This window comes from Caulobacter sp. UNC279MFTsu5.1 (genome assembly GCF_900114015.1).
Classification (GTDB): Bacteria; Pseudomonadota; Alphaproteobacteria; order Caulobacterales; family Caulobacteraceae; genus Caulobacter.
In genome coordinates this window covers 52,955-110,067 of record NZ_FORN01000005.1, presented here as the reverse complement: position 1 = coordinate 110,067, position 57,113 = coordinate 52,955, and the positions used below count along the sequence as shown (strand labels likewise).

At 69.8% G+C, this 57,113-nt stretch carries 46 protein-coding genes and 2 pseudogenes (1 of these 48 cut by a window edge); 16 read left to right on the top strand and 32 right to left on the bottom strand.

What is annotated here, in order from left to right; translation table 11 throughout:
* The 3 genes from BM066_RS04160 to BM066_RS04150 all read left to right on the top strand — a co-directional run.
* Positions 1-384 carry the end of a multimodular transpeptidase-transglycosylase PbpC gene (locus BM066_RS04160; protein ID WP_018061674.1) on the top strand. It extends 1,773 nt beyond the left edge of the window, so only the last 384 of its 2,157 coding nucleotides appear in the window; the start codon falls outside the window, past its left edge; its stop codon occupies positions 382-384.
* Positions 385-1,148: 764 nt separating this feature from the next.
* A complete protein-coding gene (locus tag BM066_RS04155) occupies positions 1,149-3,980 on the top strand; it encodes a TonB-dependent receptor (RefSeq protein ID WP_018061673.1) in 2,832 nt (943 codons plus the stop codon).
* A 251-nt stretch (positions 3,981-4,231) separates the two neighbouring features.
* Entirely contained in the window at positions 4,232-5,431 is a 1,200-nt protein-coding gene (locus BM066_RS04150) for an acyltransferase family protein (protein ID WP_018061672.1), read from the top strand.
* A 16-nt stretch (positions 5,432-5,447) separates the two neighbouring features.
* Here the strand turns inward: BM066_RS04150 and BM066_RS04145 are convergent, their stop codons facing one another.
* A complete protein-coding gene (locus tag BM066_RS04145; protein WP_018061671.1) occupies positions 5,448-6,197 on the bottom strand; it encodes a hypothetical protein in 750 nt (249 codons plus the stop codon).
* 139 nt (positions 6,198-6,336) lie between these two features.
* Between BM066_RS04145 and BM066_RS04140 the strand changes: the two genes are divergently transcribed.
* Positions 6,337-8,169, top strand: coding sequence for an ABC-F family ATP-binding cassette domain-containing protein (locus BM066_RS04140; RefSeq protein WP_089924493.1), 1,833 nt, complete (start codon positions 6,337-6,339; stop codon positions 8,167-8,169).
* A 193-nt stretch (positions 8,170-8,362) separates the two neighbouring features.
* Here the strand turns inward: BM066_RS04140 and BM066_RS04135 are convergent, their stop codons facing one another.
* The 6 genes from BM066_RS04135 to BM066_RS04115 form a co-directional block, all read right to left on the bottom strand.
* Positions 8,363-10,276: a potassium transporter Kup gene (locus tag BM066_RS04135; protein ID WP_018061669.1), complete on the bottom strand. Its 1,914-nt coding sequence runs from the start codon at positions 10,274-10,276 to the stop codon at positions 8,363-8,365.
* Between the two features lie 105 nt (positions 10,277-10,381).
* Positions 10,382-11,275 (bottom strand): EamA family transporter, encoded by an 894-nt coding sequence (locus BM066_RS04130; protein WP_018061668.1) that lies wholly within the window; start codon positions 11,273-11,275, stop codon positions 10,382-10,384.
* A gap of 85 nt (positions 11,276-11,360) precedes the next feature.
* Positions 11,361-11,507, bottom strand: a complete 147-nt coding sequence (locus tag BM066_RS26325) for a hypothetical protein (RefSeq protein WP_018061667.1) — start codon at positions 11,505-11,507, stop codon at positions 11,361-11,363.
* Positions 11,508-11,555: 48 nt separating this feature from the next.
* Positions 11,556-11,867 carry a hypothetical protein gene (locus BM066_RS04125; RefSeq protein ID WP_143093643.1) on the bottom strand — a complete coding sequence of 104 codons (312 nt, stop codon included), beginning with the start codon at positions 11,865-11,867 and terminating at the stop codon, positions 11,556-11,558.
* Between the two features lie 65 nt (positions 11,868-11,932).
* On the bottom strand, positions 11,933-12,130 hold the full coding sequence (locus BM066_RS04120) for a hypothetical protein (RefSeq protein ID WP_018061665.1): 198 nt from the start codon (positions 12,128-12,130) through the stop codon (positions 11,933-11,935).
* A gap of 268 nt (positions 12,131-12,398) precedes the next feature.
* On the bottom strand, positions 12,399-13,031 hold the full coding sequence (locus BM066_RS04115; RefSeq protein ID WP_018061552.1) for a TetR/AcrR family transcriptional regulator: 633 nt from the start codon (positions 13,029-13,031) through the stop codon (positions 12,399-12,401).
* 343 nt (positions 13,032-13,374) lie between these two features.
* On the opposite strand from BM066_RS04115, the gene BM066_RS04110 reads away from it, so the two are divergent.
* The 5 genes from BM066_RS04110 to BM066_RS04085 all read left to right on the top strand — a co-directional run bounded on the left by BM066_RS04110 (position 13,375) and on the right by BM066_RS04085 (position 21,707).
* Complete coding sequence (locus BM066_RS04110; RefSeq protein ID WP_018061551.1) at positions 13,375-14,355, top strand: efflux RND transporter periplasmic adaptor subunit; 981 nt, start codon at positions 13,375-13,377, stop codon at positions 14,353-14,355.
* A 211-nt stretch (positions 14,356-14,566) separates the two neighbouring features.
* Positions 14,567-17,638 carry an efflux RND transporter permease subunit gene (locus BM066_RS04100; RefSeq protein WP_018061550.1) on the top strand — a complete coding sequence of 1,024 codons (3,072 nt, stop codon included), beginning with the start codon at positions 14,567-14,569 and terminating at the stop codon, positions 17,636-17,638.
* Between the two features lie 204 nt (positions 17,639-17,842).
* Positions 17,843-19,492 (top strand): phytoene desaturase family protein, encoded by a 1,650-nt coding sequence (locus BM066_RS04095; RefSeq protein ID WP_018061549.1) that lies wholly within the window; start codon positions 17,843-17,845, stop codon positions 19,490-19,492.
* 157 nt (positions 19,493-19,649) lie between these two features.
* Positions 19,650-20,825 (top strand): aromatic ring-hydroxylating oxygenase subunit alpha, encoded by a 1,176-nt coding sequence (locus BM066_RS04090; RefSeq protein WP_018061548.1) that lies wholly within the window; start codon positions 19,650-19,652, stop codon positions 20,823-20,825.
* Positions 20,826-21,113: 288 nt separating this feature from the next.
* Entirely contained in the window at positions 21,114-21,707 is a 594-nt protein-coding gene (locus tag BM066_RS04085; RefSeq protein WP_018061547.1) for a TetR family transcriptional regulator C-terminal domain-containing protein, read from the top strand.
* 131 nt (positions 21,708-21,838) lie between these two features.
* On the opposite strand, the gene BM066_RS04080 is transcribed toward BM066_RS04085, so the two are convergent.
* The 11 genes from BM066_RS04080 to BM066_RS04025 all read right to left on the bottom strand — a co-directional run bounded on the left by BM066_RS04080 (position 21,839) and on the right by BM066_RS04025 (position 37,594).
* A complete protein-coding gene (locus BM066_RS04080) occupies positions 21,839-22,078 on the bottom strand; it encodes a hypothetical protein (protein ID WP_026176482.1) in 240 nt (79 codons plus the stop codon).
* Positions 22,079-22,434: 356 nt separating this feature from the next.
* A complete protein-coding gene (locus BM066_RS04070) occupies positions 22,435-23,712 on the bottom strand; it encodes a Xaa-Pro dipeptidase (RefSeq protein WP_018061545.1) in 1,278 nt (425 codons plus the stop codon).
* Between the two features lie 62 nt (positions 23,713-23,774).
* The gene (locus tag BM066_RS04065) at positions 23,775-25,112 is read right to left on the bottom strand and encodes an amino acid permease (RefSeq protein ID WP_089924490.1); all 1,338 of its coding nucleotides are present in this window, start codon (positions 25,110-25,112) and stop codon (positions 23,775-23,777) included.
* A 146-nt stretch (positions 25,113-25,258) separates the two neighbouring features.
* Entirely contained in the window at positions 25,259-27,658 is a 2,400-nt protein-coding gene (locus BM066_RS04060) for a TonB-dependent receptor (protein ID WP_018061935.1), read from the bottom strand.
* Between the two features lie 125 nt (positions 27,659-27,783).
* Positions 27,784-29,787: a tetratricopeptide repeat-containing sulfotransferase family protein gene (locus tag BM066_RS04055; protein WP_089924487.1), complete on the bottom strand. Its 2,004-nt coding sequence runs from the start codon at positions 29,785-29,787 to the stop codon at positions 27,784-27,786.
* A 187-nt stretch (positions 29,788-29,974) separates the two neighbouring features.
* Positions 29,975-31,258 (bottom strand): NAD(P)/FAD-dependent oxidoreductase, encoded by a 1,284-nt coding sequence (locus BM066_RS04050; RefSeq protein WP_018061937.1) that lies wholly within the window; start codon positions 31,256-31,258, stop codon positions 29,975-29,977.
* Between the two features lie 174 nt (positions 31,259-31,432).
* Positions 31,433-32,833 carry a glutamine synthetase family protein gene (locus BM066_RS04045; RefSeq protein WP_018061938.1) on the bottom strand — a complete coding sequence of 467 codons (1,401 nt, stop codon included), beginning with the start codon at positions 32,831-32,833 and terminating at the stop codon, positions 31,433-31,435.
* A 138-nt stretch (positions 32,834-32,971) separates the two neighbouring features.
* The gene (locus BM066_RS04040) at positions 32,972-34,375 is read right to left on the bottom strand and encodes an aspartate aminotransferase family protein (RefSeq protein ID WP_018061939.1); all 1,404 of its coding nucleotides are present in this window, start codon (positions 34,373-34,375) and stop codon (positions 32,972-32,974) included.
* A gap of 117 nt (positions 34,376-34,492) precedes the next feature.
* A complete protein-coding gene (locus tag BM066_RS04035; protein ID WP_018061940.1) occupies positions 34,493-35,281 on the bottom strand; it encodes a gamma-glutamyl-gamma-aminobutyrate hydrolase family protein in 789 nt (262 codons plus the stop codon).
* Positions 35,282-35,415: 134 nt separating this feature from the next.
* Entirely contained in the window at positions 35,416-36,486 is a 1,071-nt protein-coding gene (locus BM066_RS04030) for an ABC transporter ATP-binding protein (protein ID WP_255367471.1), read from the bottom strand.
* A 250-nt stretch (positions 36,487-36,736) separates the two neighbouring features.
* Positions 36,737-37,594 (bottom strand): ABC transporter permease, encoded by an 858-nt coding sequence (locus BM066_RS04025; RefSeq protein WP_018061942.1) that lies wholly within the window; start codon positions 37,592-37,594, stop codon positions 36,737-36,739.
* Between the two features lie 3 nt (positions 37,595-37,597).
* On the opposite strand from BM066_RS04025, the pseudogene BM066_RS26845 reads away from it, so the two are divergent.
* Positions 37,598-37,660, top strand: a pseudogene (locus BM066_RS26845) (hypothetical protein); the annotation flags it as partial.
* A 94-nt stretch (positions 37,661-37,754) separates the two neighbouring features.
* On the opposite strand, the gene BM066_RS04020 reads toward BM066_RS26845, so the two are convergent.
* The 3 genes from BM066_RS04020 to BM066_RS04010 form a co-directional block, all read right to left on the bottom strand.
* Positions 37,755-38,645, bottom strand: coding sequence for an ABC transporter permease (locus BM066_RS04020; protein ID WP_018061943.1), 891 nt, complete (start codon positions 38,643-38,645; stop codon positions 37,755-37,757).
* 141 nt (positions 38,646-38,786) lie between these two features.
* Positions 38,787-39,887 (bottom strand): ABC transporter substrate-binding protein, encoded by a 1,101-nt coding sequence (locus BM066_RS04015; protein ID WP_018061944.1) that lies wholly within the window; start codon positions 39,885-39,887, stop codon positions 38,787-38,789.
* Between the two features lie 226 nt (positions 39,888-40,113).
* On the bottom strand, positions 40,114-41,499 hold the full coding sequence (locus tag BM066_RS04010) for a glutamine synthetase family protein (RefSeq protein ID WP_018061945.1): 1,386 nt from the start codon (positions 41,497-41,499) through the stop codon (positions 40,114-40,116).
* An 80-nt stretch (positions 41,500-41,579) separates the two neighbouring features.
* Between BM066_RS04010 and BM066_RS26840 the strand changes: the two are divergent.
* Positions 41,580-41,674, top strand: a pseudogene (locus BM066_RS26840) (hypothetical protein); the annotation flags it as partial.
* 21 nt (positions 41,675-41,695) lie between these two features.
* On the opposite strand, the gene BM066_RS04005 reads toward BM066_RS26840, so the two are convergent.
* From BM066_RS04005 to BM066_RS03990, 4 genes are all read right to left on the bottom strand, one after another.
* Positions 41,696-43,060 carry an aspartate aminotransferase family protein gene (locus tag BM066_RS04005; RefSeq protein ID WP_018061946.1) on the bottom strand — a complete coding sequence of 455 codons (1,365 nt, stop codon included), beginning with the start codon at positions 43,058-43,060 and terminating at the stop codon, positions 41,696-41,698.
* Positions 43,061-43,382: 322 nt separating this feature from the next.
* Entirely contained in the window at positions 43,383-44,825 is a 1,443-nt protein-coding gene (locus BM066_RS04000) for an NAD-dependent succinate-semialdehyde dehydrogenase (RefSeq protein ID WP_018061947.1), read from the bottom strand.
* A gap of 4 nt (positions 44,826-44,829) precedes the next feature.
* Positions 44,830-46,317: an aldehyde dehydrogenase gene (locus tag BM066_RS03995; RefSeq protein ID WP_018061948.1), complete on the bottom strand. Its 1,488-nt coding sequence runs from the start codon at positions 46,315-46,317 to the stop codon at positions 44,830-44,832.
* Between the two features lie 247 nt (positions 46,318-46,564).
* Positions 46,565-47,245 carry a GntR family transcriptional regulator gene (locus BM066_RS03990; RefSeq protein ID WP_018061949.1) on the bottom strand — a complete coding sequence of 227 codons (681 nt, stop codon included), beginning with the start codon at positions 47,243-47,245 and terminating at the stop codon, positions 46,565-46,567.
* 78 nt (positions 47,246-47,323) lie between these two features.
* On the opposite strand from BM066_RS03990, the gene BM066_RS03985 reads away from it, so the two are divergent.
* Positions 47,324-48,643 carry an omega-aminotransferase AptA gene (locus BM066_RS03985; protein WP_018061950.1) on the top strand — a complete coding sequence of 440 codons (1,320 nt, stop codon included), beginning with the start codon at positions 47,324-47,326 and terminating at the stop codon, positions 48,641-48,643.
* A gap of 91 nt (positions 48,644-48,734) precedes the next feature.
* On the top strand, positions 48,735-49,514 hold the full coding sequence (locus BM066_RS03980; RefSeq protein WP_026176530.1) for a site-2 protease family protein: 780 nt from the start codon (positions 48,735-48,737) through the stop codon (positions 49,512-49,514).
* A 170-nt stretch (positions 49,515-49,684) separates the two neighbouring features.
* Here BM066_RS03980 and BM066_RS03975 read toward each other — a convergent pair whose 3' ends face one another.
* Positions 49,685-50,785: a methyl-accepting chemotaxis protein gene (locus tag BM066_RS03975; protein WP_049801087.1), complete on the bottom strand. Its 1,101-nt coding sequence runs from the start codon at positions 50,783-50,785 to the stop codon at positions 49,685-49,687.
* Positions 50,786-51,229: 444 nt separating this feature from the next.
* The gene (locus BM066_RS03970; protein ID WP_089924485.1) at positions 51,230-51,682 is read right to left on the bottom strand and encodes a hypothetical protein; all 453 of its coding nucleotides are present in this window, start codon (positions 51,680-51,682) and stop codon (positions 51,230-51,232) included.
* Between the two features lie 220 nt (positions 51,683-51,902).
* Here BM066_RS03970 and aroC point away from each other — a divergent pair, with 220 nt between their 5' ends.
* Complete coding sequence (aroC, locus tag BM066_RS03965) at positions 51,903-53,024, top strand: chorismate synthase (protein ID WP_018061238.1); 1,122 nt, start codon at positions 51,903-51,905, stop codon at positions 53,022-53,024.
* A gap of 204 nt (positions 53,025-53,228) precedes the next feature.
* Here the strand turns inward: aroC and BM066_RS03960 are convergent, their stop codons facing one another.
* Complete coding sequence (locus tag BM066_RS03960) at positions 53,229-53,441, bottom strand: hypothetical protein (RefSeq protein WP_018061239.1); 213 nt, start codon at positions 53,439-53,441, stop codon at positions 53,229-53,231.
* Between the two features lie 298 nt (positions 53,442-53,739).
* On the opposite strand from BM066_RS03960, the gene BM066_RS03955 reads away from it, so the two are divergent.
* Positions 53,740-54,246 carry a response regulator gene (locus tag BM066_RS03955; protein ID WP_026176415.1) on the top strand — a complete coding sequence of 169 codons (507 nt, stop codon included), beginning with the start codon at positions 53,740-53,742 and terminating at the stop codon, positions 54,244-54,246.
* Between the two features lie 127 nt (positions 54,247-54,373).
* Here the strand turns inward: BM066_RS03955 and BM066_RS03950 are convergent, their stop codons facing one another.
* Positions 54,374-55,033 carry a tetratricopeptide repeat protein gene (locus tag BM066_RS03950; RefSeq protein ID WP_018061242.1) on the bottom strand — a complete coding sequence of 220 codons (660 nt, stop codon included), beginning with the start codon at positions 55,031-55,033 and terminating at the stop codon, positions 54,374-54,376.
* 189 nt (positions 55,034-55,222) lie between these two features.
* On the opposite strand from BM066_RS03950, the gene BM066_RS03945 reads away from it, so the two are divergent.
* Positions 55,223-55,456: a hypothetical protein gene (locus tag BM066_RS03945; protein ID WP_018061243.1), complete on the top strand. Its 234-nt coding sequence runs from the start codon at positions 55,223-55,225 to the stop codon at positions 55,454-55,456.
* 49 nt (positions 55,457-55,505) lie between these two features.
* Here BM066_RS03945 and BM066_RS03940 read toward each other — a convergent pair whose 3' ends face one another.
* The 3 genes from BM066_RS03940 to BM066_RS03930 form a co-directional block, all read right to left on the bottom strand.
* On the bottom strand, positions 55,506-56,024 hold the full coding sequence (locus BM066_RS03940) for a hypothetical protein (RefSeq protein WP_018062097.1): 519 nt from the start codon (positions 56,022-56,024) through the stop codon (positions 55,506-55,508).
* Positions 56,025-56,195: 171 nt separating this feature from the next.
* The gene (locus tag BM066_RS03935) at positions 56,196-56,615 is read right to left on the bottom strand and encodes a hypothetical protein (RefSeq protein WP_143093641.1); all 420 of its coding nucleotides are present in this window, start codon (positions 56,613-56,615) and stop codon (positions 56,196-56,198) included.
* Positions 56,616-56,634: 19 nt separating this feature from the next.
* A complete protein-coding gene (locus tag BM066_RS03930; protein ID WP_018062099.1) occupies positions 56,635-57,006 on the bottom strand; it encodes a YciI family protein in 372 nt (123 codons plus the stop codon).
* Positions 57,007-57,113: the final 107 nt, after the last annotated feature.

Below are 57,113 nucleotides of genomic sequence, written 5' to 3'. Positions count from 1 at the left end.
CGGGCGGCGTTCGGCTGGCCGGCGGCGGGCAAGACCGGCACCAGCCAGAACTGGCGCGACGCCTGGTTCGTGGGCTTCACCCCCGACTACGTGACCGGCGTCTGGGTGGGCAACGACGACGACCGGCCAATGAACAAGGTGGTCGGCGGCGACATCCCGGCCAGCATCTGGCGGCGCTACATGCTGGCCGCCCACGAGGGCCTGGCGGTGCGCGACTTCCCCTGGCTGCTGCCCGACCCGGCGCCCCTGTCGACGCCCGATCCCCGCAACGGCTTCTACGAGACCCTGGCCGCCGAGTTCGCGCGTTCGGCGTCGGAGCTGGAGCCGGCCGCCGACGCCCCGACGCCCGGTCCCGCGCCCTCGCCGGAACAGCTGCCGTACTGAGGACTTTCGAGCGAAATGGACGCCTCCCCACGGCTCCCCCGCGCGAAACGCCGTGTCGCTGAACAGCGGAGGCGGCCCGTCCGCATTCGCTGCGGGCAGGACGGCCTCCGCCGCCTCGCACGCCTTTCCGGATGGGCCTGCGTTCGCCGCCCCGCAGCCGCCGGACAAGGCCGCAAGCGCTGCGAATGCGACCTTGGAAATCGATCTGAGACTACGAATCCCCGCCCTGCCGCCTGACTCGTCCGCCGAAATTTCCCGACCAGAAGTTCGCGCGAAGGCAGTCCGGAAAACAAGATCGGGACGCTCGCCGATTTCCTTTTCAAGGCGGGAGCGCCTCCGCCGGTTGCATTCCCGGCGCACCGCCCCGGGCGTCTGCGCATCGATAATCGATCTGGAGATATCGACTTCCGACGAGCAACTTCATAATAATTACAGGACGGTAAGAATTCCCTTTCAGATCACCAAGTTCCCCGAACCGCGATTCTATCAGTCAAGCTTGGATATCGACGGTTTCTCTACACCCCATTGCGCCCCAGACACCTAAAAGACTTATTCTCGCCGCAATTCGGCTTCGGCAGTTGCTTGGATGTGACAGGTCATAGACATATTCATTACACGGCGGCGTCGACGATTGACGGGCGTCTTTGGCGGCTCCTATCCCACGGCAACCGGGGACGAGAGGTCCTCCGGGAAACCTAGAGCTGACAGGGCGACGGGACGAGCGGGCCGATGCGGCCAGGCTCCAAGCGCCCGGAGGGACCGACATGAAATTGCAGATCACCCGCGGGCGCCTGCTCGCGACGACGATGATGGCGGGGGTCGCCACCTTCGCCGCCTTCGCCGCGAACGCGCAGACCGCGCCGGCCCCGGCCGCCGCCCAGGCCGCCCCCGCCGACAATGAAGTCGAAGCCGTCGTCGTCACCGGTTCGCTGCTGCGCCGCACCGACACCGCCACCCCGTCGCCGGTCACCGTCCAGACCACCGAGCAGCTGAAGGCCCAGGGCATCACCACGATCGCCGACGCCATCCGCAGCCTGTCGGCCGACAACTCCGGCTCGATCCCCGCCGCCTTCGGCAACGGCTTCGCCGCCGGCTCGACCGGCGTGTCGCTGCGCGGCCTGTCGGTCAACTCGACCCTGGTGATGATCGACGGCCTGCGCAACGCCAACTACCCGCTGGCCGACGACGGCCAGAAGGCGTTCGTCGACCTCAACTCGATCCCGTTCAACGCGGTCGAGCGCATCGAGACCCTGAAGGACGGGGCTTCGTCGCTGTACGGCGCCGACGCCATCGGCGGCGTCGTCAACATCATCATGAAGTCCAACTACCAGGGCATGGGCGCCGACGCCTCGATCGGGACCAGCGAGCACGGCGGCGGCGGCCAATACCGCTTCAACGCCGACATCGGCCACGGCGACCTGGATACCGACAAGTACAACCTCTACGCCGACTTCGAGTACCAGCTGGACAAGCGCATCCGCATCGACCAGCGCGGCTTCCCGTACAACACCAACGACCTGACCTCGATCCCCGGCGGCCAGAACAACAATCCGCAGGCCGGCGGCAGCACCTTCTACGGCAACGTCAAGCCGGCCATCCTGACCGAGGCCGGCAACCTGGCCAGCGGCCAGGCCATCGGCGGCGTCGGCAACGAGTGGCGCCCGCTGCGCAGCTGCCCGACCGACGCCCCGCTGACCGTCGACCCGCGCCTGGACGACAACACCGGCCAGTCGATCGGCAGCTACTGCGCCCAGAACATCGCCACCTTCGGCGACGTCCAGCCCAAGCAGGAGCGCATCGCCACCTACGGCCGCTTCACGATCAAGCCGAACGACAACCTCGAGGCCTATCTCAGCGGCAGCTTCGTGCAGAGCAAGACCTCGGTCACCGGCACCCCGGTCACCATCTCGTCCAGCACGCCGCACAACCTGAGCAACATCGTCCTGCCGATCACCCTGACCGACGGCACCCTGAACCCGAACAACCCGTTCGCGGCGGCCGGTCAGTACGCCCTGATCAAGTACCGCTTCAGCGACCTGCCGGCCGACGCCGAATACACCAACCGCATGGCCCGCATGGTCGCCGGCGTGAAGGGCAACACCCATGACTGGGATTACCAGGCCAACCTGGTGATCGCCCACGGCTGGCTGGAAAGCGCCCAGAACGGCTTCGTCAGCTACAACAACCTGATGAAGGTGATCGCCGACGGCTCGTACAACTTCGTCGACCCGTCCAAGAACAGCGACGCCGTCCGCAAGGCCCTGTCGCCGACCCTGGCCAAGACCTCGACCTCGGACCTGGACTCGATCAGCTTCCAGGCCTCGCGCGGCGTGTTCAGCCTGCCGGGCGGCGAAGCCCAGCTGGGCCTGGGCGGCGAGTTCCGCTACGAGGCCACCAACGACCCGGCCCTGAACCCGGTCAACGACGCCCAGGGCCTGGGCAACGCCAAGACCATCGGCAACCGCACCGTCGCCTCGGCCTTCGCCGAGCTGGGCATGCCCATCATCGACAAGGTGGAGGTCAACGTCTCGGGCCGCTACGACCACTATTCCGACTTCGGCGACAACTTCTCGCCGAAGCTGGGGGTGAAGTTCTCGCCCACCAAGGAGATCGCGCTGCGCGGCACGGTCTCGAAGGGCTTCCGGGCTCCCAGCTTCTCGGAATCGGGCGACTCGGCCGCCCAGGGCTTTACGACCTTCTCGTTCCAGGACGCCTCGTTCGACGCCTTCCGCGCCGCCCACGGCGACAACGAGTACACCAAGGACTATTCGCTCTCGCTGATCACCACGGCCAATCCGGACCTGAAGCCGGAAAAGTCGACCAGCTATACGTTCGGCGCGGTGTGGGCCCCGACCCGCAACTTCAGCGTCTCGCTGGACTACTACCACATCAAGAAGACCGACGTGATCGCCCAGGCCGCCCCGGGCGCGGCCCTGGACGCCTACTACGCGGGCGAAGCCATCCCGGCCGGCTACACCATCGTCGCCGACGCGGTCGACCCGGACCACCCGACCGCCCAGCGCCGCGTGCTGTCGGTGGCCTCGCCCTACATCAACGCCGACTCGCTGGTCACCAGCGGTCTGGACCTGAACGTCCAGGCCAGCTTCTACCTGCCCTACGACGTGAAGTGGACGACCAACCTCGACGCCACCACCCTGTTCGACTTCAAGTACACCCAGGACGGCACGACCTATAACTACGTCGGCAAGGAAGCGCCGTACGCCCTGTCGTCGGGCGCCGGCACCCCGAAGAACCGCCTGTCGTGGTCGAACACCTTCGAGCACGGTCCGATCCACGTGACCGGCACGATGAACTATGTCAGCGGCATGCGCGAAATCGACGACAGCGCGGCCAGCGGCTGCCTGTACGGCGACGACGCCTTCAACTGCCGCGTCAAGTCGTTCACCAGCGTCGACCTGACCGGCGCCTACGACGTGACCGAAAAGGCCAGCGTCTACGCCGACGTCATGAACCTGTTCGACACCGGCCCGATGTTCAACCCGGCCAACTACGCCGCGGTGAACTGGAACCCGACCTATTCGCAGTCGGGCATCGTGGGCCGCTACTTCCGGGTGGGCGTCCGCCTGAAGTACTAGGATCTCGCGTCCGGGAGCATCCGTACGCTCCCGATGAGATGGAGGGGCCGTCCGCGAGGACGGCCCCTTTTTCGTTGAGGCGGCGGGCGGAGAGGCGGCGGCGGGGACGCATGCTCACTCGCCAGCGCCACAAGACAACCCTGAACCTCGACGTGAGTGTGCGTCCCCGCCCCAAGCGTCCCCTCCGCTCCCCTTACCGCCCCTTAACCACGCGGCTCTAGGCTGGCCCCTCCATACCTCCGGGGCCGTCCGTGTCGTTCACCACCCGCGCCATCGCCGGCCTGAAGGCCGCGTTCGGGCCGTCGCCAGGCGACGCCGCGCCGCGCGCCGTGGGACCCGACCTGCTGCGGGCCTGCGCCATCCTGCTGGTCATGCTGCAGCACCTGCCCAAGGCCGCCGCCGCCGACTGGCTGATCCTGGTCAAGCCCTATGGCTGGCTTGGCGTGGACGTGTTCTTCGTGCTCAGCGGCTACCTGATCGGCGGCCAGCTGATGCGGCCGATCGCGCGCGGCGAGGCCCCCGACCTGCTGCGCTTCTGGGCCAGCCGCGCCTTCCGCATCCTGCCGGCCTATCTGGTGATCCTGGCGCTCTACAATCTGCTGCCGGGCTTCACCGACGGCGAGGGCCTCCAGCCGCTGTGGCGGTTCCTGACCTTCACCATGAACCTGGGCCTGGACTACACCCGGACCGGCAATTTCAGCTCGGCCTGGTCGCTGTGCGTCGAGGAGTGGTTCTACCTGACCCTGCCGCTGCTGGTGCTGGGCCTGCGCCTGCCCGCCCTGCGCCGGGCGGGGCCGTGGCCCGGCGTCGGCCTGGCCGCCGTCCTGGTCCTGGGCGGCATGGCCCTGCGGTTCTGGCTGTGGCGCGACCTGTCGACGCTGGCCGATCCGCCGCCCGGCCTCTACCAGAAGGTCATCTACTATCCCACCTGGTGCCGGCTGGACGGCCTGCTGATGGGCGTGCTGCTGGCGGCCCTGCGCACCTTCCGCCCCGCTCGGTGGGCCAGGCTCTGCCCGCCCTGGCTGGCCGCGCCGGCGGCCGTGGCGCTGTGGGCCGCGGCGATCCGGCTGATTGGCGACAACGGCCTGGTCCTGAGCCTGACCGGGGCGACCGTGGTCTATCCGCTGTACGCCCTCGGCTGCGCCCTGATGCTGTCGGCCCTGCTCGACCTCGAACCCTGGCTGGCCCGCCAGCGCCCGCGCGGCCTGGCCCCGCTGGCCGCCCTGGCCTACAGCCTCTACCTGGTCCACAAGCCGGTCTACTGGGCCCTGTACGATCGACTGGGGCCCGAGGTCCTGCAAGGCTGGACCGGCCTGGCGCTCTACGTCCTGCCCGCCTTCGCCGCAGCCATCGTGCTGCATGTGCTGGTGGAGCGACCGTTCCTGCGGCTGCGCGACCGGGTGATGGCGCGACCGGTCGAAGCCGGGGAGCCCGTGAAGCTGGCGGCTTGAACAGGCCAGACCTGATTTAGAGGCGGTGGCGCCTGCTGATCCGAAAATTGGCCAGCAGCACCGCGCCGCCGATCAGCGGCGGTACGACCGCGAGCAACCAGCCGCCGACGCCGATCTCGGCCGGCGAGCCGCTCAAGCCCAGACCGGTCATCAGGGGGACCCAGGTCAGGCTGGCGACCGCCCAGCAGGCGAAGGCGCGGACCCAGCCGTCCAGCCGCCAGAGGACCAGGACCAGGCCGCCGCCCATGGCCAGGAACAGGGCCGTCAGGTGGACGCGCGTCCAGGGGGCGTCCCCCTCGGTGATCGCGCCCATCACCCCCCACAGGGCGCCCCCGGTCAGCCCGAAGAGCAGGCAGCCTCCCACACGGCGCCAGATCGGCGAGGCGGCCATGCGGGCGCGCCAGGCCGACGGCAGCCGGTCCCACGCCACGCTGGCGGCGACCAGCGCCAGGGCCAAGGCCCCGCCGGCCAGCACCATCGAGCGCTCCTCGCTGCTCTCGGCGGCCCGACGGCAGATCCCTTCAGCGGCGAGCCAGAGGAACGCGCCATACAGGAAGACGGCCAGGATCCGCCCCGGCCGGGACTTGGCGAGCCAGGAGCCGAGCACCAGCTGCAACAGCATGACCAGCCAGAAGGCGTCTCCCGCATAGGCTGAGATCGAAGGCCACAGCCGCCCGTCGGCCAGCCAGAGCAGGCCGGCCACGATCACGGTGGCGGCAATATGGAGCCGGTAGGGCTTGGCGATGGGTTCGGCGTCATTCGTCATGCCCGCCAAGGTAGCGCTAGTTTCGCCCGGCCATGCAAGCCCCGACGGCTCCCCCAAGAAATCCCCCCGCCCCCTCGCCTGCCCTGCTATACGCCCCCATCTCCTCCCCTTCCCGTCCGACAGTTAGACCCTCCCGACCATGGCTTCCCCGACTCGCGCCCCTGTCCTGGCCCTCAAGGACGTCCGCCTCGCCGATGGGGCCAAGCCGTTGTTCGACGGGGTGGACCTGGCGCTGGAGCCGCGGGTGCGCGCCTGCCTGGTCGGGCGCAACGGCGCGGGCAAGTCGACCCTGCTGAAGATCCTGGCCGCCCAGGGGATCGAGGCCGACAGCGGCGAGCGGGCCGCCCAGCCGGGCGCCAAGATCGTCTATGTCAGCCAGGAGCCGGACATCACCGGCGAGACCCTGCTGGACTACTGCACGGCCGGTGGGGCCGAGGACTACGAGGCCCACGCCACCCTGGCCGACTTCGGCCTGGACTACGCCAAGAGCACGGTCGGCCTGTCGGGCGGCGAGCGGCGTCGGGCGGCGCTGGCGCGTGCTTTTGCGGAACAGCCCGACGTGCTGCTGCTGGACGAGCCGACCAACCACCTGGACATCTTCGCCATCCAGACGCTGGAAGAGGAACTGGCCAATTCCAAGTGCGCGGCCCTGATCGTCAGCCACGACCGCGCCTTCCTCAACCGCGTCACCCAGCGCACCTTCTGGCTGGAGCACCGCAAGGTGCGCCGGCTGGACAAGGGCTTCGCCGAGTTCGAGATCTGGAGCGAGCAGGTGCTGGCCGCCGAGGCCGACGAGGAGCGGCGGCTGAACAAGCAGCTGGAGCGCGAGAACGCCTGGCTGGCGCGCGGCGTCCAGGGCCGCCGGGCCCGCAACGAGGGCCGCCGCCGGGCCCTGATGGACCTGCGCGCCCAGAAGCGCGACCTGCAGGCCGACAAGCGCGGCAGCATGACCCTGGCCGTCGAGAGCTCGGGCACGTCCGGCAAGAAAGTGGTCGAGGCCAAGCACGTCACCAAGAAATTTGGCGAGCGGGTGATCGTCGAGGATTTCTCCACCCGCATCCTGCGCGGCGACCGCGTGGCCCTGGTCGGCCCCAACGGCGCGGGCAAGACCACCCTGGTGCGCATGCTGCTGGGCGAGATTCCGATCGACGCCGGGACGATCAGCCTGGGCACCAACCTGGAGATCTCCTACGTCGACCAGAACCGCATGGCGCTGTCGGAGAAGATGACGCTGTGGGACTTCCTGACCCCGGGCGGCGGCGACTCGATCCTGGTGCGCGGCCAGCCCAAGCACGTGGCCGGCTACGCCAAGGAGTTCCTGTTCACCGAGGCCCAGCTGCGCCAGCCGGTCACCAGCCTGTCCGGCGGCGAGCGCAACCGCCTGCTGCTGGCCCGGGCCCTGGCCACGCCGACCAACCTGATGGTGCTGGACGAGCCGACCAACGATCTCGACATGGACACCCTGGACCTGCTGGAAGAGGTGCTGGCCGACTTCGAGGGCACCCTGATCCTGGTCAGCCACGACCGCGACTTCATCGACCGCCTGGCGACCTCGACCATCGCCATGAACGGCCACGGCAAGGTGCTGGAGACGCCCGGCGGCTGGAGCGACCTGATCGACCAGGCCCCGGACTTCTTCAAGGGCGCCCGCGGCGCGGCCGGCGACTTCGCCACCGGGACCGGCTCGCACAAGGCGGTGATCACCCCCAGCGCGCCGCCCCCGCCCAAGAAGAGCGCCAAGCTGTCCTACAAGGACCAGCGGCGCCTCGAGGAATGCGAAGCCCTGGTCGCCGCCTCGCCGAAGATCATCGCCGACCTGGAGGCCAGGCTGGCCGACCCGAACTTCTACGCCAAGGATCCCAAGGGCTTCGACACGGTGATGAAGGCCCTCGACAAGGCCCGCGCCGACCTGGCCCAGGCCGAGGAGGACTGGCTGGCGCTGGAGGAAAAGCGCGAGGCGATGGCGGGTTAGGCGCCCTCTTCCAACAGACGTGCTTCGAGAACGCCCGGATGTTGTCATCCCGGCTGGAGCGAAGCGGAAGGCCGGGATCCAGGTGAACCGCAAGGCTTTTGCCCAGTCTCCTGGGTCCCGGACAGCCTCTGCGAGGCTTCCGGGATGACAACAGGTTTAGGTCTTCGATAGTCTTTAATCGGAGACCGTCCCCCTACACCACCACCTGCGAGCCCATCTCCACCACCCGGCCGGCCGGGATGTGGAAGTAGTCGATCGGGTCGGCGGCGTTCTTGACCATCCAGATGAACAGCCGGTCCTGCCACAGCGGCATGGCGACGCCGGGCGAGGCCACCACCGTGCGGCGGCCGACGAAGAACGAGGTCGACATCAGGTCGAAGACCAGGCCCCGCCGGCGGCAGCTGCCCAGGGCGCGCGGGATGTTCGGCGTCTCCATGAAGCCGTAGTGCACGGTCACCAGCCGGAAGCCGGGACCCCCGCCCTCCCCGCCCAGGGGCTCGATCTCGATCCGGTCCTTCTCGGCGACGCGCGGCTGGTCGGCCGTGCGCACGGTCATGATCACGTTCTCGGCGTGCAGCACCTTGTTGTGCTTGAGATTGTGCAGCAGGGCGACCGGGGCGACGGACGGGTCGGAGGTCAGGAAGATCGCCGTGCCCGGCACCGGGTGGGGCGGGCGGGCCCGCAGGCTGTCGATCAGGTCGACCAGGGCGATCGAGTCGCGATGGACCTTGGCGTGCAGCAGCTCGCTGCCCGTCCGCCAGGTCCACATGGCCAGGACGATGGCCCCGGCCGCCGCCAGCGGCACCCAGCCGCCCTCGGCGATCTTCAGGGCGTTGGAGCCCAGGAACACCAGGTCCAGCGCCAGGAACGGGGCCAGCACCGCCACGCTGGCCCACAGCGGCCACTTCCAGTGGCGGCGCGCCACCACGAACAGCAGGGCCACGGTCACCACCATGGTCGTGGTCACCGCCACCCCGTAGGCCGAGGCCATGTTCGACGAGGTCTTGAACATGAACAGCAGGAACAGCACGCCCACCGCCAGGGCGGCGTTGACCTGCGGCACGAAGATCTGGCCGGCCACGGTCTCGCTGGTGCGCTTGATGTCGATCCGCGGCAGCAGGCCCAGCTGCACGGCCTGCTGGGTCACCGAGAAGGCGCCGGTGATCACCGCCTGGCTGGCGATGATGGTGGCCGCCGTGGTCAGCAGCATGACCGGCCAGTAGGCCGCGTGCGGGATCATGCCGAAGAACGGGTTGTCCATGGCGGCCGGATGGATCAGGCACAGGGCGCCCTGGCCCAGATAATTGACCATCAGGCACGGCAGGGCCACCAGCAGCCAGCCGGCCCGGATCGGTCCCTTGCCGAAATGGCCCATGTCGGCGTAGAGCGCCTCGGCCCCGGTCACGCACAGGAAGACGCTGCCCAGGATCGTCACGCCCAGCGGGCCGTCGGCGACCAGCAGCTTGATCGCGTAGACCGGGCTGAAGGCCAGCAGGATGTCGGGCCGCTGCAGCACGAACGGCAAGCCCAGGGCGGCAAGCGTGGCGAACCAGACCAGGGTGATCGGCCCGAAGAACCGGCCCACCATCTCGGTGCCGCGCGACTGCACGGCGAACAGGGCCAGCAGGATGATCGCCGCCAGCGGCAGGACGAACGGCTGGAAGTGGGCGCCGATCACCGGCGCCGTGGTCAGGCCCTCGACCGCCGACAGCACCGAGATCGCCGGGGTGATCAGGCCGTCGCCATAGAACAGCGCCGCCCCGACGATGCCCAGCAGCACCAGCCAGGCCGAGCGCTTCTGCAAGGCGTTCTGCGCCAGGGCCATCAGGGCCAGGGTGCCGCCCTCGCCGCCGTTGTCGGCCCGCATGACGATGACGACGTATTTCAGGGTGACCACCAGGGTCAGGGCCCAGAACACCAGCGACACCACGCCGAACACCGCCAGGTGCGGGTCGACCCTGCCGGCGTGGGCCAGGGCCTCGCGCATGGCGTAGAGCGGGCTGGTGCCGATGTCGCCGAACACCACGCCGATGGCCCCCAGCCACAGGGCGCCGAACCGGGCGGCGCGGGCGCCCGGCGCGGCCGGCTCGGGTGAGGAATGGGCCATGGGGCTCGCGTCCGTCGAAGGGAGCGACGGCCTACACGCACGCCGCATAAGGGCGCGATGCGGAATCCGGGCGGGGGTATAAGGGAGTTATAAAGATCGCGAAGGTCAGTCGTGCAGCGGCGCCTCGACCGGCTTGCGCGACGGGTCGGTGGCCACGGTCCCGACCGAGGCGGCGATCACGAAGGCGATGGCCAGCCATTGGCGGGCCGCCAGGTGCTCGCCCAGCACCAGCAGGCCGGCCAGGGCCCCGACCGCCGGCTCCAGGCTCAGCATCACCCCGAAGCTGCGCTTGGAGATGGCCCGCATGGCGACCATCTCCAGCGAATAGGGAATGGCGCTGGAGACCACCGCCGCCGCCAGGCCCAGGCCCAGGGCGATGGGGTTCAGCAAGGCCGCCCCGGCCGTCGCCACGCCGACCGGCGCCACGACCAAGGCCGCCGTCGCCATGCCCAGGGCCACCGAGCGGCCGCCGTGCAGATGCCCGGTCCGCTGGCCGGCCACGATGTACAGCGCCCAGAACACCGCCGCCGTCGCGGCGAAGGCCACGCCGACCGGGTCGAGGTTCAGGCTGGCGTCGCCCAGCGGCAGCAGCAGGCCAAGCCCCGCCGCCGCCAGGCCGATCCAGGCGAAATGGAGCGGCTTCCTGGCATGGAGCAGGGCCAGGCACAGCGGGCCGGTGAACTCGATGGCGATGGCCAGGCCCAGCGGGATGGTGCGGAGGGCCATGTAGAAGCACAGGTTCATCGCCCCCATCACCGCCCCGTAGGCGACGACGGCGACCAGGTCCCTGCGGGTCATCGGCATACGCCAGGGTCGCCAGACCAGGCACAGCAGAAGGGCCGAGAACCCCACCCGATAGGCGCTGGCCCCCTGGGCCCCGACCAGCGGAAACAGCGTCTTGGCGAACGAGGTGCCGACGCTCAGCGACACCATGGCGCCGGCCAGGCACAGGTAGGGCAGGACGGCGCGAAGGCCGGCGGGCGCGGCGAGACGAGACATGCGGCGTCTCTAGCAGGGGCGGACGTCGAACGCGAAACGCCCGCCCCTCTCGGGGCGGGCGTCCGATCCAGCCTGGACGGCTAGATCAGCAGCACGGACCGCCGTTGCAGCAGGCCGCGCCGAGGGCGCAGCAGGCTTGAACGGCCTTGGTCACGGCGTCCGGCGCGACGGCGTAGGCGGCCGACGCCGAGGCGAGCAGCATCAGCGCCGCCGTCGAAAAGATACGTTTCATGATGAAATTCCGATTTCAGATTGAAGGAAGGTCGTTCTGAACTCGGCCTCACCTTGGCGGCGGAAGCTCCGGAGGCGGCGCGCGGCCTGGCGGCCAGCGGGACGGCGCGGGGGCGGCGGCCGCGAGGCCCGTCTCGACGGGTTCGGCCAGTTGCGTCTCGGGCGCGGCGATGATCTGACAGGCCACGACGCAGCCGTCCGGACACAGGGACTTGCCCAGGTCGTGGCACGGCGCCTCGGCGCAGCAGGGATCCATCGCCGTCGCGGCGACCGACATCGCCGGCGCGCCGATCAGCAGGATCGCGCCCAGGAGCATCAGCCCCCGCGCCCACCAGCTGGATTTCGCCGCACCACGCTTCATGCCGGCAGGTTGGCATGGTCCCGGCGCCCAGGAAAGCAGAACCGCTCCTTACGTAGCGCCGGCCCTCAGAACGCCTCGTCTTCCTCGACGCCTTCGTCGTCCTCGCCGCCCATGGCCGCTTCCAGGCTCTCGATGATGTCGTCCATCTGGTCCGGCGTGATCGAGACGTACAGCGCCTCACCGCCGACCGCCGAGACCAGCAGGCGGTAGCCGTCCTCGGTTTCCTGCAGGCTGAAGGTTTCGAGAAGCTGCAGCTTGGCCATGGTCGCGCTCCAGGCGGCGAAGGGGAAGGCGCCGATATAGGACGTGAGCGGTGTTTTCGTAACCCTCTCCCGCAGGCAGGGCTATCGCCTATGAGTTGCTGGGAAAGCTGTCATCCCGGACAAGCCCGGCGAAAGCCGGGCGCCGATCCGGGACCGCCGCAAGCGCCGAGTTCACGCGTCGGTCCCCGATCTTCGCGCTGCGCGCTTCGTCCAGGATGACAGCTGTTATTCGGGCCTATGCGATTGCCCTCTCCCGGAAGGGAGAAGACTATTTGAGCGCCCCGCGCCGCAGCATCGCCACATGCCCGCCGATCAACGCTTCGCGCTCGACCCAGGGGAACTCCGGCCGGGCGATCAGCAGCGAGGTCAGGCCGTGCAGGCCCGCCCACAGGGTCTGGGTCAGGCGCAGCGGGTCGTCGTCATGGGTCAGGCCGGCGGCGTGCAGGTCGGCGATCATCGCCACGAAGGCCTGGAAGGCCTCGATGCCCGCCGCCATCGGCCGGCCGCCGGTGCGGGCGTGGAACGCGCCGTCGTGGCTCTTCTCGATCATGAAGGCCACGCGGTAGGCGTCGGGCTGCTCCAGGCCGAAGTCGATATAGACCCGCATGGCCTTGTCGAAGGCCGCCGGGGTCGGGGTCCAGTCGGCCTTGCCGGCCGCCATCCGCGCCGACAGGGTGGCGAAGGCCCGCACGCACAGCTCGGCGATCAGGTCGTCCTTGGTGGCGAAATAGGCGTACAGCGCCGGCTGGCTGATCCCGGCCGCCTCGGCGATCTGCCGGGTCGAGACCGCATGGACGTCCCTGGCGCTGAACAGCTTCAGCGCCGCGTCGAGGATCTCCTCGCGACGCTCGGCGCCCTGACCCTTGGGCTTGCGAGGAGATCGGACCTGCGGCGACTTCATCGTTTCCGACCTTTCGCCGAGCGCGACCGGCTTGACAAGACACGATAATCTATCACTGATAACTTATCACCGATCTATAGTCGAGGGGCGGACTGTGCGTGGACGGATCGACCGCGGGCTCCCTGGATCCCTAATCGTTGTCATCCCGGAAGCCTCGCAGAGGCTGTCCGGGACCCAGGGGACTGGGCGACGCGGTGCGGTTCACCTGGATCCCGGACAAGCGCTGCGCGCTTTCCGGGATGACAACCGTTGGGGGGCGTCCGGCGCCGCCTTCGCCGCCCTCCTCGCCCTCGCCGCCTGCGGCCCCGCCAAGGCCCCCGCCGCCCCGCCGCCGCCCCAGGCGGTGGAGGCGGTCGCCGTCAGCGCCCCGCGCGCGGCCGGCGGGGTCACGGCCACCGGGACGCTGGAGCGCCGCCGCGAGATGGCGCTGTCGTTCCGCATCGCCGGGGTGCTGACCCGCGTCGCGGTCGAGGCCGGCGATCCCGTGCGGGCCGGCCAGGTGCTGGCGACCATCGACCCGGCCGCCGTCGACGCCCGCCAGCAGGCCTCGTCGGCCGACCTGGACAAGGCCCGCCGCGAACTGGACCGCGCCAGGACCCTCTACGCCAAGGGCTATGTGGCCAAGGCCCGGCTGGACGACGCCGAGAGCGCCGTGCGCTCGGCCAGCGCCGCCTACGGCGCCGCCGCCTTCGACCGGCGCTGGGCCCAGCTGGTCTCGCCCGCCTCGGGCGTGGTGCTGGAGCGCCGGGCCCAGGCCGGCGAGGTGGTGCAGCCCGGCCAGGCCGTGGTCAGCGTCGCCGACCTGAACAGCCCCCTGGTGCTGCGCGCGCCCCTGCCCGACCGCGATGTCGCCGGGATCGGGGTCGGCGCTCCGGTCGAGGTCACAGTCGACGCCCTGCCCGGCCAGGTGCTGGCCGGCCGCGTCACTCGCCTGGGCCAGTCGGCCGACGCCCGCACCGGCGCGGTGACGGTCGAGATCGAGGTCGCGGCCAGGCCCGAGCTGCGCAGCGGCCAGATCGCCACCGCCCGCCTGGCCCGCCGCGCGCCGGCCAGCCCCGGCCCCGCCTTCGCCCGCGTCCCCGCCGAGGCGGTGCTGGAGGCCAGCGGCGGCCAGGCGGCGGTGCTGCGGCTGGACAACGGCCCCGGGGGCATGAGAGCCCGTCGCACGCCCGTCCGGTTCGGCGGCTTCGACGGCGACGACGCCCTGGTCGCCGGCCTGCCCGACGGCGCGCGGGTGATCACCGCCGGGGCGGGGTTCGTCTCGGACGGGGATCGGGTGACGGTGACCGATCCGAAGGCCCTGGGCGGGAAGAGCGGGCGATGATGCGCGCCACCTTCCCCGCTGTGTCGCTCACCTCTCAGCCGTCATTCCCGCCCTTGTGGCGGGAACCCCTCTCTCCGCCGCAGGTGCGGAAGGGTGGCGCGCCGGCGCGCCAATGGACTTCACCGTCAGCTGAACCAGGGGTTCCCGCCACAAGGGCGGGAATGACGGCCGTAGAGGGGGTGCGCCCCACGCCACGGCGGGGGCCTTCGCGATGAAGTTCGACCTCGCCGGCTTCGCGGTCCATCGCTGGCAGTTCACCCTGGTCGCCTTCGGCCTGCTGGTGACGCTGGGGCTGAACGCTTTCCTGAACGTGCCGCGCTCGGAGGATCCGCACTTCCCGGTGCCGATCGTCATCATCCGCGCCGTGCTGCCCGGGGCCGAGCCCTCGGAAATGGAGCAGCTGGTCGCCGACCCGATCGAGGACGCGGTCGACGGCCTGGACAATATCGACAAGGTCGAGTCGACCAGCCTGGACGGGGCGGCGGTGATCCGCGTCCACTTCACCTGGGACGTCGATCCCGAGCGCAAATACGACCAAGTGGTGCGCGAGGTGAACGCCATCCGCGGCAACCTGCCGGCCGGCCTGGCGCGGCTGGACATCGACCGGGTCCGCACCACCGAGGTGGCCATCGTCCAGGTCGCCCTGACCAGCGACGTGCTGCCGATGCACCGGCTGGAGAAGGTGGCCGACCGGCTGCGCGAGCGGCTGGACCGCGTGCCCGGCGTGCGCCAGTCCCGCTACTACGGCGCGCCGCCGTCCGAGGTGCGGGTGTCGCTGGACCTGGCGCGGCTGTCGGCCCTGAAGCTGCCGGCGACGGCGGTGTCCGACGCCCTGAAGGCGGCCGGGGCCGAGGCCCCGATCGGCGCGGTCCAGGCCGGAGACCGGCGCTTCAATGTCAAGGCTGGCGGGGCCTTCCGTTCGCTGGACGTCGTCAGGGACACTCCCGTCCGCGCGATCGGCGGCCAGGTGGTGCGGGTGCGCGACGTCGCCGACGTGGCCTGGGCCCAGGACGAGCCGACCCACCTGGCGCGGTTCGACGGCCGGCGGGCGGTGTTCGTCACCGTCACCCAGAAGGACGGCCAGGACGTGGCCAAGATCACCAAGGCCGTCGACCAGGTGCTGGACGACTACCAGAAGACCCTGCCGGCCGGGGTCAAGCTGGAGCGCGGCTTCGTCCAGGCCCGCAATGTCGAGCATAGATTGACTAAGTTGTTCCGCGACTTCGGCATCGCCCTGCTCCTGGTGCTGGTCACCCTGCTGCCGCTGGGGCCGCGGGCCGGGCTGGTGGTGATGGTGTCGATCCCGCTGAGCCTGCTGATCGGCCTGGTGCTGCTGCAGGCCCTCGGCTTCACCCTGAACCAGCTGTCGATCGCCGGCTTCGTGCTGGCCCTGGGGCTGCTGGTCGACGACAGCATCGTGATCACCGAGAACATCGCCCGCCGCATCCGCGAGGGCGAGGAGCGGACGGCGGCCGCCGTCAACGGCGCCAATCAGATCGCCCTGGCGGTGCTGGGCTGCACGGCCTGCCTGATGCTGGCCTTCCTGCCGCTGATGGCCCTGCCGGCCGGGTCGGGGGCCTATATCCGGTCGCTGCCGGTGACGGTGCTGTGCACGGTCGGCGCCTCGCTGCTGGTGTCGATGACCATCATCCCGTTCCTGGCCAGCCGGGTGCTGGACAAGCGCTCCGACCCGGAAGGCAACCCGCTGCTGCGCGGGGTCAACGGCGCGATCCACCGCTTCTACCGGCCGGTGCTGCATTTCGGCCTGGCGCGGCCGTGGCTGAGCCTGGCGATCATGCTGGCGATCTGCGCCACCACGATCCCGATGCTGAAGATCATCGGCTCGTCCCTGTTCCCGGCCGCCGAGACCCCGCAGTTCCTGGTCCGGGTCGAGACCCCCGACGGCAGCCCCCTGGCCCGCACCGACCGCGCCCTGCGCTTCGTCGAGGCCCGCCTGCGCCAAGAGCCGGCGATCGCCTGGCGGGCGGCCAACCTGGGGCGCGGCAACCCGCAGATCTTCTACAACGTCACCCAGCGCGAGAGCGCCACCACCTATGGCGAGGTGTTCGTCAGCTTGAAGGCCTGGGAGCCGGGCCGGAGCGAGCAGGTGCTGGACCGCCTGCGCGCCGACTTCGCCCGCTTCCCCGGGGCGCGGATCAGCGTCGTCACCTTCGAGAACGGCCCGCCGATCGACGCGCCGGTGGCCGTGCGCCTGACCGGCCAGAACCTGGAGGTGCTGAAGGCCCTGGCCGCCCGGACCGAGACCATCCTGAAGGCCACGCCCGGCACGCGCGACGTCAACAACCCCGTGCGACTGGACCGCACCGACCTCGACCTCGGCGTCGACGAGGGCAAGGCCGCCGCCCTGGGCGTGCCGGCCGGCGCCCCGCGCCGCGCCGCCCGCCTGGCCCTGTCGGGCGAGGAGACCGGCCGCTTCCGCGATCCGGACGGCGACGACTACGCGGTCAAGGTGCGGCTGCCGATGGGGACGGGGCTCAGCGCGGTGGGCGCGCGCAACGCCCTGGCCGATCTCTCGAAGATCTACGTGCCCACCGCCGACGGCGAGGCCGCGCCGCTGGGTTCGATCGCCAGCCCGACCCTGCGCTCCAGCCCCGCGCGCATCGACCGCTTCGACCGCGAGCGGACGGTGACGGTGTCGTCCTACGTCCAGACCGGCCACCTGACGGCCAAGGTCACGGCCGACGTCGTCGCGCGCCTGGCCCGCGAGCTGCCCCTGCCGCCCGGCTACCGCCTGACCCTGGGCGGTCAGGCCGAGGCCCAGTCGGAAAGCTTCGCCGGCCTGGGCGCGGCGGTGATGGTGGCGGTGTTCGGCATACTGGCGGTGCTGGTCCTGGAGTTCCGCAAGTTCCGGACCGCCCTGGTGGTGGCCGGCATCATCCCGTTCGGCCTGTTCGGGGCCGTGGCGGCCCTGTGGATCACCGGCTATTCGCTGAGCTTCACCGCCACGATCGGGCTGATCGCCCTGATCGGCATCGAGATCAAGAACTCGATCCTGCTGGTCGACTTCACCGAACAGCTGCGCAAGGACGGCATGGGCCTGCACGACGCCATCGAGCGGGCCGGCGAGGTGCGGTTCCTGCCGGTGCTGCTGACGTCCGTCACGGCGATCGGAGGCTTGCTGCCGCTGGCGATGGAGGGCTCGGGCCTCTACTCGCCGCTGGCCATCGTGATCATCGGCGGGCTGATCACCTCGACGGTGCTGTCGCGGGTGGCGACGCCGGTGATGTACTGGCTGACGGCGCGGGGCGAGGAGCGCTCCTAGGGCTTAGCGCGGCTCACACTTGCCCCCTACGGATCGCTTCGCGATCGTCTTCCCCCAGAGGGGGAAGAGCGCTCAAGGCTCCGCCCCCTATGGGGGCGGACAGGCGACGAAGTCGCCAGGTGGGGGCAAGTGGGCGAGCCGCTGACTCCCCTTGCCTATTTTACACTCGTATAGCAACCTCCCTCCACCACCGGGGAGAACCACATGGCCGCCACCCAGCACCGCGACGCGATCATCATCGGCGGGGGCCACAACGGCCTGGTCTGCGCCTTCTACCTGGCCAGCGCCGGGCTGAAGGTCACGGTCTGCGAGGCCCGCGAGGTGGTCGGCGGAGCGGCCGTCACCGAGGAGTTCCACCCCGGCTTCCGCAACTCGGTGGCCAGCTACACGGTCAGCCTGCTCTCCCCCAAGGTCATCGCCGACATGGACCTGCACGGCCACGGCCTGCGGATCCTGGAGCGGCCGATCTCCAACTTCCTGCCGATCGACGACACCACCTACCTGAAGCTGGGCGGCGGGCTGGAGCGCACCCAGGCCGAGTTCCGCAAGTTCTCGCAAAAGGACGCCGAGCGCCTGCCGGCCTACTACGCCATGCTCGACGAGATCGGCGACGTGCTGCGCGACTTGGCCGGCGAGACCCCGCCGAATCTGGGCGACGGCCTGCCCGGCCTGCTGCGCGGCCTGCGCCAGGGCGGCCGGCTGGCGGGCCTGTCCCGCGAGCGCAAGCGCGACCTGCTGGACCTGTTCACCAAGAGCGCCCGCGACTTCCTGGACGGCTGGTTCGAGAGCGACGCGGTCAAGGCCAGCTTCGGCTTCGACGCCGTGGTCGGCAACTTCGCCAGCCCCGACACCCCCGGCTCGGCCTACGTTCTGCTGCACCACACCTTCGGCGAGGTGAACGGCAAGAAGGGCGCCTGGGGCCATGCGGTCGGCGGCATGGGGGCGATCACCCAGGCCATGGCCAAGGCCTGCCGCGCCAAGGGCGTGGAGATCCTGCTGGAGGCCAAGGTCGAGGGCGTCCATGTCGAGGACGCTCCGAAAGAGGGCGGCAAGCGGGTGGTCGGCGTGCAACTGGTCGACGGCCGCCAGATCATGGCCCCGATCGTCAGCTCCAACCTCAACCCCGCCCTGCTCTACGGGTCGCTGGTCGCCCCCTCGGCCCTGCCCGCCCCGTTCAGCAAGGCGATCAAGGGCTACAAGAACGGTTCGGGCACTTTCCGGATGAACGTGGCCCTGTCGGAGCTGCCGGACTTCGCCTGCCTGCCCGGCAAGGCGGTGGCCGAGCACCACCAGTGCGGGATCGTGATCTCGCCGACCCTGGACTACATGGACGAGGCCTATCGCGACGCCAAGGCGACCGGGATCAGCAGGCGGCCGATCGTCGAGATCCTGATCCCCTCGACCCTGGACGACAGCCTGGCCCCGCCCGGCCAGCACGTGGCCAGCCTGTTCTGCCAGCAGTTCGCCTGGGACCTGCCCGACGGCCGCAGCTGGGACGACGAGCGCGAGGCGGCCGCCGACCTGATCATCGACACGGTCGACCAGTGGGCCCCCAACTTCAAGGCCTCGGTCCTGGGACGGATGATCCTGTCGCCGGTGGATCTGGAGCGAAAGTTCGGCCTGGTCAACGGCGACATCATGCACGGCCACATGTCGCTGGACCAGCTGTGGGCGGCGCGGCCGGTGCTGGGCCACGCCAGTCATCGGGCCCCGATCAAGGGGCTCTACATGTGCGGCGCGGGGTGTCACCCCGGCGGCGGGGTGTCGGGCAATCCGGGGCGCAACGCGGCGCGCGAGATCCTGCGGGACCGGGACTTCGCGACGGCGGTGAAGCTGAGCCTGGTGGGGCGGTGATGGCAAAAAATTCCGCTCATCCCGGCGAACGCCGGGACCCAGATGGAATGGCTTTGAGGCTGACGCCAGGAACGCTGAGCTCTTCCAATCAGCAACCCGGCTTTGGGATCTGGGTCCCGGCATTCGCCGGGATGAGCGGTTTTGAAGAGGGCTTGAGATGGACCTGAACCGCCCCGCCTCCAACGCCGACCCCGACGCCGTCGATCCTGATGCGAACTGGGGCCTGCCCGGCTGGCTCTACGACAACGCCCGCTTCTTCCGCGAGGAGCAGGACAAGGTCCTGCGCCCCTCCTGGCAGATCGTCTGCCATCTGAACGACATCCCGAAAGCCGGCGACTTCCACACCTTCGACTTCCTGGGCGAGAGCACGGTGGTGGTGCGCGGCAAGGACGGCGGGGCGCGGGCCTTCGCCAATGTCTGCCGCCACCGGGCGGCGCGGCTGCTGGACGGTCCGTCCGGCCGGTGTGGCAAGGGGGGCGGCCGGATCGTCTGCCCCTACCACGCCTGGACCTACGCCCTGGACGGCCGGCTGGTCGGCGTGCCCTACGCCGAGACTTACCCTGCCCTGGAGATGGACAAACAGGGCCTGGCCCCGGTCCAGGTCGAGGTCTATCGCGGCTTCGTCTTCGTGCGGCTGGAGGGAGACGGCCCCAGCGTCGCCGAGATGATGGCCCCCTACGACCACGAGCTGGCGCCCTATCGCTTCGAGGAGATGGTCCCGTTCGGCCGCGTCACCCTGCGGCCGCGCGACGTCAACTGGAAGAACATCAGCGACAACTATTCCGACGGCCTGCACATCCCGATCGCCCACCCGGGTCTGACCCGGCTGTTCGGGCGCGGCTACGGCGTGGAGGCGGAAACCTGGGTCGACAAGATGTGGGGCCAGCTGATCGAGGAGCCGTCGCGCAACCCGTCCGAGCGGATGTACCAGCGGGTCCTGCCCGACGTCGGCCACCTGCCGCCCGAGCGCAAGCGCCTCTGGACCTATTTCAAGCTCTGGCCCAACCAGGCCTTCGACATCTATCCCGACCAGGTGGACTTCATGCAGTTCATCCCGGTCTCGCCGACCAAGACCCTGATCCGCGAGATCGCCTACGCCCTGCCCGACGACCGGCGCGAGATGAAGGCGGCGCGCTATCTGAACTGGCGCATCAACCGCCAGGTCAACGCCGAGGACACCGAGCTGGTGGCGAGGGTCCAGCAGGGCATGGCCTCGCGCAGCTTCACGGCCGGGCCGCTGGCGGAGACGGAGGTGTCTTTGCGCAGCTTCGGGCGGAAGCTGCGGGCCCTGATCCCCCAGGCCAGGCTGCACCGGCCGCCGGAGGGGTGGTAGCCGCCTTGACGCCCCCTCCGTCACGCCGCCGCGCGACGCGCCACCTCCCCCGCCTTGCGGGGGAGGAGAAGAAGCGCCGCATCCTCCTCACTCGTGAAACGGGGGAGGCGGCGCGATGCGAATACGCATCGTGACGGAGGGGGCGTCCGCGCAAAGCGGTTGTCATCCCGGGCGTAGCGAAGCGAAGACCCGGGACCGCAGGAAGCGCCCCGCTCTGGCGTCGGTCCCGGATCGGCGCGCCGCGCGCTTGTCCGGGATGACAGCCTCTTTGGATGCTGGGCTCCAGCCGTGAGCACCCGCGCCCCCTTCACCCGCGAGGCCCCCGACGTCCGTCGCACCGCCCTGATCGAGGCCGCCGCCCGGGTGTTGGCGGCGCGGGGCGTGGCCGGGGCGTCGGTGCGGACGATCTGCGCCGAGGCGGGGGTCAGCGCCGGCCTGCTGCGGCACTATTTCGACGGCGTCGACGCCCTGGTCGCGGCGACCTACGAGGCGACCGGGACGCGGATCGACGCGGCGCTGGAGGCGGCGGTCGCGGCCGCCGGGGCCGATCCCCGCGCGCGGCTGTCGGCCTATCTGACCGCCAGCTTCGCCCCGCCGGTGCTGGACCCGGACCTGCTGGCCACCTGGCTGGCCTTCTGGAGCCTGGTCAAGATCGATCCCGCCATCGCCGCCATCCACCGGCGGACCTATGCCGGCTATCGGGCGCGGCTGGAGGAGCTGCTGGGCGCCTGCGACCCGAAGGTCGACGCACGGCTGGCCGCTATCGGCCTGACGGCCGTGGTCGACGGCCTGTGGCTGGAGCTGTGCCTGGACGCCACGGTGTTCACCCCGGCCGAGGCGGGGACGATCGCCGAACGGCTGGCGGCGGGGTACTTGAGGTAACTTGCCCCTACGGGCCGCTGCGGGGCCGTCTTCCCCTAGGAGGGGAAGAGCGCGAGGCTCCGCCCCCCTGGGGGCGGACAGACCGCGAAGCGGTCAGGTGGGGGCAAGTCGGCGAGCCCCCACCTTTTTTCTTAAGCCGCCGCCTGGGCGCCCAGGTTGGTGCGGCCCCAGCTGGTGCGGCGGACTTCGGGTTCAGCGACGTGGACCCGGGCGGTCTTGCCCTGGGTGCGCATGTGGCGGGCCAGCATCTCGGCGACGCCGACGGCTTCCGGCTGGCAGGGATAGGAGCCGATCAGGTCGGGAGCGTCGTTCCAGGTGACGTGCCAGACGCCGGAGACGGGTCGAACGAAGTAGGTATGTTCGTTGGCCATGATGCTCACTCCTCGGTTCACTCTAGCGTCGGTCTTACAGCGACTGCATGACAGCTGTTTCAATGCTGCACAGCAGCATCTTGTTGCATTGCACACTGCAGGAGCCGCGCCAAGAGGACCAATGGTGAATCCGGCAGCAACAATAAGGCGTCTGGGGATAAATCGCGATGGAATGGCGCGCCCGACGCCCCCTCTCCCATCGGGAGAGGGAGGGACCCGCCGCGCAGCGGTGGGAGGGTGAGGGGGTTGTGAGTCCGACGGCGTGCCGGCACGCCGGTTGAGGGCGTAACCCCTCATCCTCCCACGCCTGACGGCGCGGGCCCCTCCTTCTCCCTATGGGAGAAGGTCCAGGGCTCCTACTCCCTCACCACCACCCCGCCCTTCATCACCGCGCCGACATGCTCCAGCACCGAGACGTCGGCCAGGGCGTCGCCGTCAACGGCGATCAGGTCGGCGTAGCGGCCGGGAGCGACGGCGCCGACGTCGGCCTTCTTCATCAGCTCGGCGGCCACGGTCGTGGCCGACTGGATGGCCTGCATCGGGGTCATGCCGTAGCGGACCATGTACTTTATCTGCCGGGCGTTCAGCCCGTGGGGATAGACCCCGGCGTCGGTGCCGTAGGCGATCTTGACCCCGGCCTTCACGGCCTTGCGGAAGCCCTCGCGCTGGGCCTCGGTGGTCTCGTAATTCTTGCGCAGGGTCTCGGCCGGCCAGCCGTGGGCCTTGCCGTAGGCGTCGATCCAGTCGCCGTCATAGATGTCGGCCACCAGGAACACGCCCCTGGCCTTCATCATGGCGATGGCCTCGTCGTCCATCAGCGAGCCATGCTCGATCGAGCGCACCCCGGCCCGCATGGCCGACTTCATGCCCTCGGCCCCGTGGGCGTGGGCGGTGGCGTAGGTCCCGCGGCGGGCGGCCTCCTCGACGGCGGCCCGCATCTCGTCCTCGGTCAGCTCCTGCTGGCCCGGCTCGGTGCCGACGGTCAGGACCGCGCCGGTGGCGATCAATTTCAGGAAGTCGGCGTGGTGGGCCAGGATGTTGGCCGCCTTGCGGTGGGCGTCGGCGGCGTCCTCGACCACGCCGGCCCGCATCTCGTCGGGCAGCCGGACGTCGCCGGCCACGCCGGTGATCTCGCCCCCGCCGCCGGGGACGGTGATGTAGGCCCCGGCCACCGACATCCGCGGTCCGGGCACCAGGCCGGCGTTGATGGCGTCGCGCAGGGCCACGTCGCCGAAGGCCCGCCAGGTGCCGACGTCGCGGACACTGGTGAAGCCGGCCTCCAGCGTGACCCGGGCGTGGGCGGCGCCGATATAGGCCTGGTAGGCGGCGGTGGTCAGCAGCGGCTCGGCGACGTTCTCGGTCTGCTCCTGGTCGACCAGGTGGGTGTGCATGTCGATCAGGCCCGGCAGCACCATGCGCCGGGACCAGTCGATGACCCGGCCGTCGGTCGGGGCGGTCTTCCACGGCGCGACCGCGACGACGCGCTCGCCGTCGATGGTGATCAGCTGGTCGGTCAGGACCTTGCCCTGCAGGGTGTCGACCAGCTTGCCGGCGTGGACGTAGAGCGGGGCGGCTTGCGCGGCGAGCGGCGCGAGCGTCAGGGCGGCGGCCGCTAGGATGGTGCGGATCATCATGCGCGATCTCTCTTTAAACCGCTCATCCCGGCGAATGCCGGGATGAGCGGATATTTTGACGCTCATGGCGTGACCGCCCGCCCCCGCGTCAGCCAGTAGAACGGCGCCCCGATCGCCAGCAGGCCGATCCCCAGCAGCACGGCCTGGCCGCCGGCCCCCACCAGGGTCCAGACCGAATACAGGCCGGCCAGCAGCGCGATCACCGTCAGGGCCGTGGTCGGGGCGATCCGCCGGGTGGCCTGCAGCTTCAGCGCCGCCAGGGCGCAGGCCAGGTAGGCGAACAGCGAGGCGGTGGTGGCCACCAGGGCGATGAAGGTGAACAGGTCGGCCATCGACTTGGCGTAGTTCATCAGCACCAGGACCGTCAGGAAGCCGGCGGACAGCAGGTGGGCGCGGACGGGCGCGCCGCGCGCCGACTCCTTGGCCAGGAAGGCCGGGAACACCCCGCCCTTGGCCATGGCGTAGGGCATCTCGCCCTGCAGCAGCACCCAGCCGTTCAGGGCCCCGAAGGCGCTGATCGCCGCGAACAGGGCCAGGACCTTGCCGGCGTTGCCGCCCCAATGCAGGCTGACGAAGTCGGCCAGCGGGGCGTTGGAGACCTTCAGCGCGGCGGCCGGCGTCAAGAGAACGACCGCCGAGCAGACCAGCAGGTAGATCAGGCCGGTGAACACCGTGCCCACCAGGGTGGCGCGAGGGATGGTGCGGACCGGGTCGACCACCTTGCCGGCCGGCACCGTGGCCGATTCCAGGCCCAGCAGCGCCCACAGGGTCAGGGCGCCGGCGGCGGTGATCCCGCCCGGATGGATGTCGGCGGCGCGGAACGGCGTCAGGCTGGCCCCATGGTCGCGGCCGATCACCCAGAAGGCCAGGCCGGCCACCGCCACCAGCGGCAGCAGCTTCAGCACGGTGGTCACCACCTGCACCCCGCCGGCGAGGCGGGCGCCGGCGATGTTGACCCCGACCAGCAGCCAGACCGCCCCCAGGGTCACCAGCAGGTGCATCCCCGGGACGTGGGCGATGGCCGGGAAGATCGCCGACAGGTAGCTGACCGCCCCGGTGGCGATGGCGGCGTTGCCGACCCACAGCGAGATCCAGTAGCTCCAGGCCACCATGAACCCGACCAGCGGCCCGAAGGCTTCCTGGGTGTAGGCGTAGGGCCCGCCGGCCTTGGGAAACTCGCGCGCCAGCCCTGCGAACACGAAGGCCAGGGCCAGGGCGCCGGCGATGGTCAGCAACCAGCCGAACACCGCGTTCCAGCCGTAGGGGGCCAGGGACGCGGGCAGCATGAACACCCCCGAGCCGATCATGTTGCCGACCACCAGGGCCGTGCACATCCAGAAGCCCAGGGCGCGGGGCGCCGTGATCTTGGGGATGGGGACCTTCTGGTGGGTCTTTGTCATGCGGTTACGCTTTCACGGACAGGCGGTGCGCGAAAGCCCCCTCCGGCCCTTCGGGCCACCTCCCCCAGAGGGGGAGGAGCAACGCCGCGCAGATGCTCCCCCTCTGGGGGAGCTGTCGCGAAGCGACTGAGGGGGCCTCGCGGCGATCAGAACTTCTGCCCGAACTTCACCCCGATGGTCCGCGGCCGCAGCGGCACGGAATAGACCTCGGCCCCGCAGACGGCCTCGACGCATTCGGTGGTGCGCGTCTGGCTGGCCCGGCTGTCGTTGAGGTTCACGACATAGGCCGAGAAGGTCCAGCTGTCGCGGCCCAGGCCCGCCGACAGGTCGGTGGTGATGTAGCCGGCCTGCTTGCCCAGCACTTCGCGGGCGAAGGTGCGCAGGTCGGCCCAGGCGTCGGTCTGGCCGACGATCCCGCCCTGGACGAAGGCGTCGTAGCCCGCCAGGTCGAACTCGTAGCGGGCGTTCAGATTGGCCTTGAACTTGGGCGTGACCGGCAGGCGCTGGCCGTCCGGCGCGCGTTCGGGATAGTTGTCCAGGTCGACCGGACAGTTGGTGATCGGCTTGCCGGTGGTCGGGTCGACCTTGCCGCAATAGGTGCCCTTCAGCTTGGCGTCGATATAGGTGGCCGCGCCGTTCAGGGTCAGGCCGTGCTTGATCGCGAAGCTGAAGTCGGTCTCCGCGCCGTCGATCTCGGCCGAGACGGCGTTCTTGATCTCGGTCAGGCCGTTGGCCCCGACGATCGAGAACTGGAAGTCGTCCCAGGTCTGGTGGAACACCGCGCCGTTCCAGCGGAAGCGGTTGTCGGCCCAGCTGGTCTTCCAGCCGAACTCGTAGTTCTTCAGGAAGTCCGACTGGTACGGCGGCAGGGTGCCGCGGCGATTGATGCCGCCGGGCCGGAAGCCCTCGGAATAGGTGACATAGACCAGCTTGTCGGGGTCGATCTTGTAGGTGAGGTTGACCTTCTTGCTGTTGCCGTTCTCCTTGACCCGCTTGTCGAGGTTCGTGCAGGGCGCGCCTTCGATCTCCGGGCCGGCGAAGCAGGCCTTCTCGCCGGTCGAGCCGTAGCCGGCCCCGTAGCCGTAGAAGCCCTTGAGGCTGTTGTCCGACTTGAAGAAGCGGATGCCGCCGGTCAGGGTCAGCTTGTCGGTGATGTCGAACGCCACTTCGCCGAAGGCGGCGCTGTCGCGGTCGACGCGCTTCTGCTCGGTCAGCCAGATCGTGCCTGGATGGCCCGGCACCGAGATCGAGTCGCCGATGTCGTCGATCCGGTAGTTCTGGTGGATGCCGTGGGTCTGGCGCTGGTAGAACAGGCCGCCGACCACCCGGAAGCGGTATTCCTGCGGGGTCGAGACTCGCAGCTCGTGGCTGAGCTTCATATAGGCGTCGTGGCCCATGATGTACTGCGACGGGTCGACCGGATTGCCCGCGTCGTCGGTCCAGTAGGCGCCGTAGCCGGCCAGGGTGTCGTAGAAGAACGAGTAGTCGGTGTAGTCCTGGCGGGTGTCGACGTCGCGGTCGAGGTATGAGCCGGCATAGACCACGTCGAGGTTGCTGACCTTGCCCTCGACGGTCATGGCCGCCTGCCACCACTTGTCCTTGGAGGTCTCCGGATAGTAGTGGGCGACCTTCAGCGCCCCCAGGCTGCGGTCCTCGGCGAACAGCCCGCCGACCTTCTCGACCTGGCCCATGACCTGGGGCGTGATCACCCAGTTGTCGCCCGCCTCGATCTTGACCGCCGCCCGACCGCCGTAGAGGTCGACGTCGTTGTAGTCCTTCTTCACGCGGCTGGCGTTGTTCACCGTGATCCCCGAGGTGGGATAGGTGCGCGAGCCGGCGACGTTGTCGATATAGCCGCCCTGGTGCTCGGCCCAGCCGACCAGGCGCACGGCGACCTTGTCGCTGATCGGCTGGTTGACGAAGCCCTCGGCCACATAGCCCTGGTCGCCGTGGGCGATGGTGTTGGCCTCCAGGTCGTAGCCGGCCTTGAAGCCAGCCGTGCTGGGCTTGTTGGTGATGATGCGCAGGGTGCCGGCCTGGGAGCTGGCGCCGTACAGCGTGCCCTGCGGCCCCGACAGCGCCTCGACCCGGGCGATGTCGTAGATGTGGATGTCCAGCGCGCCCTGGATGGTGGTGACCGGTTGTTCGTCCAGATAGACGCCGACGCTGGGCAGCGAGCCGGAGTGGTTGCCGTCCCCGCCGCTGGCCACGCCGCGGAAATAGACGTTGGAGAAGCCCGGCGAAGTGGTCTGGAACGACACGCTGGGCAGGTACTTCACATAGTCGGTGAAACTGGCGACGTGCAGCTGCTCCAGCTTGGCCTCGCCCAGGGCCTGGATGCTGACCGGCACGTCCTGCAGGTTTTCCGAGCGCTTCTGCGCGGTGACCACCACCTCGTCCAGGGCCACCGCCCCCTGGGGCGCGCCTTGAGGAGCCTGGGTCTGTGCGTGGACGGCGACCGCCGTCAGCATGGACGAGGCCAGAAGCGCGGTCGTCAGCAGGCCGCCCTTCGAAAGGGCGGTCTTGGTACGCGTGGTAGACGTCATGTCGGCTCCCCGAACTGTTCGGAGAACGATGCTCTTCTGGCTGATTTGCGCCCGCAAGAAGCAAAATTCAAACGAACGTCAATTCGGCCGACTGTTGCAGAAATGGCAGGGTTCTGTGCGCCTGATCAAAATTCAGGCGCGGCGGGATAACTGGACAGGACCGGCCCCAGCGCGGTCTTCAGCGGGTCCAGCCACGATTCGTAGTTTTGCCAATGCTCGACCGCGTCCTTGAAGATGGGACGACGCACCTGTTCTGAGCTTGCGGTGCGCACGGCGCGGTCGTTTTCGTGGAAATTCAGGCACGATTCTTCGAACGGCAGGCCGCAATAGGCCAACAGGGCGCGGATCTGGGCCTCCGGATCCTCGATCATCGATTCGTAGATCACTCGGTGCACGCGGCCGGGCAGCACGGCGTCGACATGGGCCATCAGCTCCACATAGTCGGCGTAGTAGCGGCCGATGTCCTCCAGGCCGTAGCTGAAGTTCTGGCCGCGGGCGAAGTGCTGCTTGAAGCCCGAGAAGCAGCAGCCCATCGGGTGGCGGCGGGCGTCGATGATCTTGGCGTTGGGCAGGGCCAGGGCGATCAGCCCGACATGGGCCCAGTTGTTGGGCATCTTGTCGATGAACAGCGGCCGGTCGGTCTTGCGCTGCACCCGGGTGCGCTCGAGGAACTCCTCGCCCAGGGCCTGCAGGGCGTCGCCGTCCAGCGTGGCCAGCACCTCGGGATAGGGCGACTCGTCCTTCAGCCGCCGGGCCATCGAGGTGATGTCGGGCAGCTCCATCGTGCCCTCCACCGCCGAGTGGCTGGCCAGGATCTGCTCGACCAGGGTCGAGCCGGCGCGCGGCAGGCCCAGGACGAAAATCGGGTCGGGCGCGGGGCAGCCCTGGCCGGCCCGCACGGCGAACAGGTCGGCCGTCAGCACCGCCTTGCTGCGCGCCACGTGCCGGGTCATCACCGCGGGGTCGTAGGGGACCTGGGTCCGCCGCAGCGCCGCGCCGCGGGCGTAGCAGGCGAACGATTCGGCGTAGCGACCGGCGTCCTCGTGGGCCTTGCCCAGGGCGTAGTCGAGGTGCAGGCGGTCGTCCTCGGCGAGGTCCGCGCGGGCCAGCTGGCCCTCCATCGCCGCCAGGTCAGCCGCGTCGAAGCGGTAGGTCTTCATGTTGGCCAGGCTCCACCAGGCCTCGCCCAGCGACGGGGCCTGGTCGACGGCCTTGCGGTAGGCGGCCGCGCAGTCGGCCGAGCGGCCGACGGTCTTGAGGGCATGGCCATAGCTCATCCAGCCCTTGGGTTGCTGGGGATGGCGGGCCAGCACCTCCTCGTAGATCGCGATGGCCGGATGATATTCGCCGATCCGCGCCAGGCAGGCGGCCTTCAGGTTCAGGTAGCCCGGATGGCGCGGCTCGTCGGCCAGCAACAGATCCAGCTGGGCCAGGGCCTCCGGCGAGCGCCCCAGCCGGTAGTGCAGGGTGGCCAGGTTGTAGCGGGCGCCGGTGAAGGTCGGGGCGATCTTCAGGCAGTCCAGCAGCAGGCCCTCGGCCTCCGCCTCGCGGCCCAGCCGGGCGACGGCCTCGGCCAGCATGCGGATCGCGGCCGGCTCGTCGGGGCGGGTCCGCAGCAGGTCGCGCAGCACCTTCTCGGCCTTGCCCGGCTCGCCGTCGACCAGGGCGGCGGCGGCGGTCATCAGCACCGGGTCGCGGACCCCGCCCTTGATCTGCCGGGCCCGGGCGGCCTGGGCGCCGGCCTCGTCGCCCAGCAGTTCGAAGGCCTCGGCCAGACCGCGCCAGGCCTCGGCCAGGTCGGGATCGGCGGCGACCGCCCGCTTGAAGGCGGCGACGGCGGCCTGGGTGTGGCCGGCGGCGGCCAGCACCCGGCCATGCTCCAGCTGGATCGGCGGCGCCTGGGCGAAGGCCCGGGCCAGGGGATCGACCACCCGCAGGGCCTGGGCGACGTCGCCGCACAGCCGCAGGCCGGCGGCCAGGATCAGCGTCGCCTCGGCGTGGCGCGGCACGGCCTCCAGGATCGCCCGCGCCTGCTCGACCGCCAGCCGCGGGTCGACGCCCAGCAGCCGCTGGCCGTTGGCCAGGGCGGTGGCGACGCTGCCGGAAGGCTCGGTGGTGGTGGTGGTCATGGGGGGATGGGATGGCGGGGCGTTCCCGGAGTCAATCGGCGACGCTCGGCGCGGCGACCACTTGCCCCCTACGGGTCGCTTCGCGACCGTCTTCCCCCACAGGGGGAAGAGCGCGAGGCTCCGCCCCCTCTGGGGGCGGACAGACCGCGAAGCGGTCAGGTGGGGGCAAGAAGGTGAGCCACGATCCTCACATCCGATCCCGCAGCGCATACCAGCTCAGCCCCGCCACGGTCAGCGGCCAGCGCAGCAGCCGGCCGCCGGGGAACGGCGGGGTCGGCAGGCGGGCCAGCAGGGCCATGCCCTGCCCTTCGCCCAGGGCCGCGTCGGCCAGCAGCTTGCCGAACCAGGGCGCCAGCATCACCCCCTGGCCCGAATAGCCGGCAGCGATCCGCACCCCCGGGGCCAGCTCGCGGACGAACGGCGCGCGGTGCACGGTGATGCCCAGGGTCCCGCCCCAGGCGTGGGTCACGGCCACGTCGGCCAGGCCGGGATAGACCTTCAGCATGTGCCGCCGCACGAAGGCCTTCAGGTCCGGGGGGAAGCCGGGCCGATAGTTCTCGCCGCCGCCGAAGATCAGCCGGTCGTCGGGGCTCTTGCGGAAATAGTTGATCACGAACCGGCTGTCGGCGACCGCCGCGCCCGAGCGGATGATCGCGTCGGCCCGCTCGCCCAACGGCTCGGTGGCCAGGAGGAAGTTGTTGATCGGCATCACCCGGGCCCGGGCCGCGCCGCCGGCCAGGTCGTCCAGATAGCCGTCGCCGGTCAGGATCAGCTGGTCGCAGGTCACCTTGCCCCGGGGGCTCTCAACGACGATCGCCCCGCCCTCGCGCCGCCAGGCCACCGCCCGGGTCCGCTCGTGGATCACCGCCCCCGCCGTCAACGCCGCCCGCGCCATGCCCAGGGCCAGGTTCAGCGGATGCAGGTGGCCGCCGCCACGGTCGACCAGGCCGCCGTGATAGACGTCCGTCCCCAGCTCGTGGGCCAGGGCGTCCGGCGCGATCAGGGCCAGCTGGTCGTAGCCGTAGCGGCTTTGCATGAACTCGATGTGCGCCGCGTCCTCGGCCTCGCCGCCCTTGCGGTGGCGGGCGTGGATCATGCCGGGGCGGAAGTCGCAGGCGATCTGGTGCTCGGCGATCAGGGCCAGCAGGTGGGCGCGGGCGTCCTGGCTCATCCGCCACAGGGCCAGGGCGTCGTCGCGGCCGACCACCTTCTCCAGCCAGGCCTGGTCGTTGCGCTGGCCGACATGGACCTGGCCGCCGTTGCGCCCCGAGCCGCCGGACCCGACCTGGGCGGCCTCGAGGACGACGACGGAGACCCCGCGCGCCGCCAGCTCCAGCGCGGCGCCCAGGCCGGTATAGCCGGCGCCGACCACGCAGACGTCGGCCCGGGTGTCCTGTTGCAGCTCAGGCAGCGTCGGGAACGGCGTGGCGGTGGCGGCGTACCAGGAGGTTGGCGGATGGCCGGCGTTCATAGCCCCCTCTCCCATGGGGAGAGGGAGGGGCCCATTGCGCCAGCAATGGGAGGGTGAGGGGGTGGTGAGTTCGACGGCGCGCCGGCACGCCGGCTGGCGGCGTAACCCCTCATCCTCCCACGACTTCGTCGCGGGCCCCTCCTTCTCCCTCTGGGAGAAGGTGACTTCGAGACCTCACACATTCAGCAGCAGGAACTCCCGCTCCCACGGGCTGATCGTGCGCATGAAGGTCTCGTACTCGGCCTCCTTCACCGTGGCGTAGGCGGCGCAGAAGGTGGCGCCCAGGATGTCGACCAGGGGCTTGGCCTCCTCGAACAGGGTCACCGATTCCAGCAGGCTGCGGGGCAGCTCGATGCCGCGGGCGCTGGCGTCGGTGTCGACCGGGGCGGTGGGGGTCAGGCTGTGCAGCATGCCCAGATAGCCGGTGGCCAGCACCGCGGCGATGGCCAGGTAGGGGTTGGCGTCCGACGAGGGGATGCGGTTCTCCAGCCGGCGGTTGGCCGGGTCGGACGGCGGCACCCGCAGGCCGCAGGTGCGGTTGTCGTAGCCCCACTGGGTGTTGACCGGCGCCCCGCTGTCGCGGGCGATCCGCCGGTAGCTGTTCACGTACGGCGCCAGTATGGCCATGATCGCCGGCAGGTAGCGCTGCTGGCCGGCGATGAAGGCGTAGAACAGCGGGGTGGCGTCGCCGGTCTTGGGGTCGGAGAACAGGTTGTTCCCGTCCTGGTCCAGGATCGACTGGTGGATGTGCATGGCGCTGCCGGGCTCGGCGGCCATCGGCTTGGCCATGAAGGTGGCGTAGATCTCGTGCTCCAGCGCCACCTCGCGGATGGTGCGCTTGAACATGAACACCTGGTCGGCCAGCTCCAGCGGATTGCCGTGCCGCAGATTGATCTCCATCTGGGCCACGCCGCTCTCGTGGATCAGGGTGTCGATCTCCAGCCCCTGGCGCTCGGAATATTCGTACATGTCCTCGAACAGGGCGTCGAACTCGTTGACCGCCGCGATCGAATAGCCCTGGCGGCCGGTCTCGGGCCTTCCCGAACGGCCGATCGGCGGTTTCAGCGGGTAGTCGGGGTCGGTGTTCTTGTCGACCAGGTAGAACTCGATCTCCGGCGCCACCACCGGCTCCCAGCCCTTCTCGCGATAGAGGGCCACCACCCGGCGCAGCACCTGGCGCGGGCTCTCCTCGACCGGCCGGCCGTCGGGGTGGAAGGCGTCGTGGATCACCTGGGCGGTCGGGTCCTGGGCCCAGGGCACCACGGCCAGGGTGGCCAGGTCGGGGGTCAGAAAGATGTCGGTGTCCGACTGCACCGCGTTCACCGCCCCCTCGAACTCGGGGAAGTCGCCGGTGATGGTCTGGTAGAACACCGCCAGCGGCAGGTTCATCGACGGCGCGCCCAGGAACTTGCGCACCGGCATGATCTTGCCCCGCGCCACGCCGGCCAGGTCGGGCACGACGCACTCGATCTCCTCGATGTTCTGCCGCGCGAACCAGTCCTTGGCGTCGTCGAGCGAGGCGACCCCGCGCGTGGTCTTGGGGGCGGGCTTGGATTTCTTTTCTTTGTACTTCATGACACCCGGGGGGTCTGAGGGAAGCGGTCAAAGGCGAAGACGACTCTACCCTTCTCCCCTTGCGGGAGAAGGCTCATGGCGCAATGGACAGGCACACAGCCCTGCCATCCCACGATGACAGTTGATAGGCGGTCGTACTCATCCCGCCGCCTCCGGCTTCAACGCCCGCAGCATCGGCTCGGCCGCGTCCAGCGACTTCCTGATGATCCCCACCAGGTCGTCGATCTGGGCGTGGGTGATGATCAGCGGCGGGCAGCAGACGATGCTGTCGCGGATGGCGCGGACCATCAGGCCGTTGGCGATGCACAGGTCGCGGACGATCGGCCCGGCCTCGCCCTCCTTGTCGAGGAAGCGGTGGTTGGTGCCCTTCTCGCGCACGATCTCGACCGCCCCGATCAGGCCCAGCGAGCGGGTCTCGCCGACCAGCGGGTGGTCGTTCAGGCTGGCCAGGGCCTTGGCCAGATAGGGGCCGGTGTCGTCGCGGGTGCGCTCGACCAGGCCCTCGCGCTCGATGATCTCCAGGTTCTTCAGGGCCACGGCGGCGGCGGTCGGGTGGCCGGAGTACGTAAAGCCGTGGATGAAGTCGCCGCCCTTCTCGCGCAGTTCGGCGACGATGTGGTCGGCCACGCCGACGGCGCTAATCGGCAGGTAGCCGGACGACAGCCCCTTGGCCATGGCGATCATGTCGGGCTGGATGCCGTAGTGCTGGTGGCCAAACCATTGGCCGAGGCGCCCGAAGCCGCAGATCACCTCGTCGCAGACCAAGAGGATCCCGTATTTGCGGCACAGGGCCTCGACCGCCGGCCAGTAGCCGTCCGGCGGGATGATCACCCCGCCCGCCCCCTGCACCGGCTCGCCGATGAAGGCCGCGACGTTCTGCGGCCCGACCTCCAGGATCTTGTCCTCGATCGCCTTGACGGCGCGATCGCGGAAGGCGGCGGGATCCTCGCCGAAGCCTTCGCCGAACTGGTAGGGCTGCATCACGTGCTCGACGCCGGCGATCGGCAGGTCGCCCTGCGCATGCATGGGCTTCATGCCGCCCAGCGAAACGCCGGCCACGGTCGAGCCGTGATAGGCGTTCCAGCGGCTGATGAACACCTTGCGGTCGGGCTGGCCCTTCAGCTTCCAGTAATGGCGGGCCAGGCGGAAGACCGTGTCGTTGGCCTCCGAGCCGGACGAATTGTAGAAGACGTGGGTCAGGCGCCCGCCCATCTTCTCGGCGATCTTGGCGGCCAGCTTGACCGGCGGCGGCGTCGCGGTCTTGAAGAAGGTGTTGTAGTAGGGCAGCTCCAGCATCTGGTCGTAGGCCGCCTTGGCCAGCTCCTCGCGGCCGTAGCCGACATTGACGCACCACAGCCCGGCCATGCCGTCGAGGATCTGGTGGCCCTCGCCGTCGTGGATGTAGACGCCGTCGGCCCGGGTGATGATCCGGCTGCCGCCCAGCTGGGCGATGACCTTGTGGTCGGCCTGGGCCGGCAGGTGGTGGGCCAGGTCCAGGCGCTTGAGCTCGGCGATGTCGTGGTTGCGGATCGGGGCGGTCATCGGGTTACTCCTGGTCTTTTCTTGTTCTGTAAAATCCGCTCATCCCGGCGAACGCCGGGACCTGGATCCTATGGCGCCGGGGCGGGCTGGACGGGCGCTGCGTTCAAGGACCCCACCTCAGCGCTCCGCCCTCTGGGTCCCGGCGTTCGCCGGGATGAGCGGAACAAGGGGTTGGCCCCGCAGCGCCCGACCGAACAGCTGGAAGAACGCCTGGCTCTGCGAGTTCTGCTCGGTTTTCCATTCGGGATGCCACTGGACGGCCAGGACCGGCGCGGCGTTGACGGTCGCCGACACCGCCTCGACCACGCCGTCGGGGGCGCGGGCCTCGACGGCCAGGCCCTCGCCCAGCCGGTCGACGCCCTGGTAGTGCACGGAATTGACGGTGGCCGCCTCGGCGCCGAACGCCGTCGCCAGCACGCCGCCGGGGGTCAGGTCGACGCGGTGCTCGTGGTCGAACATGCCGTCGAAATCGACCTCGTCGGAGGCGTGGTGGGCGATCAGCTCATCGCTCGTGACCATGTCCCGCCGCAGCGTGCCGCCGAACGCGACATTGATCTCCTGGAAGCCCCGGCACACCCCGAACACCGGCCGGCCCAGGTCGAGCATGGCCCGGATCAGGTCGGCGGTCATGGTGTCGCGCGCCGCGTCGAACGGGCCGGGGGCGTCGGCCACGTCCTGGCCGTAGAGGGCGGGGTCGAGGTTGGACGGGCTGCCGGTCAGCATCAGGCCGTCCAGCCTCGACGCGACCTCCGAGGCCTTCATCAGCTGCGGCATCGACGGCACCAGCAGGGCCGCGGCGTCGGCATACTGCATGGCGCCGGCCACATAGCGGTTCATCACCGCCTGGGCCGGCTCGATCCCGACGGTGCGGGTGCAGCAGATGATCCCGGCGACGGGGCGGGTCATGGATCACTTGCCCCCTACGGACCGCTTCGCGGTCGTCTTGCCCCATAGGGGGAAGAGCGCCGAGGCTCCGCCCCCTATGGGGGCGGACAGGCTGCGCAGCGGCCAGGTGGGGGCAAGGGCGTGAGCCACGGAGGTCACGACAGCAACACCGCCGGCGAGCACGCATGCCAGCCCAGCCACACCGCCTCGCCCAGCTTGAAGTCCTCCTGGTCCCAGCGGGTCAGGTTGGGGCGGGTGACCTTGATCCGCCGGCCGCTCTGGATCTCCACCTCGTAGACGCTGGCCCCGCCCAGATAGGCCTCGTGCCTGATCACCCCGGCGACGGCGTTCTGGCCCAGCGGGCAGTCGCCCATGTTGGGCGGCGGGCCGCCGTCGGGGCGCTTGTGCAGCTCGATCTTCTCGGGCCGCAGCGCCGCCCAGACCGTGCCGCCGCGCGCGCCGGTGACGCCGTGGTCCAGGAAGATGTCGCAGTCCAGGTCCGGCGACTTGACCACCGCGTGGCTGGGCTCGTCGACCGCCAGCACGCCCTCGAACAGGTTCACGCTGCCGATGAAATCGGCCACGAAGCGGCTGTTGGGGAACTCGTAGAGGTCGCTGGGCCCGGCCACCTGCTGCAGCACGCCGCGGTTCATCACCGCGCAGCGCGACGCCAGGGCCAGGGCCTCGTCCTGGTCGTGGGTGACCATGATGAAGGTGATCCCGACCTTCTCCTGCAGGGTGCACAGCTCGGTACGCATCTGGTCGCGCAGCTTGGCGTCCAGGGCCGACAGCGGCTCGTCCAGCAGCAGCACGCGGGGCCGCTTGACCAGGGCCCGGGCCAGGGCCACGCGCTGCCGCTGGCCGCCCGACAGCTGGTCGGGCTTGCGCCCCGCCAGGCCGTGCAACTGGACCAGGTCCAGCGCCTCCTCCACCCGCCGGTCGCGCTCGGCCTTGCCGACCCGGTCGACCATCAGGCCGTAGGCGACGTTGTCGGCCACGCTCATGTGCGGAAACACCGCGTAGGACTGGAACACCATGTTGACCGGCCGCTTGTTGGGCGGAATGGTCGAGACGTCCTGGCCGTCGATCAGGATGCGGCCCTCGGTCGGGGTCTCGAACCCGGCCAGCATCCGCAGCAGGGTGGTCTTGCCGCAGCCCGACGGCCCCAGCAGCGAGAAGAACTCACCCTCGTGGATGCTGAGCGAGACGTCGTCGACGGCCACCATCTTGCCGAAGCGCTTGGTGACGTTCTCGAAGGTGATGATGGGTTGGTTGTCGCTCACGTCGTCTGCCCCCGAGACACGTCGAATTCAGTCGTTGAGAGGCCGTGGGACGCCCCCTCGGTCACGCTGCGTATTCGCGGCGCGCCACCTCCCCCGCTTTGCGGACGGGGAGGATGCGGCATGGTCTCCTCCTCCGTGAAACGGGGGAGGTGGCGCGAGGCGCAGCCTCGTGACGGAGGGGGCGTCCGGCGGCTCATGGCTTCTCCCCGTGCCCGGCCACGCCGGCCGGGTCGCCCTGCAGCTTCAGCGCCACGGCGGTCAGGATCACGGTCAGGGCGATCAGGATCGTCGAGGCGGCGTTGACCTCGGGCGTCACCGAGAAGCGCACCATCGAATAGACCTTGACCGGGAAGGTCACGGTGTCCGGCCCCGAAGTGAAGAAGGTGATGACGAAGTCGTCCAGGCTGAGGGTGAAGGCCAGCAGGGCCCCGGCCACCAGCGACGGGGCCATGTGCGGCAGGATCACGTCCTTGATCGTGCGCCACTCGCCGGCTCCCAGGTCCCGGGCCGCCTCCTCCATCTCGCGGTTGAAGCTGGCCATGCGGGCCCGGACCACCACGGCCACGAACGGGAACGAGAACGACACGTGGGCGATGGTGATGGCCCCCAGGTTCAACGGCCAGGGCAGGCCCACCGGCCAGGGCAGGACCTTGGCGAAGAACACCAGCATGGCCACGCCCATGCAGATCTCGGGCACCACGATCGGCAGGGCCAGGGCCCCGTCCAGCACCGTCTTGCCCGGGAAGCGGAACCGCCACAGCACTAGGGCGACCATGGCCCCCAGGGCCACGCTCAGCACCGTGCACAGGGCGGCGATGGTCAGGGAGTTGGCGAAGGCCTCGATCAGCGACGAGTCGTGGAAGGCCTTGTCGTAATATTTGAGCGTGAAGCCCTTCCAGACGATGTTGCGCCGGCTGTCGTTGAAGCTGAAGGCCATCAGGGCGATCAGCGGCGCGTAGAGGAACACGCCCACGGCGGCCAGCCAGGCCTGCATCTGCCAGCGGCGGAGGTATTCCAGGGGGCCGGGGGGGGATTTGCGGAGCTTGGTCATTGGACGCCCCCTCCGTCACGCCGCGTATTCGCGGCGCGCCACCTCCCCCGCTTCGCGGGTGAGGAGGAAACCGCGCCGACCATCTCCTCCCCCGTGCAACGGGGGAGGTGGCGCGAGGCGAAGCCTCGTGACGGAGGGGGCGTCCGGCCGCTGAACGCCCTCATGCCGCCGCCCCCTTCCTGCCCTTGCTCAACAGCGCCTGCACGGCGATGGCCACGAAGGTCAGGTACATCAGCAGGAACGACAGGGCCGCGCCGAACGGCCAGTCGTTGGCGCGCTTGAACTGGCGCTCGATGACGTTGGCGATCATCTGGCTGTCGGGCCCTCCCAGCAGGTCGGGGGTCAGGTAGGCCCCGAGCGCCGGGATGAAGGTGATCAGCACGCCCGAGGCGATGCCCGGCAGGGCCAGCGGCACGACCACCTTGAACAGGGTGCGCATGTGGCCCGCCCCCAGGTCGAGGCTGGCCTCCAGCAGCGACTTGTCCAGCCGGTCCAGCGCCGAATACAGCGGCAGCACCATGAAAGGCAGGTGGACATAGACCAGGCCGACGATCACCGCGAAATTGGTGTGCATCATCTCCAGCGGCTGGAACGGGGCCAGGGGCAGCACCCTGCCGGCCAGGGTCCAGACCGCCTCCAGCGACTTGTTGATGTAGCCCTCGTTGCGCAGCACGGCGATCAGGGCGTAGGTGCGGATCAGGAGGTTCGTCCAGAACGGCAGCATGATCAGCAGCAGCAGCCAGGCCTTGGCTTTCTGCGAGGCGAAGGTGATGGCCAGGGCGACCGGGAAGCCGATCACCAGGCACAGGCCGGTGGTCAGGGCCGCCACCCAGGCCGACTTAAGGAAGATCTTCAGGTACAGCGGCTCGATCGCCCGGGCGTAGTTCTTGAACGTGCCGGTGATGGCGATCTGGGTCAGGCCCTCGTTGTGGCCGAAGCTGTAGGCCCAGACGATGGCCAGCGGGATCAGGAAGAACAGCACCAGCCACACCAGCGGCGCGCTGAGCGCCGCGGCGAAGACGGCCTTAGCCTGTTTCCAGCTCTGCTCCATGGAAGGTCCTCTTCAACAGATCCTCCCCCTCTGGGGGAGGTGGCCCGAAGGGCCTGAGGGGGCCGGCGCGGCCTGGGCCGAAAGACCCCCTCAGTCACTTCGCGACAGCTCCCCCAGAGGGGGAGCAGCATCGTTCCGCCCCTAAGCCGCCCGCACCTTGGTGATGACTTCCTCGTACAGGCTGGCCTTCTCGGCCCCCTCGAACGCCCCGTACTCGCACTTGGACATGATGTCGGCCGGCGGGAAGATCACCTTGTTGTCGCGATAGGCCGGCGGCATCAGCGCCTTGGCCGCCGCGTTCGGGGTCGGGTAGAGGATGGTCTTGGAGATCTCGGCCCCGGCCTGGGCGTCCAGCAGGTAGTTGATGAACTTGTGGGCGTTGTCCGGTCGCGGCGCGCCCTTGGGGATGCACAGGGTGTCGGAATTGATCAGCGATCCTTCCTTGGGGATCACGAAGTCGATGTCCGGGTCGTCCTTCATCACCTGGGCGATGTCGCCGTTGTATTCCAGCACCAGGTCGACGTCGCCGGCCACCAGCATGTCCTGGCCGTTGTCGTCGTGGAACGCCTTCACATAGGGCTTCTGCTTGATCAGCATCGCCTCGATTTCCTTGACCAACTCGGGCGGGATGTTGTTGACGCTGTGGCCCTTGTACTTGGCGGCCAGGCGCACCAGGTCGGCGCTTTCCGACAGCAGGGCGATGCGGCCGTTGTATTGCGCGCTGTCGAACAGGTACTTCCAGCTGTCCGGAACGCCCTGCACCTTGCTCTTGCGATAGCCGATGCCCAGCACCAGCCAGGTGTAGGGCATCGAGAACTTGCGGCCCTTGTCGTAGTCGGGGTCGAGGAAGGCCGGATCGATGTTCTTGATGTTGGGGATCTTGGCGTGGTCCAGCGGCTCCAGCATGCCGGCCTGGCCCATGCGGGTGACGAACTCGTTGGACGGCACGATCACGTCGTAGCCGGCGTTGCCGGCCTTCAGCTTGGCGAACAGTTCGTCGTTGGTGGCGAACAGGCTCATATTGACGTCGACGCCGGTGGCCTTCTTGAAGTCGGCCAGGGTCGTCTCGCCGATATAGGTGTCCCAGTTGTAGAAGTTCAGCTTGGGCTCTTCGCCGCTCGCCGACTTGGCGGCTTCGCCCGCGGGCTTCTGGCCGCAGGCGGTGAAGCTGATGCCGATGGCCGCGGCGCCCATGGCCGTCAGCAGCGAGCGGCGGGTGCCGAGAATGCGGTTGGTGCTCATGGCTAGGTGTCTCCCCTTGAATTCGTCTGGTGACGGATGATCTCAGCAACCCAAAGAACCTGTCATCCCGGACAAGGCCTGAAGGGCCGCCGATCCGGGACCGCCGGAAGCGCCTGAGTTCACGCATCGGTCCCGGATCTTCGCGCTGCGCGCTTCGTCCGGGATGACAACGAAAAGGCAGGCTACTTCCTCATTCCACTTCAACTCCACATTTCACGCCCCGCCCTCATGCGTTGCGCAGATACCAGTCATAATCCAGCTGCGTGACCACCTCGCCGAAGCGCGCCTGCTCGGTGCGCTTGACCGAGACGAACATCTCCACGAACCGCTCGCCCAGATAGTCGCGCAGCACGTCGGAGGCCTCGAACAGGTTGACGGCCGCGTACCAGTCGGTCGGCAGGCGGATCTTCTCCTTGGCCGCCGCGGCGTAGCCGTCGCCGACCACCGCCGGGCCCGGATCGATCTGGTTGCTGATCCCGTGGTGGGCGCAGGCCAGCAGCGCGGCCAGCACCAGGTACGGATTGGCGTCGGCCCCGGCCACGCGGTGCTCCACATGCCGGGTCGGCGGCGGGCCGGCCGGCACGCGCAAGGACACCGTGCGGTTGTTGACGCCCCAGGTCGGGGCCACCGGCGCGTAGCTGTTGGCCTTGAAGCGGCGATAGCTGTTGGCGTTGGGGGCCAGGATCGCCATGCAGTCGGCCATCAGCGCCTTCATGCCGCCGATCGCGTGCTTCAGCAGGGCCGAGCCCTCGGGATCGTCGGCGGCGCAGAGGTTCTTGCCCTCGGCGTCGTTGAAGCTGACATGGACGTGGAAGCCGTTGCCGGCCTGGTCGGCCCAGGGCTTGGCCATGAAGGTGGCCTCGCAGCCGTGGCGCAGGGCCACGCCCTTGGCGGCCCGCTTGTAGCGCAGGGCGTCGTCGGCGGCTTCCAGGGCGTCGGGCTTGTGCTTGAGGGTCAGTTCCACCTGGCCCGGGGCGAACTCCGAGATCGCCCCCTCCAGCGGCACGCCCAGCACGTCGCAGACGTCCCACAGCTCGCGCAGGAACGGGGCGTGGGCCTCCAGTTCCGGCAGGCCGTAGACCTGGATGCCGCTCGGCCGCTCGCCGGTCTGATGGGAACGGGCCGGCAGCAGCTCGCCGCCCGGGCCGCGCTGTTGGTCGACCAGGTAATATTCCAGCTCGCAGGCGGCCACCGGCGTCAGGCCGTCGGCGGCGAAGCGGTCCAGCACCCGCTTGAGCACATGGCGCGGGTCCAGGTCGTTGGGCGCGCCGTCCAGCTCGTACAGCGACAGCATCACCTGGGCCATGTCCGGACCCAGCCAGGGGGCCAGGGTCAGGGTTCCCGGCACCGGCCGCGCCCGGCGGTCGGCGTCGCCGTCCTCCCAGACCAGGCCGGTGTCCTCGCAGTCGGCGCCGTTGGTGTCGACCACCAGGATCGAGCCGGGCAGGAAGCGGCCGTAGTCGTAGATCGCCTGCAGCTCGTGGACCCGGAGGCGTTTGCCCCGGGGCACGCCGGTCATGCTGGTGAAGAACACGTCGACGTACTTGACCTGCGGATGGGCGGCCAGGAAGTCGCGGCACTCCTGGGGATCGGCGACCGAAGGGAGCGTCATGGGCGTCGGCCTCCAAACCCCTCTCCCATGGGGAGAGGGTGGGGCCCGCGTTCGAAGAACGTGGGAGGGTGAGGGGGTAGGGTGTCCGACGGCGTGCCGGCACGCCGGTAAGAGCGTAACCCCTCACCCTCCCACCGCTTCGCGGCGGGCCCCTCCCTCTCCCTCTGGGAGAGGGTGTTCCTGTGCGCACCTATCATTAGCTCAGCCCCTCCAGCGCCGCCGCGAACCCGTCCACCGCGGCGACCAGTCGGTCCACCGCCGCGTCCTGCGTCACCGGCGAGACCAGCATCATGGTGTGGAAGGGCGCGATCAGCACCCCTCGGTTGATCAGCCACAGATGAAGCGCATGCCGCAGCTCGTCGTCCAGCGCCTCGCGCATCGCGGCGGCGTTTTTCGGCGGCGCGGCGGCGAACACCAGCTCGACCCGGGCCCCGACATGGACCACCGACCACGGTAGGCGGCGGGCGGCGATCACCGCGCGCAGGCCGGTCATCAGCCGCTCGGCCCCGGCCAGCATCCGCCCGTAGGCGGCGTCGGTCATCACGTCGGACAGCATGGCCCGCATGGCGGCCAGGGCCAGGGCGTTGCCCGACAGGGTGGTGCCGATCCCCGACTGGCCGGGTCCGACGCGGGCGGCGGCGGCGTCCATCCGCTCGGAGAGCTCGGCGCTCACGCCCCAGACCGCGGCCGGCACGCCGCCGCCGACGGCCTTGCCGATCACCAGCATGTCCGGCTCGAGGCCATGGGCGCGGGCGTAGCCGCCGGGGGCGGTCGAGATCGTGTGGGTCTCGTCGATGACCAGCAGGGTCCCGGCCCGGCGGGTCAGGTCGCGCATCGCCTCCAGGAAGCCCGGCTGCGGCAGGATCATCCCGCAATTGGTCATGGCCGGCTCGGCCAGCACGGCGGCGACGTCGCCGGGGGCCAGGGCGGCGGCCAGGGCCTCGGGATCGTTGAACGGGATCACGCGGGTGGTGACGGTCAGGTCGTGGACCTGGCCCAGCAGGCCGGGCTTCATGACGGGCTGGCCGTCCTTCAGCGTCACGAACGCGTCGTCGACCATGCCGTGGTAGCAGCCGTCGAACACCAGGATCACCGGCCGCTGGGTCACCGCCCGCGCCCAGCGGATGGCGGCGCGGTTGGCGTCGCTGGCCGTTGTCGCCACCTGCCACAGCGGCAAGCCGAAGCGCTCGGCCAGCAGCCGGCCGACGATCACCGCCGCGGCGGTCGGCAGCATGAACCCGGTCCCGCGCCGGGCCTGGTCGGCGATCGCCCGGGCCACCGCCTCCTGGCCGTGGCCGAACATGGCCGGCGTGTCGGCCAGGCAGAAGTCGTCATAGAGCAGGCCGTCGACGTCGGTGACCTGGGCCCCCACGCCCTGGGCGGCGAACACCGGACTGGGACTGGCCCAGTCGGTCATCCAGTGCATCGGCGCCCCGCCCCGCCAGACCTGCGCCGCCTGCCGCGACAGGGCGCAGGAGCGAGGGTGCTCGGCGACGAAGCGCTGGGCCTCGGCTTGGATCAGGTCGGAGAGGGTCGGGGCGGCGGCGGGGCTGGGGGTCATGGAGCGACACCCTCACCCAACATTGTCATCCCGGGCGTAGCGAAGCGAAAACCCGGGACCGCCGGGAGCTCTGAGTTCACGCGTCGGTCCCGGATCGGCGCGCTGCGCGCTTGTCCGGGATGACAGGGGTTGAAATGACCCGCTCCCCTACCAGCCGTCATCCTCGGACTTGTTCCGAGGACCCCTGCTTCAACCGAGAAGAACAAAGATCCGTGAAGCGGTGAGATCGCGCCCTCACCACCATACGACAGCGCGGCGGCGCGAGGGGTCCTCGGAACAAGTCCGAGGATGACGGGGGTTAGGGTGGAGCGGGAACCGTTGGTCATCCCACCCCGCCAAAGCACAGGTACTTGGTCTCCAGATACTCGTCCAAGCCCTCGGAAGACCCCTCGCGGCCCAGGCCGGAGTCCTTGACCCCGCCGAACGGCGCCACCTCGGTGGAGATGATGCCCTCGTTGATCCCGACCATCCCCGCCTCGATGGCCTCGGCCACCCGCCAGCAGCGGGCGACGTCGCGGCTGTAGAAGTAGGAGGCCAGGCCGAACGGCGTGGCGTTGGCCAGGTCGATGGCGTCGGCCTCGGTCTCGAACTTCACGATCGGGGCGACCGGGCCGAAGATCTCCTCCTGGAACAGGCGCATGTCGGGCGTCGCGCCGGTCAGCACCGTGGGCCGCCAGAACAGGCCGCCCAGCTCATGGCGGTCGCCGCCGACCGTGACCTTGGCGCCCTGCTCCACGGCTTCGCGCACCAGGGTCTCGACCTTGGCGATGGCCTTGTCGTTGATCAGCGGGCCGATGGTCACGCCCTCGCCGGTCCCAGGCCCGACCTTCATCGCCGCGACCTTCTGCGTCAGCCGGGCCACGAAGGCGTCGTGGATGCCCGCCTGCACCAGCAGGCGGTTGGCGCAGACGCAGGTCTGGCCGGTGTTGCGGTACTTGCTGGCGATCGCCCCATCGACGGCGGCCTCCAGGTCGGCGTCGTCGAAGACGATGAACGGCGCGTTGCCGCCCAGCTCCAGCGACAGCTTCTTCATGGTGCCCGCGCACTGGGCGTAGAGCGTCTTGCCCACCGGGGTCGAGCCGGTGAACGACAACTTGCGCACGCGGGCGTCGTCGCACAGGGCCTTGCCGATGCCGGCGCTGTCCTTGCCGGTGACCACGTTCAGCACGCCGGCCGGCACGCCCGCCTCGACCGCCAGCCGGGCGATGGCCAGGGCGCACAGCGGGGTCTCGGCCGCCGGCTTGACCACCACGGTGCAGCCCGCGGCCAGGGCCGGGCCGACCTTGCGGGTGATCATGGCGATCGGGAAGTTCCACGGCGCGATGGCCGCGCAGACCCCGACCGGCTGTTTGATCGACACCAGCCGCTTGCCCGGCATCGGGGTCGGGATGGTGTGGCCGTAGGCCCGCTTGGCCTCGTCGGCGAACCAGTCGATGAACGCCGCGCCGTAGGCCACCTCGCCCCGCGACTCGGCCAGCGGCTTGCCCTGCTCGGCGGTCATCAGCCGGGCCAGGGCCTCGGCGTGGACCAGCATCAGGTCGGACCATTTGCGCAGGATCGCCCCGCGCGCCTTGGCGGTCTTGGCGGCCCAGCCCGGGAAGGCGCGGTGGGCGGCCTCGATGGCGACCTTGGTCTCCGACGCGCCCAGGTCGGCCACCTCGGCGATCACCGCCCCGTCGGCCGGGTTCAGCACCGCGAAGGTGGTCTCGCTCTCGATCCACAGGCCGTCGATGAAGGCGGCGGTTTCGACAAGTTCCAGCGTCATGGCATCACCTCAGCGTCACGGACACCGACTTCAGGTCGGCGTACTTGTGCAACGCGTGAAGGCTGCGGTCGCGGCCGAAGCCCGACTGCTTGAAGCCCCCGAACGGCATGGTGATATCGCAGGCGTCCCAGCCGTTGATCCAGACCAGGCCCGCCTTCAGCCGCCGGGCCGAGGTCAGGGCGCGGTCGATGTCCGAGGTCCACAGGCCGGCGGCCAGGCCGTAGACGGTGTCGTTGGCCAGGCCGATCGCCTCGTCCGGCTCCCTGAAGGTCTGCACCCCCAGCACCGGGCCGAACACCTCCTCGCGGGCCAGGGTGTGGTCGGGCTCCAGCCGGTCGAAGATGGTGGGCTCGACATAGAAGCCCCCGCTCTCCTGGCGCACCCGCCGGCCGCCCAGGAGCCGGCGCGCGCCCTGGCTGTCGGCGGTGGCGATGTAGTCCAGGGCGGTGTTCATCTGCCGCTCGCTGACCATGGCCCCGAAGCTGGTCTCCGGATCCAGCGGGTCGCCGGGGACCATGGTCCGGGCCACGGCGATCACCTTCTCGACGAAGGCGTCCTTGATCGAGTCCTGCACCAGCAGGCGCGAGGCGGCGGTGCAGACCTCGCCCTGGTTATAGAACACCCCCCAGGCGGCGGCCTGCGCGGCGGCGTCCAGGTGCTGGCAGTCGGCGAACACGATCTGGGGCGACTTGCCGCCCAGCTCCAGCGACACGCGCTTGAGATTGGACCGCGCCGAATACTCCATCAGCCGCCGGCCGACCGGGCCCGAGCCGGTGAAGGCGATCATGTCGACGTCCATCGACAGGGCCAGGGCCTCGCCGGCTGTGCCGCCCAGGCCGGGAACGACGTTCAGCACGCCCGGCGGCAGGCCCGCCTCCAGGGCCAGCTCGCCCAGCTTCAGGGCGGTCAGCGGCGACTGCTCGGCGGGCTTGAGGACCACGGAATTGCCCATGGCCAGGGCCGGGGCCACCTTCCACATCGCCATGTGCAGCGGGAAGTTCCACGGCACGATGGCCCCGATCACGCCCAGGGGCTCGTGCACGGCCCAGCTCAACCGGTCGATCGGCGAGGCCCCGACCTCGCCGTAGATCTTGTCCAGCGCCTCGGCGTACCAGCGGGTGGTGCCGATCGCCAGCGGCACGTCGACGGCCCGGGCGTCGCGGATCGGCTTGCCGGTGTCGACGCTCTCCAGCAGGGCCAGTTCCTCGGCGTCGCGCTGCATCAGCTCGGCCAGCCGAAACAGCACCGCCTTCTTGGCGCGCGGGCCCTGGTCGCGCCAGCGGCCGTCCTCGAAGGCGGCGCGGGCGCTGGCGACAGCGCGGTCGACGTCCTCGGCCTGGCAGGCGGCGACCTGGTTCAGCACCGTGCCGTCGCGCGGCGAGACGTTGTGGAACGTCATGCCCGAGGCGGCCTCGACCAGCGCGCCGTCGATCACCGCCCGGCCGGGCAGGGCCAGGGTCTTGAGGGCGTCGATCGGACGGGCGGCGGTCACGCGGGGTCTCGCTGTAAATTGTGATCACAGTTTGCGGTGAAAGGCCGGCTGTCAAGGTCGGGCCGGGACCCGAAGAGGCGGCGCCTGACCGTTGGGCGCCGTTTCCCCTCCCCCGTGCAACGGGGGAGGTGGCGCGTCGCGCAGCGGCGTGACGGAGGGGGCGTCCGCCCGCGCACGACGCCCCCTCCGTCACGATGCGTATCCGCATCGCGCCACCTCCCCCGCTTCGCGGGTGAGGAGAAGCCGCTCACCGTCCCGCCTCCACCGCCACGCGCATCTTGTCCATGCCCTCCGACAGGTCCGCGGCGATCGCCCGCCGCGCGCCCTCGGCGTCGTGGGCCTTCAGCGCCTGCATGGCCTCGGCGTGGCGGTCGGCGACCAGGCCGTCGGCGCCGACCCGGCCGAACACCACCCGCATGAACGGCCCGATCTGCAGCCACAGCCCGCCGGCCATGGCCAGCAGCACCTCGGCCCCGGCCCGCTCGTAGAGGGCGAAGTGGAAGTCGTGGTTGGCGGTCATGTAGGCGTCGACGTCGCCCAGCTTCAGGGCGTCGTCGACGGCCGCGTCCAGTTCGCGCAGGCGTTTCAGCAGGGCGGCGTCGGCGTGGGGCGCGGCGCGTGCGGCCAGCTCCGGCTCGATCCAAAGCCGGGCCTGGGACAGCTGGTCCAGGCGGTCGGCGGTCAGGGACGGCACGCTGAGCCGCTTGTTGGCCGGATTGATCGCCAGGGCCCGTTCGGCCACCAATCGCCGCACGGCGTCGCGCACCGGCATCGGCGACACTCCCAGCTCGGCCGCCAGGCTGCGCAAGCTGACCCCGACGCCGGGCGCGATGCGGCCGGTGATCAGGGCCTGGCGGATGGCCTCGTAGACCTGGTCGTGGACGGCCAGGCTGTCGGCGAGGGGTTTGCGGGACTTTGCTTCACTCATCCGCGCCTCCTCTTCCGGTAGGGGTGGACAAGAGACCTCCAATTGCGATCACAATGCAAGGCCTTCCGGAGATCCCCCATGCCCGATTTCGGCGCCAACGACCTCGACGCCTTCTGGATGCCGTTCACCCCCAACCGGCGCTTCAAGGCCCATCCCCGGATGCTGGCCCGCGCCGAGGGCATGCACTACGCCACCCCCGACGGCCGCCAGGTTCTGGACGCCACCTCGGGCCTGTGGTGCGTCAACGCCGGCCATAACCGTTCGAAGATCGTCGAGGCGATCCGCCGCCAGGCCGGCGAGATGGACTACGCCCCCAGCTTCAACATGGGCCATCCGGCGGCCTTCGCCTTCGCCAGCCGCATCGCCCAGATCACCTCGCCGGGCCTGGACCGCATCTTCTTCACGGGCTCGGGCTCGGAGTCGGTCGACACCGCCCTGAAGATCGCCCTGGCCTACCACCGGGCCCGCGGCAAGGGGACCAAGACCCGGCTGATCGGCCGCGAGCGCGGCTATCACGGCGTCGGCTTCGGCGGCATCTCGGTGGGCGGCATCCCCAAGAACCGGATGTATTTCGGCGGCCTGCTGACCGGCGTCGACCACCTGCCCCACACCCACGGCGTGGCCGGCAACCTGTTCAGCCAGGGCCAGCCCAAGAACGGGGCCGAGCTGGCCGACGCCCTGGAGGCCATCGTCGCCCTGCACGACGCCAGCAACATCGCCGCGGTGATCGTCGAGCCGGTGGCCGGCTCGACCGGCGTGCTGGTGCCGCCCGAGGGCTATCTGCAGCGCCTGCGGGCCATCTGCGACAGGCACGACATCCTGCTGATCTTCGACGAGGTGATCACGGGCTTCGGCCGCGTCGGCGCGGCCTTCGCGGCCGAGCGGTTCGGGGTGGTCCCGGACATGATCTGCATGGCCAAGGGCCTGACCAACGCCGCCGTCCCGGCCGGGGCGGTGGCCGCGTCCGAGGCCATCTACCAGGCGATGATGGACGGGGCCGACGCGCCGATCGAGCTGTTCCACGGCTATACCTATTCGGCCCATCCCCTGGCCTGCGCGGCGGGCCTGGCGGCGCTGGAACTCTACCAGGAGGAGGGCCTGTTCGCCCGGGCCCTGGACATGGAGCCCTACTGGCGGGCGGCGGTCCATTCGCTGAAGGACGCCCGCCACGTGGTCGACATCCGCGACTTCGGCCTGATCGCCGGCGTCGAGCTGGAGCCGCGCCCCGGCGCGCCGACCGCCCGGGCGATGGCGGCGTTCGAGACCGCCTTCGACCGGGGCCTGCTGATCCGGGTGACCGGCGACATCATCGCCCTGTCCCCGCCGCTGATCATCGAGCGGGGCCAGGTGGACCAGGTGGTGGAGACCATCCGGGCGGTGCTGGCGGGGGTGGATTAACGTCGAGGGACGCCCCCTCCGTCACGTCGCCTATCGGCGCCGCATCCTCCTCCCCCGCTGCGCGGGTGAAGAGAGATGGTTATAAGGAGTGATGACCGTCACCGACATCCGTCCGTCCAAGCCCGCCCCGATCAGCGCCAACGCCCTGATCCTGGTCGCGGTGTTCGCCGCCCTGACCTTCGCCCTGGCGCGGATGGAGCGGCCGCCCGGCGTGCTGACCTTCGCCTTCGTGGTGACGGGCTGGATCCTCAGCGTGGTGGTCCACGAGTTCGCCCACGCCGTCGTGGCCTACAAGGCCGGCGACCACACGATCGCCCAGAAGGGCTACCTGACCCTGGATCCGCTGAAATACACCGACCTGGGCACCAGCCTGGTCCTGCCGCTGGTCGCCCTGGCCCTGGGCGGGATCGGCTTTCCCGGCGGGGCGGTCTATCTGCGCGACGACCTGATGCGCAGCCGGCGCGGCCGGGCCCTGGCCTCGCTGGCCGGGCCGCTGGGCACCCTGGCGGTGCTGATCGGCCTGGCCGTCTGCCTGGGCGCCGACCGGGCGATCGGCGTCGAGACCAGCCCGCTGTCGCGCGCCGCCGCCTTCCTGGCCTTCCTGCAGGCCTTCGCCCTGGTGCTGAACCTGCTGCCCCTGCCGGGCCTGGACGGCTTCGGCGTGATCCGCCCCTACCTGCCGCCGGCGATCCAGCAGCAGGCGACGAAGGTCGGCGGCCTGGTGTTCATCGGCCTGTTCCTGGCGATCTTCTTCATCCCCGGGGTCAACCACGCCCTGTTCAGCGTCGTGCTGACGATCACCGACCTGTTCGGCGTCTCCCGCCCCGACATCGGCGCGGGCTATCGGGCGTTCCGGTTCTGGGAGAACTAAACCCTCTCCCGGGGGAGAGGGAGGGACCCGCCGCGCAGCGGTGGGAGGGTGAGGGATTACACCCTCGCCGTTTTCGCAGAGCGCCCTGCCGGCACGCCGGTCGACGTCTTACCCCCTCACCCTCCCAAGCTTCGCTTGGGCCCCTCCCTCTCCCCATGGGAGAGGGTTTTTCAGGCCGCCCTCACCCCGGGGCGAAACGTCGAGGCCGGCTTTTCCGCCTCCGCGGTCTGGACCAGGCAGCCGTACCAGCCCAGGCCGGCATAGGTCTCGTAGCCGGGGGTCAGGGCGTAGCCGATGGTGCGGGCGCCGTCGGCGTAGCTGGCCATGTCGCCGCCCGAGGTGTCGAGCTTGAAGGTCTCCTCCAGCACGCCCTTGCCGTCCGAACTGGCCAGCACCCGGTGGTTCTGGTCCAGCAGCAGCACGCGCGAGCGGGCGCGCTCCTCGTCGGTCAGGCGCACGCCGTCGACCACCGCCTGGGCCTGGGGCTTCCAGTCGAAATGCACGCCCAGCACGCCCAGCACCTTGCCGTTGGCCTGGCCGCCCTCGCGGATGGCCGTGGCGTAGGTGGCGACCGGGGCGTCGTTCAGGGCCTTGACCCGCTCGATGTCGCAGACGGTGAAGTCATCGCCGGACTTGGTGCGCAGGGCGTCGCGGAACCACGGGGCGTCGGCCACCGAGGCGTTGCGGGCGGCCGGATAGCGATCGGGGCGGCCGCTGGCGATCACCCGGCCCGACGGATCGGCGATCCACAGGTCCAGATAGACGGTGTAGGCGTCGAGGATCACCTTCAGCCGCTGGCTGGCGTGGGCGCAGGCCTCGCGCGAGGGGGCCGCCACGCAGTCGACCACGGCGCTGTCGGTGGCCCACCAGCGCACGTCGCAGGTGCGCTCATAGAGGTTGCGGTCGATGATCTCGATGGCGTTCAGCGCCAGGTCGACCAGGCGCTGGCCGCGCAGGTGGGACAGGATCGCCCCGCCGATCGCCGTCAGCTCGTCGAGGTCGGCGCGCACCTGGCTCTCCAGGGCGGCGGCCACCGTGTCGATCTGGGTGGAGATGGTCTTGAACTCCTCGGCGACGATCGCGAAGCCGCGCCCCGCCTCGCCGGCCCGGGCGGCGACGATCAGGGCGTTGATCGCCAGCATCTTGGCCGAGCGGTTGACATAGGCGATCTCGCCGATCTTCTCGCCGGCCACGGCGCTGAGGCGCTCGCTGAGCTCCAGGATGCGCTCTGGGCGGAGACTGGCGTCTTCGCCCACCGAAGGTCCTGCCATGAAGGTTTTCCCCGAAAACCGACGGCGAGACCCGGAACAGCCGAATCACGCCTGAGAGGCGAGAATGACACCGGCGTCAGCTTTCAAAATGGGGGGCGGACAATCCGTCGCGCCTTCCGGTCGGTTTCGCGGCATGTTGCGGCGCGAAAAGCTGGGTTTCACGGCAATCTTTGCCCGATTAATCATCAAGGCCACGGTATCGCCATCCGGCGGTCGGCCGCCAGACCTCGCTGAACGGCGGATGCTCCCCCTCCGGGGGAGCTGTCGCGAAGCGACTGAGGGTCTTCACCTCCGGGCTCGGGAGCACGCCCCTCGGCATGCCCCCGACCTTGGCCGGGCCGATCTAGAGCGTTTCCCGACCTGATTGCATCAGACCGGCGCTCTAGATCTTTGTCTGGCGCATTTTCTTCACGCGAACCGGTGTCGGCTTCGCTCGAAAATGCTCTAGCCGACCGGGCTCAGCACCTTGTAGGCGGGCTTGGCCTTGGCCGCGTCGCTCTGGTTCACCGTGAACGAATAGTCGCTCCAGTAGATCGCCACGATGTTGGGCTGACTGCTGTTGTACGACACCTCGTGCCATTCGCGGGTCGAGGAATAGATGCTCAGATAGTAGACGTCGCCGGTCTGGTCCTGGAAGGCCAGGTACATCGAGCCGCTGCCGATGCCCTTGGGGCCCTGGGCGTCCACGCGCACCTGGTAGTTGTAGAGGCCGGCGATGGACTGGAGCTCGATCTGGTAGACCGTGCCGCCGTCATTGGCCACGACGCAGTTCTGCGGGGAATTGCCGTTGACGGTGGCCGACTGGTTGGGCTGCATCCCGCCGGAGGAGGTGGCGGTGTAGTAGCCGCTGGTGCACTCGCCGCAATCGCCGTTGAAATTCGCTGTGCCGGTGGTCATTTCGCTTACTCCCTGTTTTGTCCGGCCAATCGCCGGAACACCACTTTAGGTGTTTGCGTTATGGACATTAGCTTGAAGTTGCATATAAAGCAACTCTTGGGTGCTTTTTCTATACTACTACTATAAAGTGTATTTGACCCAGGAGGGCCGCCCGGAACCACCGCGGAAGAACGTCCCGCCGGGCTTTGCCCCCTCCCGCGCTTTCCGCTACACCGCCCGCATGTCGCACAACACCTTCGGCCACCTGTTCCGCGTCACCACCTGGGGCGAAAGCCACGGCCCGGCCCTGGGCTGCGTGGTCGACGGGGTCCCGCCGGGCGTCGCCCTCACCGCCGAGCAGATCCAGGCCTTCCTCGACAAGCGCCGCCCCGGCCAGGGCAAGTTCGTCACCCAGCGCCAGGAGCCGGACGCCGTGCGCATCCTGTCGGGGGTGTTCGAGGACGAGCGCACGGACGGCCAGCGCACCACCGGCACGCCGATCAGCCTGATGATCGAGAACACCGACCAGCGCTCCAAGGACTATGGCGAGATCGCCCAGGCCTTCCGGCCGGGCCACGCCGACTATCCCTATTTCGCCAAGTACGGGGTGCGCGACTATCGGGGCGGCGGGCGCAGCTCGGCGCGCGAGACCGCCGCGCGGGTGGCGGCCGGCGCCATCGCCCGGCTGGTCATTCCCGGCGTCACGGTGCGCGCGGCCCTGGTCCAGATCGGCCCGCACGCCATCGACCGCGCGAACTGGGACTGGGACCAGGTCGAGCAGAACCCCTACTGGTCGCCGGACGCCGCGATCATCCCCGTGTGGGAAGAGCACCTGGAGAAGGTTCGCAAGGCCGGCTCCTCGACCGGCGCCGTCGTCGAGGTCGAGGCCGCGGGCGTGCCGGCCGGCTGGGGCGCGCCGCTGTACGGCAAGCTGGACGCCGAGCTGGCCGCGGCCCTGATGTCGATCAACGCCGCCAAGGGCGTGGAGATCGGCGAGGGCTTCGCCAGCGCCGCCCTGTCGGGCGAGGACAACGCCGACCAGATGCGGATGGGTCCCGACGGCCCGGTGTTCCTCAGCAACCACGCCGGCGGCGTGCTGGGCGGCCTGTCGACCGGCCAGCCGGTGGTGGCCCGCGTGGCCTTCAAGCCGACCTCGTCGATCCTGACCTTGCGCCAGAGCGTCAACGAGGCCGGCCAGGAGGTCGACCTGCGCACCAAGGGCCGCCACGACCCGTGCGTGGGCATCCGCGGCGTGCCGGTGGTCGAGGCCATGACCGCCTGCGTCCTGGCCGACGCCTTCCTGCGCCACCGCGCCCAGACCGGCGGCGGGGTGTTCGTTCCGGGCATGAGCGGACGGCGATAAGACCCACCCGCTGCGGCGCCATCGCATAGACCTCAAATACGACTGTCATCCCGGACAAGCGCGCAGCGCGAAGATCCGGGACCGACGCGTGAACGCATGCGCTTCCGGCGGTCCCGGATCTACGCCCGGCTTTCGCCGGGCTTGTTCGGGATGACAGCTTTTGCAGTGAACCCATGCGCCTCCCCCGAGAGAGGGCGCTTCCCCCTACCCCTTCCGCGCCTCCGGCCAGTCCTCGGGCCGCAGGATCATCGTGGGGCGCAGGAACGGCGAGCGGACGCGGTCGTAGTCCTGGATGTGCAGGCTTCGACAGATGATCTCAAGCAACTCCCGACCGCCGACCTCGGGCGGAGGCTCGGCATGCATCTGGTTCCAGAGCTCGAGAGCTTCGCGCTTGATGAGTTCGTCGCGGGAGACCATTTGAAATCCATATCCCTTCGGCGCATCAACTCTCGGACGGCCAGTCTCGTTCCTAAGTTTTTCGTTGACAAAAGGTGACCAAGCGCCACCGGCGTTAAGGATAGTCTGGGTCGGACCAGAATGAAGACATGAGGCGGAGCGCGCGAAAGCCCGTCCCGCCCTATGTCGAAATCTGACTTAAGACTGAAAACATTGGGCTTTTCGACGATTGCCGATTGACCGCCCGCGTCGGCGCCCTAACCTCCCCGGCGACCGGCGCGCTGAACGAGGCCGTGGATCGCGAACGAGCCGGGGGCCTGTGCGCTTCGATCTTTTGAAGATCCTGCTGGTCGACGACAATCAGCACATGCGCTTGCTGCTGACCGAGATCCTGCGGGCGCTGGGCGTGCGGCGGATCTACGAGGCTGTGGACGGCGCCGAGGCGCTGCGGATGATGCGCGAAATCGAGATGGACCTGGTCATGACCGACCTGACCATGGGTCCGCTGGACGGCATCGACTTCGTCAACCTGCTGCGCAATTCGCCCGACAGCCCCGCCCCGTTCGCCCCGGTGATCATGATCACCGGCCATTCGACAATGCGGCGGGTGGCCGAGGCCCGCGACGCCGGGGTCAACGAGTTCCTGGCCAAGCCGGTGACGGCGCGCGGCGTGATCCACCGCATCAACCTGCTGATCGAGCACCCGCGCCCGTTCATCCGCTGCGCCGGCTATTTCGGCCCCGACCGCCGCCGCCGGCCGGACCCCGCCTTCACCGGCCCCTGGCGCCGCCAGGGGGACCCGGGGGTGGAGGAGGCGATGTACTGAGCGGCTCGCGACACGCCCCTCGTCGGACGGCGCGGGCCGGCGAGACGCGCGAACGACCGGGGATGGATCGACATTCGGCGGCGTCGCTCAATGAGCCCAAGATGACGGCTTGGGAAGGTCGATCCGCCTAAGCCTCGACGCCCCGCCGTTTCCAGACCTCGCCGATGCGCGGATCCAGCTTCAGAGCCCTCTCGATGTCGGCGGCGCCGGCCGTCGGGTCGCCCAATCGCCGCTTCACCAGACCGCGTATATAGAGCGTGGTCGCCGATCGCGGCGCGAGGCGCAAAGCCGCGTCATAGTCGGCGAGCGCAAGCTCGAACTCGCCGCGCCGGAAGTGGACGAACCCCCGCGTGTCCAGCGGATCGATGGTCGGCTCCAGTCCCACCGCCTTGTCGCTGCAGGCCAGGGCCTGATCCAGCTCCACGCCCCGCAGGGCGCGGATCCACCCTGCATGGCTCCAGGCGTTCGCGCTATCGGGCGTCAGGCGCAGGACCGCGTCGTGATCGCTGGTCGCCCCGGCCAGATCGCCGGCCGCCTCGCGCGCGAAGGCCCGCTCGGCGATCGCCCTGGCGAACTGCGGCTGCAGGGCGATCACCTCGTCGAACGCCGCGATGGCCGCTGGATAGTCCCGCCGCGCCACCAGGGCTCGCGCGCGATCCAGGGCGCGCTCCTGCCGCGGGCCTGTCGGCTGATAGAGCGGATTGGCGCGCGCCCAGCCGTCCCTCGCCAAGCTGGGCGAGCCGGCGAGACAGGCCAGAACGACGATCATGAAAGCCAGCGCCCGCATGTCACCCCCGTCTCGACGGCCTCGCGCCATGTCTTTTGATGACCTTTGCAGTGATAACCACTTTCGAGAACTTGGCCATCGATGATCCCTCAGCGCCACACAGCGGCCATCGGACGCGGCGACCCTGGCCGCGGCCCGGGCTAGAACCCAGACCCCGACCTCAGTGAGCTTGCCCCAATGTCGCGTCACATGTCCCCGCGTCGCCTTCCCCTCGTCCTGGCCCTGCTGGCCGTGGCCGCCATGAGCCAGGGCTGCCTGGCCGTCGCCGCCGGCGGCGCGGTGGTCGGGGCGGGCGCGGCCGTGGTCGGAACCACCGGCAAGGTCGTGGTCGGGGCCGGCAAGGCGGTGATCCCCGGCGAAAGCAAGAAGGACCGCGAAGAGCGCGAGTTCAAGGAATGGAAGAAACAGCAGCGGGACGGCTAAAGCGTTTTCCGACCTGACTGCATCAGGCCGGCGCTCCAGGCGTCTCGCCTCAGGCCTCGTCCAGCCAAGCCAGGAACACGAATTGGCAGGTTTCCCCCGCGAGGTCCTCCATCAGCTCGGCCAGGCGGCGCTTCCCGATCGCGGCGCGCGCCGCCGAGGGCAGATCGCGCTCTTCCGGCCCCCAGCCATAGATGCTGATGTCCACCCGCGGCAGTTCGAACTCGCCGCCCAGCTCGAACACCTCGACGTTCGAAATCACCATGCCCCGCGGAGCGGCGAACTCGGCCAGGCGCGCCAGCTGACCTGCGTTGGGAACTCGGCAGCCGCGCCCGGTCTGGGCCGCCTCGAAAGCTTCGGAAAGCTGAAGCGCGCCACCGCCCACGACATGGGCCTCGCCGATGAAGCCGCCGTCCCAGAGATAGAAGACGCCCGCCTCGCGGATCGCTTCCGCGCCGCCGTCAGCTGGGAACACGAACCCAAGCCGTCGCTCGTCGCCGGCCGCGAGCGACGCGACGCCCAGCTGAGGGATCCCAGTGTAGCCCTCCAGGGGCTCCGCCTTCGACGTCATGCACGGGCAAGCCCACCCGGCGCGCCTGGGCCCTGGCAGCCCCCATCGCCCCGAGCGTACATGGTCACGTCCGCCACGACGTGAGGCGGCAGATTGGCGATGTGTTCGGCTCGGCTCATGGCCCTCGCCTAGCATCCGACGTGGCCCGCGGCCATTCGGGACGGCGGGGCGCTACTGGTTCTTCACCGCCAGGCAGCGCTTGGCGCCGGCCTTCAGCGTCAGGGTGGCGGCGATGGTCGAGGACTGGCCGCAATAGTGGCTCAGCCGGGTCTGCGTGAAGTCGAAGACGATGGTGTCGCCGCGTTTGCGGGCCACGGCGACGTCGTCGTCGGTCAGCGGGAAGGTCGTGACCCCATCCGGGCCGGCCGCCGGCTCGCCCTCGGGCGCCAGGCTGCAGCTGGTGACGTCCGACGCGCCCTTGGTCATGGCCAGATAGTCGAAGCCGGTCACCCGCTCGCCCTCGACCGTCGCCGACAGGACGTGGGTCACCGGGCCCTTGGTCGCCGAGCACCGCCAGGTCTCGGCGCCGGCCAGGGCGGGCGCGGCGGCCAGGCTCAGGCTGACGAGGGCGGCGAAGGTGATGTGGCGCATGGCCATGACTTTCAGGACCCTACTCCGCCGCGATCGCCCCCGGCAGGTACAGCCGCATCGGCCGCACCTCGTAGGCGCCGCCGGGATTGGCCACGCCCAGCTCGCGGGCGACGGCCAGGGCCTCGTCCATGTCGGCGACGTCCAGCACGTAGAAGCCCAGGAACTGCTCCTTGGTCTCGGCGAACGGGCCGTCGACCACGAAGGGGGCCTCGGTCTTGACCAGGGTCTTGGCCGAGGACGTGCCGGTCAGGCGTCCCGACGGCCCCATCTTGCCCTCGGCGATCAGCCGGTCATGGACGACCGACAGCCGCCCCATGACGGCGTCGTCCTGTTCCTGGGTCCAGCCCATGACCTCGGTCTCGTTGTTGTAGCACAGCAGCATGTAGAGCATCGGCGGCCTTCCCCGGCGTCATCGGCGGCGTAGGGATAGGACAGGTCCGCGCGGGAAGGAAGACCGGTGTTTTTCGGACGCCCAGACGCCCCCTCCGTCACGCGGCT

What these genes read in the sequence shown, in the direction of transcription:
- BM066_RS04065 (WP_089924490.1), bottom strand. Translation starts at nt 25,112, where the DNA reads ATGACAAAGACCCACCAGAAGGTCCCCATCCCCAAGATCACGGCGCCC.
- BM066_RS04080 (WP_026176482.1), bottom strand. Translation starts at nt 22,078, where the DNA reads ATGGCCAACGAACATACCTACTTCGTTCGACCCGTCTCCGGCGTCTGG.
- BM066_RS04115 (WP_018061552.1), bottom strand. Translation starts at nt 13,031, where the DNA reads ATGAAGTCGCCGCAGGTCCGATCTCCTCGCAAGCCCAAGGGTCAGGGC.
- aroC (WP_018061238.1), top strand. Translation starts at nt 51,903, where the DNA reads ATGTCGCACAACACCTTCGGCCACCTGTTCCGCGTCACCACCTGGGGC.
- BM066_RS04120 (WP_018061665.1), bottom strand. Translation starts at nt 12,130, where the DNA reads ATGGCCAAGCTGCAGCTTCTCGAAACCTTCAGCCTGCAGGAAACCGAG.
- BM066_RS04010 (WP_018061945.1), bottom strand. Translation starts at nt 41,499, where the DNA reads ATGACGCTCCCTTCGGTCGCCGATCCCCAGGAGTGCCGCGACTTCCTG.
- BM066_RS03935 (WP_143093641.1), bottom strand. Translation starts at nt 56,615, where the DNA reads ATGCGCCACATCACCTTCGCCGCCCTCGTCAGCCTGAGCCTGGCCGCC.
- BM066_RS03980 (WP_026176530.1), top strand. Translation starts at nt 48,735, where the DNA reads ATGACCGTCACCGACATCCGTCCGTCCAAGCCCGCCCCGATCAGCGCC.
- BM066_RS04040 (WP_018061939.1), bottom strand. Translation starts at nt 34,375, where the DNA reads ATGACCGCCCCGATCCGCAACCACGACATCGCCGAGCTCAAGCGCCTG.
- BM066_RS03945 (WP_018061243.1), top strand. Translation starts at nt 55,223, where the DNA reads ATGTCCCCGCGTCGCCTTCCCCTCGTCCTGGCCCTGCTGGCCGTGGCC.
- BM066_RS03985 (WP_018061950.1), top strand. Translation starts at nt 47,324, where the DNA reads ATGCCCGATTTCGGCGCCAACGACCTCGACGCCTTCTGGATGCCGTTC.
- BM066_RS04100 (WP_018061550.1), top strand. Translation starts at nt 14,567, where the DNA reads ATGAAGTTCGACCTCGCCGGCTTCGCGGTCCATCGCTGGCAGTTCACC.
- BM066_RS04095 (WP_018061549.1), top strand. Translation starts at nt 17,843, where the DNA reads ATGGCCGCCACCCAGCACCGCGACGCGATCATCATCGGCGGGGGCCAC.
- BM066_RS04030 (WP_255367471.1), bottom strand. Translation starts at nt 36,486, where the DNA reads ATGGTGGCCGTCGACGACGTCTCGCTCAGCATCCACGAGGGTGAGTTC.
- BM066_RS04125 (WP_143093643.1), bottom strand. Translation starts at nt 11,867, where the DNA reads ATGAAGCGTGGTGCGGCGAAATCCAGCTGGTGGGCGCGGGGGCTGATG.
- BM066_RS03930 (WP_018062099.1), bottom strand. Translation starts at nt 57,006, where the DNA reads ATGCTCTACATGCTGCTGTGCTACAACAACGAGACCGAGGTCATGGGC.
- BM066_RS04060 (WP_018061935.1), bottom strand. Translation starts at nt 27,658, where the DNA reads ATGACGTCTACCACGCGTACCAAGACCGCCCTTTCGAAGGGCGGCCTG.
- BM066_RS04130 (WP_018061668.1), bottom strand. Translation starts at nt 11,275, where the DNA reads ATGTCTCGTCTCGCCGCGCCCGCCGGCCTTCGCGCCGTCCTGCCCTAC.
- BM066_RS04135 (WP_018061669.1), bottom strand. Translation starts at nt 10,276, where the DNA reads ATGGCCCATTCCTCACCCGAGCCGGCCGCGCCGGGCGCCCGCGCCGCC.
- BM066_RS04070 (WP_018061545.1), bottom strand. Translation starts at nt 23,712, where the DNA reads ATGATGATCCGCACCATCCTAGCGGCCGCCGCCCTGACGCTCGCGCCG.
- BM066_RS04155 (WP_018061673.1), top strand. Translation starts at nt 1,149, where the DNA reads ATGAAATTGCAGATCACCCGCGGGCGCCTGCTCGCGACGACGATGATG.
- BM066_RS04045 (WP_018061938.1), bottom strand. Translation starts at nt 32,833, where the DNA reads ATGAAGTACAAAGAAAAGAAATCCAAGCCCGCCCCCAAGACCACGCGC.
- BM066_RS26325 (WP_018061667.1), bottom strand. Translation starts at nt 11,507, where the DNA reads ATGAAACGTATCTTTTCGACGGCGGCGCTGATGCTGCTCGCCTCGGCG.
- BM066_RS04005 (WP_018061946.1), bottom strand. Translation starts at nt 43,060, where the DNA reads ATGACCCCCAGCCCCGCCGCCGCCCCGACCCTCTCCGACCTGATCCAA.
- BM066_RS04035 (WP_018061940.1), bottom strand. Translation starts at nt 35,281, where the DNA reads ATGACCCGCCCCGTCGCCGGGATCATCTGCTGCACCCGCACCGTCGGG.
- BM066_RS04145 (WP_018061671.1), bottom strand. Translation starts at nt 6,197, where the DNA reads ATGACGAATGACGCCGAACCCATCGCCAAGCCCTACCGGCTCCATATT.
- BM066_RS03960 (WP_018061239.1), bottom strand. Translation starts at nt 53,441, where the DNA reads ATGGTCTCCCGCGACGAACTCATCAAGCGCGAAGCTCTCGAGCTCTGG.
- BM066_RS03975 (WP_049801087.1), bottom strand. Translation starts at nt 50,785, where the DNA reads ATGGCAGGACCTTCGGTGGGCGAAGACGCCAGTCTCCGCCCAGAGCGC.
- BM066_RS03940 (WP_018062097.1), bottom strand. Translation starts at nt 56,024, where the DNA reads ATGACGTCGAAGGCGGAGCCCCTGGAGGGCTACACTGGGATCCCTCAG.
- BM066_RS04140 (WP_089924493.1), top strand. Translation starts at nt 6,337, where the DNA reads ATGGCTTCCCCGACTCGCGCCCCTGTCCTGGCCCTCAAGGACGTCCGC.
- BM066_RS04015 (WP_018061944.1), bottom strand. Translation starts at nt 39,887, where the DNA reads ATGAGCACCAACCGCATTCTCGGCACCCGCCGCTCGCTGCTGACGGCC.
- BM066_RS04090 (WP_018061548.1), top strand. Translation starts at nt 19,650, where the DNA reads ATGGACCTGAACCGCCCCGCCTCCAACGCCGACCCCGACGCCGTCGAT.
- BM066_RS03970 (WP_089924485.1), bottom strand. Translation starts at nt 51,682, where the DNA reads ATGACCACCGGCACAGCGAATTTCAACGGCGATTGCGGCGAGTGCACC.
- BM066_RS04020 (WP_018061943.1), bottom strand. Translation starts at nt 38,645, where the DNA reads ATGGAGCAGAGCTGGAAACAGGCTAAGGCCGTCTTCGCCGCGGCGCTC.
- BM066_RS04025 (WP_018061942.1), bottom strand. Translation starts at nt 37,594, where the DNA reads ATGACCAAGCTCCGCAAATCCCCCCCCGGCCCCCTGGAATACCTCCGC.
- BM066_RS04050 (WP_018061937.1), bottom strand. Translation starts at nt 31,258, where the DNA reads ATGAACGCCGGCCATCCGCCAACCTCCTGGTACGCCGCCACCGCCACG.
- BM066_RS04055 (WP_089924487.1), bottom strand. Translation starts at nt 29,787, where the DNA reads ATGACCACCACCACCACCGAGCCTTCCGGCAGCGTCGCCACCGCCCTG.
- BM066_RS03950 (WP_018061242.1), bottom strand. Translation starts at nt 55,033, where the DNA reads ATGCGGGCGCTGGCTTTCATGATCGTCGTTCTGGCCTGTCTCGCCGGC.
- BM066_RS04000 (WP_018061947.1), bottom strand. Translation starts at nt 44,825, where the DNA reads ATGACGCTGGAACTTGTCGAAACCGCCGCCTTCATCGACGGCCTGTGG.
- BM066_RS03990 (WP_018061949.1), bottom strand. Translation starts at nt 47,245, where the DNA reads ATGAGTGAAGCAAAGTCCCGCAAACCCCTCGCCGACAGCCTGGCCGTC.